Origin of the sequence: Photobacterium angustum, assembly GCF_002954615.1 — a bacterium.
Taxonomy (GTDB): domain Bacteria; phylum Pseudomonadota; class Gammaproteobacteria; order Enterobacterales; family Vibrionaceae; genus Photobacterium; species Photobacterium angustum_A.
Map to the genome: position 1 here is coordinate 2306857 of NZ_MSCJ01000001.1, position 57671 is coordinate 2364527.

The 57671-nt window shown below is 42.5% G+C and carries 41 protein-coding genes, 15 tRNA genes, 3 rRNA genes and 1 pseudogene (1 of these 60 running past the window's edge); 16 read left to right on the forward strand and 44 right to left on the reverse strand.

Features of this window, described 5'->3' with window-relative positions:
* The 3 genes from argA to BTO08_RS10230 all read left to right on the forward strand — a co-directional run.
* A protein-coding gene (gene argA, locus BTO08_RS10225) for an amino-acid N-acetyltransferase (protein ID WP_105060887.1) crosses the window boundary here: on the forward strand, positions 1-364 show its final stretch. The gene continues 965 nt to the left of window position 1, outside the view; the window shows 364 of its 1329 coding nt (coding positions 966-1329); the start codon falls outside the window, past its left edge; its stop codon occupies positions 362-364.
* Positions 365-502: 138 nt separating this feature from the next.
* Positions 503-658, forward strand: a complete 156-nt coding sequence (locus BTO08_RS22430; protein WP_005371575.1) for a DUF5993 family protein — start codon at positions 503-505, stop codon at positions 656-658.
* 14 nt (positions 659-672) lie between these two features.
* A complete protein-coding gene (locus tag BTO08_RS10230; protein WP_005371573.1) occupies positions 673-1221 on the forward strand; it encodes a disulfide bond formation protein B in 549 nt (182 codons plus the stop codon).
* A 67-nt stretch (positions 1222-1288) separates the two neighbouring features.
* On the opposite strand, the gene recD is transcribed toward BTO08_RS10230, so the two are convergent.
* The 4 genes from recD to BTO08_RS10250 all read right to left on the reverse strand — a co-directional run bounded on the left by recD (position 1289) and on the right by BTO08_RS10250 (position 11884).
* The gene (gene recD / locus BTO08_RS10235) at positions 1289-3358 is read right to left on the reverse strand and encodes an exodeoxyribonuclease V subunit alpha (protein WP_105060888.1); all 2070 of its coding nucleotides are present in this window, start codon (positions 3356-3358) and stop codon (positions 1289-1291) included.
* Entirely contained in the window at positions 3351-6953 is a 3603-nt protein-coding gene (recB, locus tag BTO08_RS10240; protein WP_105060889.1) for an exodeoxyribonuclease V subunit beta, read from the reverse strand. The genes recD and recB overlap by 8 nt, the downstream gene beginning before the upstream one ends.
* 275 nt (positions 6954-7228) lie before the next feature.
* Positions 7229-10690 carry an exodeoxyribonuclease V subunit gamma gene (gene recC / locus BTO08_RS10245; RefSeq protein WP_105060890.1) on the reverse strand — a complete coding sequence of 1154 codons (3462 nt, stop codon included), beginning with the start codon at positions 10688-10690 and terminating at the stop codon, positions 7229-7231.
* 201 nt (positions 10691-10891) lie between these two features.
* Positions 10892-11884, reverse strand: coding sequence for a TDT family transporter (locus BTO08_RS10250; RefSeq protein WP_105060891.1), 993 nt, complete (start codon positions 11882-11884; stop codon positions 10892-10894).
* Positions 11885-12093: 209 nt separating this feature from the next.
* Here BTO08_RS10250 and BTO08_RS10255 point away from each other — a divergent pair, with 209 nt between their 5' ends.
* Positions 12094-12981, forward strand: coding sequence for a LysR substrate-binding domain-containing protein (locus BTO08_RS10255; protein ID WP_105060892.1), 888 nt, complete (start codon positions 12094-12096; stop codon positions 12979-12981).
* A gap of 27 nt (positions 12982-13008) precedes the next feature.
* On the opposite strand, the gene BTO08_RS10260 is transcribed toward BTO08_RS10255, so the two are convergent.
* Positions 13009-13695, reverse strand: a complete 687-nt coding sequence (locus BTO08_RS10260) for a DNA-3-methyladenine glycosylase I (RefSeq protein ID WP_105060893.1) — start codon at positions 13693-13695, stop codon at positions 13009-13011.
* Positions 13696-13777: 82 nt separating this feature from the next.
* Between BTO08_RS10260 and BTO08_RS10265 the strand changes: the two genes are divergently transcribed.
* On the forward strand, positions 13778-14083 hold the full coding sequence (locus BTO08_RS10265) for a YebG family protein (RefSeq protein ID WP_105060894.1): 306 nt from the start codon (positions 13778-13780) through the stop codon (positions 14081-14083).
* A gap of 339 nt (positions 14084-14422) precedes the next feature.
* Positions 14423-15454, forward strand: a complete 1032-nt coding sequence (dapD, locus tag BTO08_RS10270; protein ID WP_105060895.1) for a 2,3,4,5-tetrahydropyridine-2,6-dicarboxylate N-succinyltransferase — start codon at positions 14423-14425, stop codon at positions 15452-15454.
* Positions 15455-15532: 78 nt separating this feature from the next.
* Here dapD and BTO08_RS10275 read toward each other — a convergent pair whose 3' ends face one another.
* Positions 15533-15871 carry a hypothetical protein gene (locus tag BTO08_RS10275; RefSeq protein WP_105060896.1) on the reverse strand — a complete coding sequence of 113 codons (339 nt, stop codon included), beginning with the start codon at positions 15869-15871 and terminating at the stop codon, positions 15533-15535.
* A gap of 317 nt (positions 15872-16188) precedes the next feature.
* Between BTO08_RS10275 and gadC the strand changes: the two genes are divergently transcribed.
* The 4 genes from gadC (at position 16189) to BTO08_RS10295 (ending at position 20838) form a co-directional block, all read left to right on the forward strand.
* Positions 16189-17706 carry a putative glutamine/gamma-aminobutyrate antiporter GadC gene (gene gadC, locus BTO08_RS10280; RefSeq protein ID WP_105060897.1) on the forward strand — a complete coding sequence of 506 codons (1518 nt, stop codon included), beginning with the start codon at positions 16189-16191 and terminating at the stop codon, positions 17704-17706.
* A 10-nt stretch (positions 17707-17716) separates the two neighbouring features.
* Positions 17717-18661: a glutaminase A gene (gene glsA, locus BTO08_RS10285; protein ID WP_105060898.1), complete on the forward strand. Its 945-nt coding sequence runs from the start codon at positions 17717-17719 to the stop codon at positions 18659-18661.
* Between the two features lie 15 nt (positions 18662-18676).
* Positions 18677-20077 (forward strand): glutamate decarboxylase, encoded by a 1401-nt coding sequence (locus BTO08_RS10290; protein ID WP_105060899.1) that lies wholly within the window; start codon positions 18677-18679, stop codon positions 20075-20077.
* A gap of 146 nt (positions 20078-20223) precedes the next feature.
* On the forward strand, positions 20224-20838 hold the full coding sequence (locus tag BTO08_RS10295) for a trimeric intracellular cation channel family protein (protein ID WP_005371554.1): 615 nt from the start codon (positions 20224-20226) through the stop codon (positions 20836-20838).
* On the opposite strand, the gene BTO08_RS10300 is transcribed toward BTO08_RS10295, so the two are convergent.
* Positions 20827-22071: an MFS transporter gene (locus BTO08_RS10300; RefSeq protein ID WP_105060900.1), complete on the reverse strand. Its 1245-nt coding sequence runs from the start codon at positions 22069-22071 to the stop codon at positions 20827-20829. The genes BTO08_RS10295 and BTO08_RS10300 overlap by 12 nt on opposite strands.
* A 277-nt stretch (positions 22072-22348) precedes the next feature.
* Here BTO08_RS10300 and BTO08_RS10305 point away from each other — a divergent pair, with 277 nt between their 5' ends.
* Positions 22349-22879: a glycine zipper 2TM domain-containing protein gene (locus BTO08_RS10305; protein WP_242446251.1), complete on the forward strand. Its 531-nt coding sequence runs from the start codon at positions 22349-22351 to the stop codon at positions 22877-22879.
* Between the two features lie 337 nt (positions 22880-23216).
* On the opposite strand, the gene BTO08_RS10310 is transcribed toward BTO08_RS10305, so the two are convergent.
* From BTO08_RS10310 to rluD, 9 genes are all read right to left on the reverse strand, one after another.
* Positions 23217-23293 (reverse strand) — tRNA-Asp (locus tag BTO08_RS10310).
* Between the two features lie 100 nt (positions 23294-23393).
* Positions 23394-23509 (reverse strand): 5S ribosomal RNA (gene rrf / locus BTO08_RS10315).
* Between the two features lie 132 nt (positions 23510-23641).
* A 23S ribosomal RNA gene (locus BTO08_RS10320) occupies positions 23642-26532 on the reverse strand.
* 275 nt (positions 26533-26807) lie between these two features.
* A tRNA-Ala gene (locus BTO08_RS10325) sits at positions 26808-26883 on the reverse strand.
* Positions 26884-26927: 44 nt separating this feature from the next.
* Positions 26928-27004, reverse strand: a tRNA-Ile gene (locus BTO08_RS10330).
* 71 nt (positions 27005-27075) lie between these two features.
* Positions 27076-28620 (reverse strand): 16S ribosomal RNA (locus tag BTO08_RS10335).
* Together the 16S, 23S and 5S rRNA genes with 3 tRNA genes alongside form the textbook arrangement of a ribosomal RNA operon.
* 443 nt (positions 28621-29063) lie before the next feature.
* Positions 29064-31640, reverse strand: coding sequence for an ATP-dependent chaperone ClpB (gene clpB / locus BTO08_RS10340; protein WP_105060902.1), 2577 nt, complete (start codon positions 31638-31640; stop codon positions 29064-29066).
* Positions 31641-31803: 163 nt separating this feature from the next.
* The gene (pgeF, locus tag BTO08_RS10345) at positions 31804-32541 is read right to left on the reverse strand and encodes a peptidoglycan editing factor PgeF (RefSeq protein WP_045130760.1); all 738 of its coding nucleotides are present in this window, start codon (positions 32539-32541) and stop codon (positions 31804-31806) included.
* A complete protein-coding gene (gene rluD, locus BTO08_RS10350; RefSeq protein ID WP_005371544.1) occupies positions 32541-33515 on the reverse strand; it encodes a 23S rRNA pseudouridine(1911/1915/1917) synthase RluD in 975 nt (324 codons plus the stop codon). The genes pgeF and rluD overlap by 1 nt, the downstream gene beginning before the upstream one ends.
* A gap of 168 nt (positions 33516-33683) precedes the next feature.
* Between rluD and bamD the strand changes: the two genes are divergently transcribed.
* The 3 genes from bamD (at position 33684) to pheA (ending at position 36666) form a co-directional block, all read left to right on the forward strand.
* The gene (bamD, locus tag BTO08_RS10355; RefSeq protein WP_005371542.1) at positions 33684-34412 is read left to right on the forward strand and encodes an outer membrane protein assembly factor BamD; all 729 of its coding nucleotides are present in this window, start codon (positions 33684-33686) and stop codon (positions 34410-34412) included.
* A gap of 398 nt (positions 34413-34810) precedes the next feature.
* Positions 34811-35179: a ribosome hibernation-promoting factor, HPF/YfiA family gene (gene hpf / locus BTO08_RS10360; RefSeq protein WP_005371540.1), complete on the forward strand. Its 369-nt coding sequence runs from the start codon at positions 34811-34813 to the stop codon at positions 35177-35179.
* A gap of 311 nt (positions 35180-35490) precedes the next feature.
* On the forward strand, positions 35491-36666 hold the full coding sequence (gene pheA, locus BTO08_RS10365; RefSeq protein ID WP_105060903.1) for a prephenate dehydratase: 1176 nt from the start codon (positions 35491-35493) through the stop codon (positions 36664-36666).
* 91 nt (positions 36667-36757) lie between these two features.
* Here the strand turns inward: pheA and tyrA are convergent, their stop codons facing one another.
* The 8 genes from tyrA to ffh form a co-directional block, all read right to left on the reverse strand.
* The gene (tyrA, locus tag BTO08_RS10370) at positions 36758-37888 is read right to left on the reverse strand and encodes a bifunctional chorismate mutase/prephenate dehydrogenase (protein WP_105060904.1); all 1131 of its coding nucleotides are present in this window, start codon (positions 37886-37888) and stop codon (positions 36758-36760) included.
* A 19-nt stretch (positions 37889-37907) separates the two neighbouring features.
* Positions 37908-38978, reverse strand: a complete 1071-nt coding sequence (locus tag BTO08_RS10375; RefSeq protein ID WP_105060905.1) for a 3-deoxy-7-phosphoheptulonate synthase — start codon at positions 38976-38978, stop codon at positions 37908-37910.
* A gap of 247 nt (positions 38979-39225) precedes the next feature.
* Positions 39226-39606 carry a DUF2799 domain-containing protein gene (locus BTO08_RS10380; protein WP_105060906.1) on the reverse strand — a complete coding sequence of 127 codons (381 nt, stop codon included), beginning with the start codon at positions 39604-39606 and terminating at the stop codon, positions 39226-39228.
* Between the two features lie 282 nt (positions 39607-39888).
* Entirely contained in the window at positions 39889-40239 is a 351-nt protein-coding gene (gene rplS, locus BTO08_RS10385; protein ID WP_005371532.1) for a 50S ribosomal protein L19, read from the reverse strand.
* A gap of 37 nt (positions 40240-40276) precedes the next feature.
* Positions 40277-41023: a tRNA (guanosine(37)-N1)-methyltransferase TrmD gene (trmD, locus tag BTO08_RS10390; RefSeq protein ID WP_005371531.1), complete on the reverse strand. Its 747-nt coding sequence runs from the start codon at positions 41021-41023 to the stop codon at positions 40277-40279.
* Between the two features lie 23 nt (positions 41024-41046).
* Positions 41047-41580: a ribosome maturation factor RimM gene (gene rimM / locus BTO08_RS10395; RefSeq protein WP_005371530.1), complete on the reverse strand. Its 534-nt coding sequence runs from the start codon at positions 41578-41580 to the stop codon at positions 41047-41049.
* Positions 41581-41607: 27 nt separating this feature from the next.
* Positions 41608-41856: a 30S ribosomal protein S16 gene (gene rpsP / locus BTO08_RS10400; protein WP_005371529.1), complete on the reverse strand. Its 249-nt coding sequence runs from the start codon at positions 41854-41856 to the stop codon at positions 41608-41610.
* A 171-nt stretch (positions 41857-42027) separates the two neighbouring features.
* Positions 42028-43395 carry a signal recognition particle protein gene (gene ffh / locus BTO08_RS10405; RefSeq protein WP_005371527.1) on the reverse strand — a complete coding sequence of 456 codons (1368 nt, stop codon included), beginning with the start codon at positions 43393-43395 and terminating at the stop codon, positions 42028-42030.
* Positions 43396-43603: 208 nt separating this feature from the next.
* On the opposite strand from ffh, the gene BTO08_RS10410 reads away from it, so the two are divergent.
* Both BTO08_RS10410 and BTO08_RS10415 read left to right on the forward strand, forming a co-directional pair.
* Complete coding sequence (locus tag BTO08_RS10410; RefSeq protein ID WP_105060907.1) at positions 43604-44401, forward strand: cytochrome C assembly family protein; 798 nt, start codon at positions 43604-43606, stop codon at positions 44399-44401.
* A 110-nt stretch (positions 44402-44511) separates the two neighbouring features.
* Positions 44512-45783: an HlyC/CorC family transporter gene (locus tag BTO08_RS10415; protein ID WP_039872756.1), complete on the forward strand. Its 1272-nt coding sequence runs from the start codon at positions 44512-44514 to the stop codon at positions 45781-45783.
* 55 nt (positions 45784-45838) lie between these two features.
* Here the strand turns inward: BTO08_RS10415 and luxS are convergent, their stop codons facing one another.
* The 20 genes and pseudogenes from luxS to BTO08_RS10515 all read right to left on the reverse strand — a co-directional run bounded on the left by luxS (position 45839) and on the right by BTO08_RS10515 (position 57614).
* Entirely contained in the window at positions 45839-46357 is a 519-nt protein-coding gene (gene luxS / locus BTO08_RS10420) for an S-ribosylhomocysteine lyase (protein WP_045150519.1), read from the reverse strand.
* A 77-nt stretch (positions 46358-46434) separates the two neighbouring features.
* Positions 46435-47043 (reverse strand): hypothetical protein, encoded by a 609-nt coding sequence (locus tag BTO08_RS10425; RefSeq protein WP_045084408.1) that lies wholly within the window; start codon positions 47041-47043, stop codon positions 46435-46437.
* 194 nt (positions 47044-47237) lie between these two features.
* Positions 47238-48815, reverse strand: coding sequence for a glutamate--cysteine ligase (gene gshA / locus BTO08_RS10430; protein ID WP_198038433.1), 1578 nt, complete (start codon positions 48813-48815; stop codon positions 47238-47240).
* Positions 48816-48961: 146 nt separating this feature from the next.
* Entirely contained in the window at positions 48962-51811 is a 2850-nt protein-coding gene (locus tag BTO08_RS10435; protein ID WP_105060909.1) for a M16 family metallopeptidase, read from the reverse strand.
* 11 nt (positions 51812-51822) lie between these two features.
* The gene (locus BTO08_RS10440) at positions 51823-52269 is read right to left on the reverse strand and encodes a YqaA family protein (protein ID WP_105060910.1); all 447 of its coding nucleotides are present in this window, start codon (positions 52267-52269) and stop codon (positions 51823-51825) included.
* Positions 52270-52399: 130 nt separating this feature from the next.
* Positions 52400-53536 (reverse strand): sodium ion-translocating decarboxylase subunit beta, encoded by a 1137-nt coding sequence (locus tag BTO08_RS10445; protein WP_005371498.1) that lies wholly within the window; start codon positions 53534-53536, stop codon positions 52400-52402.
* A gap of 9 nt (positions 53537-53545) precedes the next feature.
* Positions 53546-55327 carry a sodium-extruding oxaloacetate decarboxylase subunit alpha gene (oadA, locus tag BTO08_RS10450; protein ID WP_105060911.1) on the reverse strand — a complete coding sequence of 594 codons (1782 nt, stop codon included), beginning with the start codon at positions 55325-55327 and terminating at the stop codon, positions 53546-53548.
* Positions 55328-55383: 56 nt separating this feature from the next.
* Positions 55384-55633, reverse strand: a pseudogene (locus BTO08_RS10455) (oxaloacetate decarboxylase subunit gamma).
* Between the two features lie 443 nt (positions 55634-56076).
* Positions 56077-56153, reverse strand: a tRNA-Arg gene (locus BTO08_RS10460).
* A 50-nt stretch (positions 56154-56203) separates the two neighbouring features.
* Positions 56204-56280: transfer RNA gene (locus BTO08_RS10465), tRNA-Arg, on the reverse strand.
* A 50-nt stretch (positions 56281-56330) separates the two neighbouring features.
* Positions 56331-56407: transfer RNA gene (locus BTO08_RS10470), tRNA-Arg, on the reverse strand.
* 50 nt (positions 56408-56457) lie between these two features.
* Positions 56458-56534: transfer RNA gene (locus BTO08_RS10475), tRNA-Arg, on the reverse strand.
* Positions 56535-56584: 50 nt separating this feature from the next.
* Positions 56585-56661 (reverse strand) — tRNA-Arg (locus BTO08_RS10480).
* Positions 56662-56711: 50 nt separating this feature from the next.
* Positions 56712-56788 (reverse strand) — tRNA-Arg (locus tag BTO08_RS10485).
* Between the two features lie 50 nt (positions 56789-56838).
* Positions 56839-56915: transfer RNA gene (locus BTO08_RS10490), tRNA-Arg, on the reverse strand.
* A gap of 50 nt (positions 56916-56965) precedes the next feature.
* Positions 56966-57042 (reverse strand) — tRNA-Arg (locus tag BTO08_RS10495).
* Positions 57043-57092: 50 nt separating this feature from the next.
* Positions 57093-57169, reverse strand: a tRNA-Arg gene (locus tag BTO08_RS10500).
* 50 nt (positions 57170-57219) lie between these two features.
* Positions 57220-57296: transfer RNA gene (locus BTO08_RS10505), tRNA-Arg, on the reverse strand.
* A gap of 101 nt (positions 57297-57397) precedes the next feature.
* A tRNA-Ser gene (locus BTO08_RS10510) sits at positions 57398-57489 on the reverse strand.
* A gap of 48 nt (positions 57490-57537) precedes the next feature.
* Positions 57538-57614: transfer RNA gene (locus BTO08_RS10515), tRNA-Arg, on the reverse strand.
* Between the last annotated feature and the right edge of the window lie 57 nt (positions 57615-57671).

Consider the following 57671-nt stretch of genomic DNA (forward strand, 5'->3'; position numbering starts at 1 on the left):
TCGACGTTCCCGAGAACAACTAGAGCAAGAAATTACTCAATTTACGATTGTAGAGCGTGACAATTTAATTATCGGCTGTGCTGCCCTTTATCCCTTTCCCGAAGAGAAAATGGCTGAAATGGCTTGTGTCGCAATTCATTCTGACTTTAGGGATGATAATCGCGGTGTATTACTGCTCAATGAGTTATGCCAACAAGCACGCCAACAAAACCTCGAACACTTATTTGTATTAACCACTCGAAGCTTGCACTGGTTCCGAGAACAAGGCTTTTCTGAATGTGATGTAGATAGGCTGCCAATGGCCAAAAAAGCACTCTATAATTACCAAAGAAGATCAAAGATACTCATTACAAAAGTAAAATAATTGACAGAAAATTAACAAAAGGGTGACTTAAGAGCGTAAAATTGTCTGTGTAGAGTTATTTTACTAAAAACATGCTCAACTAAGATAACGATACAAATACATTAAAAAAATACAAATTACTTCAGGTTAAATCAACTTATGATGAGTTTAATATTTCTATTACTTTTGATTGCAATGGTCAGCGCTTTCATTGGTAAGAAAAACGTAGGATATGCATTTTTTGCCGCATCCGTAATTATTGGCTTATATTGGTTTCATCACCATGCCACTGATTCACTATCGATTTTATTATAGAGGGGGAATGATTAATGAATAATAAACATGTAACCCTTCTTAATAGTTTGGGTCTATTAGGTATTACCTTTGTATTATTAATGGGCTCAGTATTACAAGTTGCTTGGAATGAATTACCTTGTCCACTGTGTTTATTGCAGCGTCTTGGTTTTGTTATGGTAATGTTCGGCTTTATGCTTAATGTCGTTTATGGCACTCAGCAACGCCATTATGGTGTGATCTTAGTCGGTGCATTATTTGGCGCAGCGACAGCGCTTCGCCAAGTATCGCTACACGTTATCCCTGGCACACCGGGTTTTGGTAGCCCGATCCTTGGTATGCACTACTACACATGGGCATTTGTGATCTTTGCTATGGCTATCGCCGGTGTCGCACTACTTCTCCTACTTTGGAATAAAGAATGGACAAGCGAAAATTATCAAATGAACAAATTTGGTAAGTTTGTTTGTATTCTAGCGATTGTGGCCGTTCTAATTAATGTTATTTCTACATTCCTTGAATGTGGCCCTTACCAATGTCCAGATAACCCTGTTAGTTACTGGTTGTTAGACATGTTTAAGTAATACCTTAAATAACGAACAATAAAAAACGCCAGCACAAATGCTGGCGTTTTTATTGATAGATACAGGTTTACACTAACAATTCAGATAAACCACTTGCTCGCTCAGTTCTTACTTGCACACTACGACGAATAACGTCTGGTTGAGCATAAAGATACAATCTCGCTTTTGCACGAGTAATACCGGTATAAATCAATTCTCGAGTTAAGATCGGTGTAAAGTCATTCGGCAACACCATTACGGTATCAGCAAATTCAGATCCTTGTGATTTATGGATAGTCATCGCATACACCACTTCATGCTCTGGAATACGACTAGGCAAGAATCCACGGATCGTTCCATCAGGCATCTCAAAATAGACCTTCAAACGACGCACACCATCGACGGCATCCGTTTCTGGCTCTAACATAGTGATACCAATATCACCGTTATATAAACCAACGGCATGATCATTTCGGGTGATCATAATTGGGCGACCTTGATACCACGTATCGTCTCCCGGGTTAATTTTACCGCGGTGAGTTAACTCTTTTTCTATCCGGTAGTTTAACCCTACAACACCAAAATCACCTTCGCGCAATGCACATAACAAGCGCACATTCGCAAACGCATCTAGCACCAATTTAGGTTCACGTTGTGCAGCAATCGCATCTAAATAATCAAAGTAGAAGGTCGTCACCTGATTAATCATCGACTGATAACTGTCAGAAGATAAGGCGTAATGATGAATATCTTTAAAGCCTTGCTGCCAGACTTTTTCCACCAACGCAGGACGACCGCTGTTAATTGCTTTCGCTAACTGACCAATACCAGATTGAGCGTGGAAACGGTAACTCTTTTGTAGCATGCATAAACAATCGGCCACCAAACTTAAATCTAGTGAGGTGCTATGGAGGTCATAGCCCGTCAACTGGCTAAGCACTTGCCCTTGCGTTCCACTATAACCTTGATTAGCAAATGAGCAGATATCACCGAGTACAGCACCCGCTTCAACCGATGCCAACTGATCTCTATCTCCTAATAAAATCAGTTTCGCGCCAGCAGGCATCGCATCAAGCAATCGTGCCATCATAGGTAAATCAACCATTGAGGCTTCATCAACCACTAACACATCAAGGTGTAAGGGATTATCTTTATGATGGCGAAATTCAACGCGTCCCGGAATTGCCCCTAATAAACGGTGGATCGTACTCGATTGCGTCGGAATACGCTCTTTTACTGATGCCTCAACGGGCAATGATTTCACCGCAGAACTAATCGATTCTGTTAAACGTGCTGCCGCCTTACCTGTCGGTGCCACCAGCATAATATTAGGTACATGCTCATCACCGGCTTGCATCACTAATGCCGCAAGTAATTTAGCGACTGTGGTTGTTTTACCCGTACCAGGGCCGCCAGAGATCACTGCAAACTGACGTGTCAATGCCACTGCTGCTGCCACTTTCTGCCAATTTAAGCAGGCATCAAGTGGGATCACCCCATCTAATTGAGACAGATCTTTTTGCGATGTCGCATTCACTAAAATATGCTCGACTTTCGTCCAGTCAACTTGCTCCGGTTTCACCACATCAAGCATGTCACACACTAACCTCTGGCGTGCATCAGCTGTTGTCGCTGTAGATAAAGCTTCATACAAGTAACCGTAAGTAACAGGAAATAAATCATCTAATGCCTGATGCATAACGTTGAGAGCAGTCGTACTAAATCGTACATCCTCTGCTCCTGCATTGTTTGCCATCATGAGGATTTTATTAGCAACGGTTTGTTCAAATTGCCAATAACGACTTAGATACAAACGTCCATGCTCAATAACTAAAGGGCTCGCTTGCACCTTGCCGGTTTGCACACTTGATACCACCGCAAAATGGCTTAATAGCTCTCCCCATTGTGAAGGCTCTGGCACGCCTTCTAACAACTCAATCGCAACACGTGATGGCAAACTAAATAAACGCTGAGGCGAAAGTGTATCTAGCACTACGCAAACATGCCCCTTACCTAATTCATTACTGGCAAGGGCTGCCACAAGTGCGGCTAAATCAGCTTGATCTGCAGGGCTATGATGCGCGACAAATTTTGCGAACTGATAATCAAGCTGACGCAACACACCTTGTTTGGTTAACGCTTGAAGTCGTTTAAGCATGAGGTAATGCTCCATCAATTAATAAATCCAGTTCTTCTAACAATGCTTGCGATGGTTTCGCATGGAAAATCCCACTGTCACTACCAGCTTGAATGCCACGTAGGAACAAGTAATACACACCACCGAAATGAGTCTCATAGTCGTAGTTTGGAATACGGCTACGCAAGAAACGTTGCAGCGCTAAGGCATAGATTTGATACTGCAAGTCATAGCGGTGATCGCGCATCGCTTCAACCAACTGCTCACCACGATACACCTGTGGATCATCTCCGAGATAATTCGATTTCCAGTCTAATACGTAATATTTACCCTGATGTTCAAACACCAAGTCAATAAAACCTTTAAGCATACCGCTGACCGTACTAAAGCCAAGCTCACCAGCTTTAGCGGAAATAGAATCATGCTTAGCAATGACTTTATTAAGTAGCGGTGATTGCAACATTTCAATCGGGAGTAAAAACTCCATTTCCGTTAAACGTTGTTGTGGTGTTTTTTCTGCCAATCGCAATTGTTCACCATCTAATGGACAGTGCAAAACATCTTTAATTAATTGCTGCAATACAGGTAGCCACGCTAACTCGTAATGTTCAAGTTGCAATAGCTCCGTCAGTTTAGCGACAGTTTCTGGGCTATCGACAGGACGAGTAAACTCAATTTCTTCAAACACCGTATGTAAAAATGTCCCCGGACGCGCACCGCGAGGGAAAGTGTAAATAGAGTATTCAGGCTCTAACTCCACCTCCGTTTCACTGTTTTCTGGCGTTTCTTTCTGTACAGAATCGATATCAAATCCAGGAAGATCTAAACTACTATCATGATGTGCTTGATGACCTTGTTTCACCAAGTTGGAATAACTGGTCATCCACCAATTACGTTCAATTTGACGCTCAAATTCACGACGATTCAACGCATCAGTTTGCTCATTTTGTCCTGCCCACTTATCGACAGGTAATACTGGAGGTTCAGCAATAGTGATCGTCGGTTGCGCTTCAGATAACTTAGCCAGTGCTAATTCTAGTGCTGCAACACCGCACTCTTCTCCATTTTGAATTAAATACCCCATCGCTGATTTGTGTAATCCAGTAGGCTCTTTGCTACTGCGACCATTACGTACTGGTGCCATACCAACAAAACAGCCATAAACTGCACGAGTTAACGCTACATAAATTAAACGTAAATCTTCTGCGAGGCGTTCTTTATCAGCTTTAGAAATAGAATCAGCGTGCTTGGTAATATCTAAAATCGTCACGTTATCGTCTTCATCGTGATACTTCACTTCGCCTTTACTATCGACTTCACGATAGCTACAAACAAACGGCATAAAGACTAAATCGTATTCCAATCCTTTTGATTTGTGGATGGTAACAATCTGCACCAAATTACGTTCGGACTCTAAACGCAAAATTTGCTCATCAGAATTACCGTTTGGCTCAGCTACGTTTTCAGCCAACCAACGTAATAGCGCATAATCACTGTCTAAGGTTTGACTCGCTTCTTGCAGTAATTCACCAATATGAAGTAAGTCAGTTAAACGACGTTCACCACCTTCTTCCACTAATAAACGCTCAGCAATATTGTTTTTCGCCATCACGCTTCGTAGCATAGGCATCACACCACGCTTGAGCCATTGTTGACGGTATTGCTTAAAGCTATTTACTGCAATTTCCCACTCATTCTCATCATTATTAAGCGTATCGAGCTCTATTGCGGTTAAAGAAAACAACCCTGATGCCAACGCAGCACGCAATGCGCGATCGTCATCAGGTGTTAGTACCGCTTGTAATAATCGCTGTACATCAGCCGCTTCTGCAGTGGAAAAAACGCTATCACGATTAGATAAATACACACTGGCAATCCCTTGTTTTGCCAGTGCTTCACGCACCAACTTACCTTCTCGTCCTGTACGTACTAACACCGCAATATCACCCGCTTTCACTGGGTGCTGAGTTTCTTTATCTAAAAAGTAGCCTTGTCCTTGTTGTGACTGCTCTAAAATATGCTGAATTTGTGCTGCTGTCGCCGTTGCCATCGTCGACTCATAATCGCCCTTGGTAATAGGCTTGCCATCGAGGCTATCTTGCAGCCAGAACGTGAGCGCATGTTGTTGTTCGCCGTTTAGCCACCAGCTACGATCTGGTGCTTTCGGACTATGACTAACAGGATCAAAGGTAATATCTTGATCATAAATAAACGGGCTATTAGGGGTATCAAACACGCTATTTACCGACGCAATCATATCTGCCGTTGAACGCCAGTTGGTACCTAATGTGTAATGATCTTGAACCTGACGACGGGCTTGAATATAAGTAAAAATATCTGCCCCACGAAACGCATAAATCGCCTGCTTAGGATCACCGATCATAAATAACCCACACTCAGGGTGATCGTTATACACCGAACTGAAGATACCGTATTGCAGGGGATCGGTATCTTGGAATTCATCGATCATCGCAACTGGATATTGGCTGCGGATCTTACTTGCTAGGAGATCATCTTGATCGTTGTCGATCGCAGCACCTAACTGCGTTAAGAGATCATCAAACGATAACCACCCTTTATGGGCTTTTGCCTGCGCCAGTAAAATACGACAATGTTCAATCGCGTGCGCTAATAAGGGATCGCGTAATGTAACTGGGTTATCAAGTAAATCTGCAACCGCAACAAATACCGCATGCTGTGGTGCTTCACCTTTCGGGGTTTTAGTGATCAATTCCTGTTGGTGAAACTTCTCTAATTTATCCGGTAAATCATAATTCTCAGTCGGTTGATTTGCCCATTCATTCACTTGAGCGAGCCACGTTGGTAGGCTCTTTTTGGTATAGCTACGTTTATTCACGTCAGAGTTTGCAATTAACGCTTCTAAATCAGCGAAGTGCTGTTTCCATAATGCTTTAAATTCATTAATGCGTTCAATATTTTGCTGATGTAACTGCTCTAAACTTGCCGTCATAGCCGCTACAGAAAGTTTAACGGGGGCACCTGTTAAGCTATTGCCAATATCTTTTAATAGCGCATGCGGCGATGACCATAAATCACGGATCTGGCAAGCAAGCGCTCGTGGTAACTGATAGAAATGACTACGCCAGTAATCCGCTACCACCAAGTTCTTCAATTGGCTTTCATCGGTGACAAATTCATTGTTGAAACGACAGCCTGATTCAAACGCGTTTTGAGTCAACATTCGCTGACAAAAACCATGGATGGTATAAATAGCCGCTTCATCCATTTGACGTTCAGCTTGCAGTAAAATATTGGCTGCCGCTTTATGATCGGGATACTCTTGCAGTAACGGGGCTATAACGGGATCGCCACTCACACCACGACTAAACGCTAAACGCGCATCATGAATACGGCCACGAATACGATCGCGAAGCTCTGCCGTTGCCGCTTCTGTAAAAGTCACCACCAGAATTTGATCAACGGTTAATTCAACGGCATGACGCGTTTCTGTATTACCATGACCGAGTAATAGACGCAGGTATAAACTGGCAATAGTAAATGTTTTGCCCGTACCGGCAGAGGCTTCAATTAAACGTGTACCATGCAATGGAAAGGCCATTGGCTGCAAAATATTGGTTTGCGTTTGTACCGTCATGATTTTACTTGTCCCATATCGTAAAACTCGATCACTCCAATGATCCCTTGAAGCTCAAGGTGATCTTGCTCACATCACTACTGTGATCAAACACTTATAAGCGAATATTGAGCGATCAAATCTTGTTATATTCTAATATTGTGAGAACTTACTCACGGTTTGTATTACAGCGGTTGGTTAGTATCAGCGCCAGAAACTTGGTCACCTCTGGACCGGTGGCCGTACAGCAAGCACCCTACAACTAATAATGATTTGCTGGCGGCCACACTACTCCCTTATTCCGGCTTTACTTCTTCACTATTTAATACCGCAGCCTGTAGTACTTTCAGTGCTAACACATAGCTATTCTGTGCAAGTTCATCATTCCAATGTGTCCATACTCGATTGATGTATTCATCCGCGCCTTCACCTGCAAAGAAGTAACCATCGTTAAAACAATCTGCCATTTTGCTGTAGGCTTTCTCGATGGTTTGTTCATCGTCTTTCCAGTTACCTTGCTTATCAACACACGCTTGAATACCTGCATGTGCTGTTTTCGGAAAATACGCTAAAGGTTGATTCAAGCCTTGGTAATACAACTCGATAAGCTCTCGTAAATAACCTTGTGCTTTACTCGCTTCGATCGCATCAATGACAAGGTGTTTATCGGTGCCAATAATATGTGTTTTCTGATTCAATTCTGGCTGGCTAATCGCTAAACATAAGTGATCACACCAAGCCGCGAGTAAATCTACCGAGCGCACTTTACCACTACGAAAACGCATTAAACCTGATTGATAGCGCTGTTTCAGCCAACCTTGAAGTAATACGGCATGACCATTTATCGTTAGTGTTATTGCTACTTCCTGATCATCTAATGGTGCATGAATTAATGGCTCAATCTGGCTCACTAACTCACGTACAGCTAGACGACTGGCATCTAAATCAATATCACCAAATGCAGCAACAGGTAACTTGCCCGCTGCTTTTTGCTCTTGGGCGAAATGATTGAAAATCTGATCCGGATCTTTATTGGTCATTTGAGCATCAAGCAATAATGCTAATAGCTCATCTTTAACGTGATAGCTTTCAAGATGATTCAGCACAAACGGTTCATCATCTTCCAATAATCCCATTGGCGGCTCAAAGTAGACTTTCAAACGACGGTTAAAGAAATAGCGTACCGGTAAACGCCAGAAACGTTGCAACTCAGCAAGCTCTAATACTTGTTGTTGATCATCGGCAATCGGCTCTGGAGGGAGTTCACCTAATTGGAAAGGTTGGCTCGCTTGCCCTTCACGAGCAGCAGCAGGTAGCCATTCAATGGCATAACTGCCACTCTCTCCAGTAAATGCGCTCGGACTAAATGGCACTAAGGGATGGTGCTCAATCAGTTTTTGTTTAATGTTTTCTGCTGATTGATCGACAGGAAGAGATTCATCTCCCTCTAAGCAATAACCTTGCTGACAATATTCCACCAGCTCACTGACAAGCACAGAAGCAATTTTTTCTGCGTTGTCTTGAATTGAGCGACCCACGTAGCTGATATATAAGGTTTCTTGCGCTGATAATAATGCTTCAAGGAAAAGATAACGGTCATCATCACGACGAGAACGATCGCCCGCTTTAGTGCGACCATTCATTAAATCAAACCCTTCAGGGGCAATATTTCGAGGGTAAGCACCATCATTCATGCCAAGCAAGCACACCACATCAAAGGGGATCGAACGCATTGGCATTAAGGTACAAAAATTCACTTGTCCAGCAAGGAAGCGTTGGCTTACTCGCTCACCCGATAACTTATCGCGTAAATATTGAGTTAGCACTGCTGGTGTGATCTCACCTTGATAACCCGCATCATCGAGTTGTTCGTGCAAGCGGTGTAAGTTATCGCGAATAGATTTAAGAACCAGTTCACCTTCCAGTTCCACGGCGAAAAAATCATCCAGCATTTGGTTCAGTGTATCCGCCCACTCTGTCACCAAATGTGGCTGTGCTAACACTTCACGATAACTAATTAAGCAATCAATAAAGCCAGCTAACTGCCCAGCTAACTCCGCATCAATACCCTGTACTTGATCATAAGCAGAAATGCCTTCAAACAAACCAGTATTATGGGGCATGGCATAACCTAACAGCATGCGCTGAATACCAAACAGCCAAGTGTTTTGCATCTGCTCAGGAAGATTAAATTGGCTAGATGTATGCTGATCTAAGCCCCAGCGAACTCCCGCTTCTTCGATCCACTGTTTTACTTTCTCAAAGCTTTGGCTATCAAAACCAAACTTATTCATCACCGCTGGCACTTCTAATAGCTCTAACAGTTCTGAAGCATGACAGCGACTATCAGGCAAAGTTAACAGACGTAAAAACGCCAACAAGATCGGGTTTTCTTGCTCTGCGGTTCGGTCAGAAATCGAAAATGGGATATAGCGGTTACCCGGTGCATTACCAAATACCGCTTGGATCGCGGGACTGTAGGCATTGATGTCTGCCACCATCACGATCACATCGCGTGGTTTCAGATTAGGGTTTGCCTCAAACATCGCTAACAGCTTGTCGTGAAGCACTTCAACCTCACGCATTGGGCTATGACAAGCATGAATAGAGAGCGATTGATCATCAGAGATAATCGGAAACTTATGCTCACTGGAATCTAATTGGGTATCATCTTGACGATCAACCAAGTTTAAGATGTCAGCTTGAATGGCATGTAATAAAGTATCTGATTCAATATCAACGAAACCGGCATCCACTTCGTTAACTTGCATCTCTGATAACAAATACATGTTATCGCGACCAAGCTTACCCATAGAGGCTAATAAGCTATTACCCACCATGCCATTTTGCATTTCATCATCATAGTGGCTTTCATCGTTGTCTTTTAGTACTTCAATCGTGGCATCAATATCTTGTTGCTCTGCGATATTATGAAGTTTGACCCGCTTACTGGCAGCAAGTCGCGCAAGGTGTTTACGATCACGAATATCTCCCCAGTAATAACGACAAGGGTTAGTAAACATTAAATGCACATCAATATGCTCACCAATAGCAGCAAGTGCATCTAGATAACGTGGGGGTAATGATGAGATACCAAAAACAAATAAACGCTGCGGTAAACCTGCTGCAATTAATGCTTCTTTACCTTGTGAAGCGCTGTAGTTTTGTAGTGTTTCAATAAAATGTTCATACAAGTTGGCACGATGATAAGGCGATTGTCCAAGTGCCAAGGTTTGATCGTACAGTGCTTGCCATAAAATAGGCTGCCAAGGATGCTCATCTTCTAATTCAGCGACCGTTTCCCCCGCTTCCCACTGTTGGATCCACTCAGGGCGATACACTAAATATTGGTCAAAAATATCGGCAATTTTTTCCGCTAATTGATAGCACTTTAAATTGTCGTCATCACCGTCTAAATACCGCTGTAGTGCTTCAAACTCCGGTTGCTCAAACTGTGCTGGTAGCACTTGCATTAACTTCCACGTCATCGCTTCTTTGTTAAATGCACTGCGCTCTGGTACATCAGCGAGGACCTGCGTAAACATCTTCCAAATAAAGGTCGCAGGCAGTGGAAAATCTATATTAGCAGCCACACCCAATGACTTTGCTAGTTCCATTTTTAACCATTGCGACATCCCTGGGCTTTGTACCAGAATCTGTTCTTTTTCAAATGGATTGGCTAATGGCTGTAGCTTAATAAGCTCCACCAGCAAAGATTTAAGCAAGTCGAGTTGATTTGAATGGTAGACGGTAAACACTAAGGTATCTCACAGCAGGTGATGAATAACTAAATTGTCTACCATGAATTGAACACTGTAAATACATACAGGCAGAAATATTAACAATATCGTCTTAGGCCTAAAACAAAAAAGCCCGATCTTTAGATCGGGCAACACACAAAACATCAGTGATCGTACAGGCAAATAACCTTAACTCATCTGCCTGTATTACCATCGCTATCAAACATTTTGTGGACAGTGTTCACTGTTATTCTTAAAAAGTCCGAATGGACGATAAAATGCTAAATAACGAATTGCTACATAGCCAATAATAATACTTCCGACATAAAGCTCAAGAGTTGCTAAACCGTGTACTTGCGCGACATAGTGAGCATCAAAGCCGTAGTTTTTCATCCATGCCGCTGTTTTAAATAGTGCTGTTGCACCAATAGCCATTGGGAACGTAAAAGCTGCGTAACCAGGGCTGAAATCTAAGCGTAATAAACGGAAGAAAGCTAAGTAAATTACCGCTGTCATCAATACTGCAATCCCTGCTAGTAATGCAACCACTACTGGTGATGGGTTCGCAGTTACTGTTAAGTAACCCGCTAATGATAGACTTGCTGGTGCAGCCATAATTGCAATGGTTGGTTTTGCAGCATCTGGCACTTCATCACGGAACATAAAACGGTAAATCATCATTGGTAGCATAACTGCGTATGACAACATACCAAAGATTAACAATACGTTTGCTAATGGATGTAGCTCTGCAATACCAGGGAACGACACATCAGCAACAATAATACCGATTGGTGGAACAAACCAACTAGGTACCATGTGGTGAAGATGGAAGTCACATGCACGATGGTATAAGAACAATGCTAAGAAAATAACATGTAGCACGACTGCAAATAACCAAAGGTAAGCACCTGCTTGCGCTGATACATATAAACCAATCGCTTTTGATACCACCATTAATGCCATCGCAAACGTTGGCACAACACTACCAACAACATGGTGAGATAAATCACCCCATAATAATTTTGGATGCCATATAAATTTTGCAACTAAAACGAGTAGCATCAATGCCGCAATAACTGCACCAGTTATTTGTGCATAACCATGAAGTGTCGCACCATTCTCCCAGCTCCATAAAATACTACCAATACCCAGTGCTAAACCTGCCATTGGTGTTGGTGCACCAGCTACTTTTCTTTTCGTCGTCTTAATCATGTTCTCTCTCCGCCTTTACCTAATAGCTCTTAGCGAATTGTCTGTTTCTTTTGATGTAACTAAGTATATCCAGCTTGATTGTTTTATAATATCTGAATATATTTAACTATATGTTAAGTTAAACTTAACTAAAATTTTAGAGGCGAGATTTTACCTTCATTAATGATAAATAACGACCTTGCACAATGAGTTTTCAACAAAGGATAGTTATGAATATAGCGCTAAAACAATTGAAAGTTTTCGTAACCGTAGCCCAAGAACGTACCATTACCGCAGCCGCTGAGAAGTTATTCTTATCTAAGCCTGCAGTGAGTATGGCGTTGTCTGAGCTAGAAAAGCAGCTTGATCATAAACTGTTTGATCGCAACAATAATCGCCTACTGATCAACGAACAAGGTAAGAAACTACTACCTTTGGCTGACGAACTATTAGCGCGTTCTAACACCATCGAAAAACTGTTTGATCAAGATGATATTATTGCTGGCGAGTTAAAAGTCGGTTCAAGTGATACTGTAGGCAATCAGCTAACACCTTTTTTAATTCGAGATTTCCGCTCAGCAACCCAACATCGTCACCAAAAACTGTTTATTTCTAACACCGCACAAGTATGTCAAAAACTCAGTGAATTTGAATTAGATGTGGGCTTTGTGGAAGGTAAGGTCCAACACTCAGATCTTATTGTGCAGCCATGGCTCGAAGATAATATGGTGGTGGCTTGCCATCCTGATCACCCATTGACCAAAATTGAAGAATTACGTTTATCGGATCTGGAAGATTCCGAATGGGTTCTGCGTGAATCAGGCTCAGGCACACGCGAGTTTTTCTTAAATCGTTTAGCACCACGCTTAGAGCACTGGACGCCAGCTTTTGAACTAAACACCACAGAAGCGATCATCAATAGTGTTGCAGCAGGACTTGGCATTACCTGTATTTCACAACGTGCAGCGTTACATGCAGTAGAAGAAGAACGGATAGTCTTATTACCCATGCCATTAGATATGCGCCGACAATACTGGCTGATTTTCCATAAAGAAAAGTACCAAAGCCCATTGCTAGAATCCTTTATTCAATTTAGTCAGCAATGGACATTTGATTAATCGCCATACACGCCTTAAACAAGCTTGCTAAACACGATTATCACCCACGCTGTAAGCAATGATTTGGCTGATCTCAGTTAATGAGCGGCCAGATTCTTGTTGCCAATCATTAAATGCATGTTGCGCATTTCGCCATGATTTTAATGTGTCTCGCCCACCATCCACTATCCCCGTATGGCGTAAATAACTTTCCACATCTTTGGTAAACAAGAAACTGTCTTTGCCCATCGCACGTAAACTATAAGCACCTGTTTTGCCACCTAGACGTTTGCCATGTTTCTTTAAATAAAGCCACAAGCCTACAATATCTTGCTCTGGCCATTCGGCAACCATATTAGCAAATGAACCATGCTCGACTGCTGCACGATGGATCATATTGGCGTTTTCAGGGATCGTCATTACCTTCTTTAAATCACGAATAATTTCGGGGTTTTGCGCTTTACGCTCCCACATTTCCTCAGGCATTAAGCCCATTTTTTCGATATTAAAACCAAAAAACACGTCTTCAAAACCTGCCCATTTATTTCGTACAACCTGCCAGCGAATACCACACTGAAAGATTTTTTGGGTTAAACACGCAAGCCACCGATCATCTGTGATCGCTTTTAATTCATTGCAACTAAGTGGCAGTGATAATCGCTGTTCTAATGCGATATCGCCCCCTTTTCTTTCTGCTGCTCTGATGTAAATTTGGTCAAATTTTTCTCTGGTCATCACATTAACACGCTTAGCACTGGACGAAGCTAGTATGCTACTGTATAAACAGCCAGTAAATCAATTTCGGGAGAGGATGACCATGGCTGTTATCGTCAAATATGTAGTTGAGCGCAACGGAGAAGAAAAGATGACTTTCACCTCTAAATCCGAAGCCGACGCATACGACAAAATGCTAGATATGGCTGACGAGATGTTTACTTTACTTAGCGAAAGTGAACTTTTCGAAGATGAAGCCAAGCAAGAAGAACTATCTATGTTCTTAGCGCAAAAGCGTGAAGAAGTATTAATTGCGTTAGGCGCGAAAAAAGCAAAACCAGCAGCAAAAAAGAAGGTAACAAAACCTGAAGTTGTTGCTGATACCCCAGAGCAAGAAGACGCAGCATAATTTTTTAAATTATCCCGTTCGCTGTTGAAAGCCTCCTCACTGGAGGTTTTTTTATAACTCAGCAATAAAAACTCAATTCTACAGCAAATATCAGCCAGTAATTTGTCCCATCTTTAAGGGCTATTCCCTCCCTTTAAGGCAACATATTCGTTAAAAAAACATCATTTTGCTCTGATTTTTCTTTCGGCTCTTCTATATCTTACCAAGTGTCTTTATTATGGTTTTATTAATCGGGAGTTATCTGCTCGTTGCAAATGATCTCTCGGGCTTATCTTGATGTTCCACCTCAATGTAAGGTGTATTTAACATCACATTTTTTGTAATGGAGAACAGGTAACCATGTCTAGCTTTTCACTCGCCCTAGGTACAGCCACTAAAAACCGTGATGGAAAAATCATTGAAGCGTTTTTCCCAACCCCAACGCTTCATCCAGCAGAACAATTAGTAAAAGATATTGCGACGATTGTTGGCTACCGTGGCGGCAACCAAGCGATTGAAGTAACACCAGAACAATGTGCAGCTATCGCTTCTGCATTTGAAGATGCTGACGATGAAGTAAGTGCACAGTTTGCAGCAAAAGCAACACTGTCCTCTCAGCCACTCGTTATGGTGATGCTAAAAACAGATCTCGCTCCATCGTCTGTTGCTGAAGGTTTCTTAAAGCTACAACTAATTTCTCACCGTTTAGTTAAGCCTCATGGCGTAGTGCTTGACGGTATTTTCGGCTTACTACACAACATCGCTTGGACAAACAAAGGTCCAATTGATCTTCCAGAGCTTGCAGATCGTCAAATTGAAGCCCGTTTAAACGGTGAAACAATCACTGTCGATTGCGTCGATAAGTTCCCTAAAATGGTGGACTACGTGGTACCAACAGGCGTACGTATTGCTGATACATCTCGTGTACGTCTTGGCGCACACGTGGGTGAAGGTACGACAGTTATGCACGAAGGTTTCATCAACTTCAACGCAGGTACAACAGGTGTAAGTATGGTTGAAGGCCGTATATCTGCTGGGGTTGTTGTGGGTGATGGCTCTGATATCGGTGGTGGTGCATCCATCATGGGTACTCTTTCTGGCGGTGGTAAAGTAGTCGTTTCTATCGGTGAAAACAGCCTACTAGGTGCCAACGCTGGTCTTGGTTTCCCTATGGGTGATCGTTGTACTATTGAATCAGGCCTATATGTAACTGCAGGCTCTAAAGTACAAATGCTTGATGCTAGCGGTAAACCTGTAGAAGTCGTTAAAGCGCGCGATCTTGCTGGCAAACCTGATCTACTGTTCCGTCGTAACTCTATGACAGGCCAGATCGAATGTTTAACCAACAAAACTGCGATTGAGCTAAACAGCGAATTACACAGCAATAACTAATTTTATTGTCGATAGATTATCGATAACAAAAAGCGGCTCACTATTTTAGTGAGCCGCTTTGTTATAAAAGGTTAATACTTATTTTTCTGGTTTAGTGTTATCTACTTTCTTTTTAATAATATAAATAAACGGATTATTAAAAGAAAACTTACTACCTTGAGTCGTTAGTCGACGATCTTTCATCGCCGCTAGTACTTCTTTCTGCGCTTTAATTAAGGCAAAGAATCTCAGCATGATAAAGCCTATAAGTACTGGTAAAAAGATTGAACCAGCCTCATTAGATTTCAAAATAAAGCTAATAGCTAACCAGCCTGCAATCATTGCTAATAACAAATAAAAAGGGGCTGTCTTCAATTCTATGCGTATTTCCGAGTCCGTTTCACTGCGTTGAAAAAAGAATTTCACTATATTATCCATCCATTAAGTCCTTAAACTTAGAATCTCATAGACCGTTTAATGCTATCAAGTAAATTTATTTACTTCATTTCTAATAACCGCTCATTTAATTCAGATAAGTATAAAAAACCTCCACATCTACTCTTTTTATTCATTAAAACAACATTAATATTTGCAACTTAAAGTATGTTTTTTAGGAATATTAAATGCAAATACTTGATGCTACTTTTCTCACCATTAGGTAACACCTGTCTCCATATAACGTTTCTTAAAATGTTATACGCCTACAAGGACACCTAACCCACGTATGTTAAATATGGAAATATAAGTAGGTTATTATGGCTAGTACAGACAAAATAAATAAAGGGAGGATCGGCGTATTCGCCTTGGCAATGTTAAACATTGTTGCCGTGGTGAGTTTGCGTGGTCTTCCTGCTGAAGCAGAATATGGTTTAAGTTCAATCTTTTATTATATTTTTGCTGCTATTGTTTTTCTTATTCCTGTATCACTGGTTGCAGCAGAGCTCGCAACAGGTTGGTCGGAAAAAGGCGGTATCTTCCGCTGGGTAGGTGAAGCATTTGGTCCAAAACTTGCGCTTGTTGCTATTTTTATGTTGTGGATTGAGGTGACCGTTTGGTTCCCAACAGCACTAACATTCGGTTCAGTTTCCCTTGCCTTTATGGGACCTAACCATACTTTTGACCAAGCACTATCAGAAAACAAATTCTTCGTACTTGCCATTGTTCTCGCTATTTATTGGGTAGCCACTTTCATTGCTCTACGTGGTACTGAGGCTTTCTCTAAAGTCGCTAAGTGGGGCGGTTTAATTGGTACTGTTATTCCTGGTATCGTATTAATTGTATTAGGCTTTTCTTATTTCTTCGCCGGTAATACACCACAAATTCAATTAGGCTGGGATAAACTCATTCCAGACTTCTCTAACTTTAATAATGTTGTTCTTGCTGCCAGCATCTTCTTGTTCTACGCCGGTATGGAAATGAACGCTATTCACGTTAAAGAAGTTGATGATGCGCCACGTAACTACCCTATCGCTATCGGTATCGCTGCACTTGGTACGGTATGTGTATTCGTACTCGGTACATTAGCTATTGCGTTTGTTATCCCTCAAAAAGACATTAGCTTAACTCAAAGCTTACTGGTTACTTACGATGACATGTTTGCTTGGGCTGGTATTAGCTGGGCTGCGCCTGTCATGGCTGCATGTTTAGCTCTTGGCGTACTAGCGGGTGTTGTTGGTTGGGTTGCAGGTCCTTCTTCAGCACTACTTGTTGTGGCAAAAGGCGGTTATTTGCCTCGTTTTTGGCAATACACAAACAAACACGGCATGGCATCACATATCATGTTGATGCAAGGTCTACTTGTTACCGCTCTCTCAGTCGTATTTGTGGTACTTCCATCTGTACAAGCGGCTTATCAGATCTTAAGTCAGCTTACAGTGATCTTATATCTTGTGATGTACCTATTGATGTTTGCTGCTGCCATTCACTTACGTTATAGCCAACCAAACCGCCCACGTGCATTCAAAATCCCTGGTGGTAATGGTGGCATGTGGTTTGTTGGTGGCGTAGGTTTTGTTGGCTCTTTAACTGCCTTCATCTTCTCATTCATTCCACCCGGCCAGATCTCTGTCGGTAGCCCTCAAGAATACGTAGGTATCTTAGTTGTGCTAACCATCATCTTTGTATCTGTTCCGCTATTTATCTACAAAGCCCGCAAACCTCACTGGAAAGATCCAGCGGTTACAGACTTTGCGCCATTCACTTGGGAAATTGAAAACGTTCATCCAGGTGTAATTAACCCATCAGACAAAGTTACTCACACATTGAATCAGTAAGGAAATGAATATGTCGTGTTGTAAAAAAGATGTCGCTGCCATTATGCAACAAGCGTTTGATTTGCATAAAGGCAACAAAGATGGCGCTAATGCTTCTTACATCCCGTTCCTAGCATCGGTTCCATCAGATTTATGTGGATTGGCTTTCGTCTCTGTCACAGGCGAAGTCATTAAAATCCAAGATGCTGACTACAAATATGCCATTGAATCTATCTCAAAGATCATGACATTAGGGTTAGCACTAGAACAATCAGGTGCAGATGCGATTCACAGTAAAGTCGGTGCTGAACCAACAGGCTTACCGTTTAATTCCGTGATGGCGCTTGAACTCCATAACGGTAAACCACTAACACCGCTTGTAAATGCAGGTGCAATGGCAACGGTAAGCCTAATTGAAGCTGATGATAAAGAACAACGCTGGCAGAAAATTCTCGCGTTTCAATCAGCGCTAGCTGGGGCAAACATTGAGCTTTCAGAGGATGTGAATCAGTCTGAGCAAACAACCAACGCCCATAACCGCGCAATTGCTTTGTTACTAGAATCATCAAACCGTATCTACTCTGATCCACTTGAAGCGTGTGATGTTTATACCCGTCAGTGTTCGACGTTATTCAACACTGTTGAATTGGCCACAGTAGGTGCTACTTATGCTAATGGCGGTAAAAACCCAATTTCAGGACAACAACTTGTTAGCCCTGACAATGCCTCTCATATCTTAGCTGAAATGATGATGGAAGGGCTTTACGACACATCGGGCGACTGGGCTTATGATGTGGGTTTACCAGGAAAAAGTGGTGTTGGTGGTGGTTTAGTTACCATTATTCCAAACGTAGGTGCACTCGCTGCATTCTCACCTCGTATCGACCAATTTGGTAATAGCGTACGCGGACAATTAATGATCAAACATGTCGCTCAAACTATGGGCTGGAACTTGTTTAACAGTAAGCAACACTAAGGTAGGAAGAAAATTATGGCTCTTCATGAAGTAACACGTAAAACTGGTAACGATCCAATCTATGGTTCAGATACTATTCATAACGTTGCGGCAACTACCAAGCTACCACAGCAAGAACAAGCACCTAACGTGATCTATCAAATGATCCGTGACGAACTTTACCTTGATGGTAATGCACGTCAAAACCTTGCCACCTTCTGCCAAACATGGGAAGAAGATGAAGTGCATAAATTAATGGATCTATCCATTGATAAGAACATGATTGATAAAGATGAATACCCTCAGTCTGCTGAAATAGAAGGTCGCTGTGTTCATATTTTAGCGGATTTATGGAATTCACCAGAATCAGTAACTACCGTTGGTACTTCAACTACAGGCTCCAGTGAAGCATGTATGTTAGGTGGTTTAGCTGCCCTATGGCGCTGGCGTGAAAAGCGTCGTGCTCTTGGTCAACCAACCGATAAACCAAACATGGTTTGTGGTCCAGTCCAAGTTTGTTGGGAAAAATTTGCCCGCTACTGGGACATTGAAATGCGTGAAACAAAAATGGCTGATGGTCATTACTGTATGACGCCAGAAGACATGTTAGAGCTTGTCGATGCAAACACTATCATGGTAGTACCGACTTTCGGTCAAACTTTCACTGGTTTATACGAAACAGTAAAACCGTTATCTGATGCACTAGATACTTACGAACATGATACTGGTAACTCTATCGATATCCACGTTGACGGTGCAAGCGGCGCAATGCTAGCACCATTTTGTGCACCAGAAATTGATCCTTGGGACTTCCGTTTAGAGCGTGTTAAATCAATCAGTACTTCAGGCCATAAATTCGGTCTAGCGCCTTTAGGATGCGGCTGGGTTGTATGGCGTAGTAAAGAAGATTTACCTGAAGGCTTAGTATTCCATGTTAACTACTTAGGCGGTGACATGCCGACTTTCGCCTTGAATTTCTCTCGCCCAGCAGGACAAATCATTGCGCAATACTACAACTTCCTACGTTTAGGTTATGAAGGCTACAAACGTATTCATGATGCAAGTTACGATGTATGCGAATACCTCGTCAAAGAGTTAAACAAATTTAATCTGTTTGAATTCTTATTTGACGGTAACCGTGAAAAAGGTATTCCAGCAATTTCATGGCGCTTAAAAAATGGTGCTGGTGTTTCATTTAGCCTATATGACTTAGCAGATCGTCTACGTACTCGTGGCTGGTTAGTACCTGCTTATAGCTTACCTGCAAACGCACAAGATCTTGTGGTACAACGTATCTTAGTTAAACAAGGTCTAACGATTGATTTAGCTAATCTATTAATTGCTGACTTTAAACGTTCAATTGATTTTCTAAATACACATGCACAAGCTAAATGCACTGCTGAAGATGTAAAAACATTTGATCACAGTGGTCGATAATCGAACACGATAAATACATCAAGGCCGGTTTATACCGGCCTTTTATTTTTGAAAACACTAAGCTCATTATTACCCCATTTCAATACCTTACCCTCATGCTACGATTCCAACCGACTTTCATTGCTTGGTAATCGTATAGGTCTATCATGTTCATTCATTCCATTGAAATTATTTGTATTATTGCCTTCGCATTAAGTGCCGTGATCAGTGAATCCAATAAAGGTAAAGACATCGTTAGCATCATGGTGATTGGGTGGGTAACAGCGCTCGGAGGCGGAACCGTTAGGGATATTATACTATCCACAAATCAGGTATTTTGGATAAGAGATCCATCCTATTTTTGGACGGCATTACTTAGCTCTTTCATTGGTTTTTTTCTTGCACCACATTTACGACAAGAAAAAGTCGAACGTCTCATTGTGACTCTGGATGCGATTGGTATTTCAATGTTCTCCGTGCTGGTTACTAAATCCCTTACCGCACAACACTACGCGCCATACGTTGCGATCACCATGGGAATGATAACAGCCGTCTTTGGTGGCGTATTGCGTGATATTCTCACCAACCGCCCTACCATGTTTAACAATACGGAATTTTATGCCAGCCCAGTTATTATTGGCTGTTACTTATATATTCTCCAAACTGAGCACCACATTAACCCAGATATTGCGACCTTAAGCAGTATTATCTTTATTATTGTTTTACGAATGTACATTGTAATAAAGAAAAAAACATTTCCCGATTTTTTATTACTTAAATAATTCATTTTCTAGTGATGCACTTGCCGTACATCGCTTGCCCAGCAAGGCAAATAGCAGTCCAATGACGGATGTAATAAATATAATAGCTGTCAGTGAGTAAAAATTATCAAGATTAAGCTGCCATGCGATAAAAATAAAAATAGCTGAGAATAACATTTGTCCACCGCCAGAAAGCGCACTTACTGTCCCTAATTGATTACTGTAAGGTACCAATAGTAAGGATTGAGAACAGGGGTAAATCAGCGCTTGAGCAATAGCAACACCAATAAAGCCGATTGTTAACGTCAATAGTGACATTGGTTGTGATAAAAAGAGCATCACCACACTCAATTGAATAACAGGAGCAATAAATACAATATGGTGCGTACCGTAAGACTTCCTCAATATAAAGCATAATGTACTTGCAAATAAAAACGCTACCGCAGGAATAATTGACCAATAGGCATAGTTTGCTGAAGAGATATGTAATTGTGATTCTAAAATAAATGGAGCTAATGAACCGGAAAATATGACAAGCGCCCAATTAACCCAACCGATCATGGCATAAGAAAGAAAGTATCGATCTTTTAACAAAGTTCCATAGTATTGAAATATAGGAATAAATGAGATCGAGACACGAGGCGTAGTTAATGTTTCAGGCAAATAGAAAAATAAAATTAAAAAACCTAAAACGGTATAGATAAACAAGCAAATAAAAACCGCAAACCAACCAAAATGATGATTCACTAATCCTCCCATAATAGGCGAGAATATTGGCGTAAATGCTGAAATAATCGATAGTCCTGTCATCGCTGATAAAAAAAATTTATTTTTATAGCTATCATGTAGCATTGAACGTGCAATAACTGATTCACACCCGCCACCAATTCCTTGAATAAAACGTCCTATAATCAAAATATAAAAGTAATGGTGAAAAGTTAAGATAATTCCTAATCCAAGGATAGAGATAAATAACCCGATTAATAATACATGCCGACGTCCATAAACATAAGAAAGTGGCCCATAAAGTAACTGTGAAGGTCCATACCCCATTAGGTAACTAACAATAAGTCCTTCGGCTAAACGTTGATTAATATTAAAATCTAGGTGGATCCAAGGTAATAAAGGAAAGACTAAACCTAAACTAAGCTGCCCAATACTTACAATTAATATTGCGAGAAATAAAACATTCCAATTTTCTTTAACAACACCTTTAACTTGATCGGATAAAGAGATTTCTGTTGAATCATTCATTTCAACAAGCCCACTCAGTGATGATAATAATTAACCGAGTTATTTTATTCCTCAATTTAAAGTGATTTATATTTAGTTAATCAATTTAAGTTTCTTATTTTCACCCTTTATAAAAAAATAAAACCAGTCTTTCCCCCACCCGTCTTTCATCTATACAGTGAATCAACAGCATTAGATACATTCAATATTTTACTATCAGCTTACATTTAAATTACAACGCTCTGTCATTAAACAGGAACTAATCAGGAGAATAGACTTCAGAAAATTAAGGAGAGATATGATGAAAAAAAATATGATTATGGGTCTAAGTGCACTGGTTGCTATTTCAAGCTTATCGTTAACAGGGTGTAATGAAAAATCTCACGCTAGCGAACCAACAGAAGCAAAAGTTTTATCAGTAAAAGCCGTCACTAAAACAGTAACCACACCACACCAAGTCTGTGAGCAAGTTGCTGTGACTCATAAGGTCGCTCCTAAAGACGAAAATAAAGTATTAGGTACCATTGCTGGTGCTGTTGCTGGCGGTGTACTTGGACACCAAGTTGGTGGTGGTAATGGTAAGAAAGTCGCAACAGTAGCTGGTGCTGTAGCCGGTGGTGTTGCTGGTAATGCCGTTCAAGGTAAGATGCAAGCAAACAATACAACGACTACGATGGAAAAGCGTTGTCATACTGAAAATAGTAAAACAGAACAAACCATTGGCTATGATGTAACTTACCAACTTGGCGATAATAAAGATACAGTCCGCATGGACGCCAAACCAAGTGGCGATACGCTAGCGGTTAAAAATGGAAAAGTTGTTATCTAATCTAAAGTTACAATAAGATTATTTTAAGCCCTGCTAGCTATAGCAGGGCTTTTTTATTCAATAATACTGGGTTCCACTCCTAATACCAGCGCATCCCAGCGTTACCAGCAGTTAAGCTTCTCAATTTTAAATCTTAACCAAACGAACTCCCCCACTATCATATTCATTTCTTACAAACGAAAAAAAGCCCCAGTCTTTCGACTAGGGCTTAATATAAGTGGTGGGACGGTAGGGACTCAACGCGCACGGCCAGTGCCGCGACCCAAGATGCGAAGCACTTTTTCGGGTCGCACATAGCAAAAAACCTCAGCATTTCTGCTGAGGTTTCTTTAAGAAGTGGCGGAGCGGACGGGACTCGAACCCGCGACCCCCGGCGTGACAGGCCGGTATTCTAACCAACTGAACTACCGCTCCACACGGAGATAAAACTTTCGTTTTATCCGATACCTGTCGTTCAGAACAAGTATCTTAACTTTTTGTCTTCACTTTTTATAAAAGTGAAAGAAAATTCAAAGCCTGGCGATGTCCTACTCTCACATGGGGAGACCCCACACTACCATCGGCGCTATTACGTTTCACTACTGAGTTCGGCATGGGATCAGGTGGGTCCATAACGCTATGGTCGCCAAGCAAATTCGGTTTTATTTATTGTCATTAGACAATAAATAGCAATCTGGGAAAATCTAACTAGTGTTCTCTACACGTTCAAGTGTACTTGGAGTCCGCTTTTCTCTTTACGAGATAAAACCCCTTGGGTGTTGTATGGTTAAGCCTCACGGGCAATTAGTATCGGTTAGCTCAATGCCTCGCAGCACTTACACACCCGACCTATCAACGTTGTAGTCTTCAACAACCCTTTAGAGACCTTAAAGGTCTAGGGATGACTCATCTTGAGGCTCGCTTCCCGCTTAGATGCTTTCAGCGGTTATCGATTCCGAACTTAGCTACCGGGCAATGCGTCTGGCGACACAACCCGAACACCAGCGGTTCGTCCACTCCGGTCCTCTCGTACTAGGAGCAGCCCCTCTCAATCATCCAACGCCCACGGCAGATAGGGACCGAACTGTCTCACGACGTTCTAAACCCAGCTCGCGTACCACTTTAAATGGCGAACAGCCATACCCTTGGGACCGACTTCAGCCCCAGGATGTGATGAGCCGACATCGAGGTGCCAAACACCGCCGTCGATATGAACTCTTGGGCGGTATCAGCCTGTTATCCCCGGAGTACCTTTTATCCGTTGAGCGATGGCCCTTCCATTCAGAACCACCGGATCACTATGACCTGCTTTCGCACCTGCTCGAATTGTCATTCTCGCAGTCAAGCGGGCTTATGCCATTGCACTAACCTCACGATGTCCGACCGTGATTAGCCCACCTTCGTGCTCCTCCGTTACTCTTTGGGAGGAGACCGCCCCAGTCAAACTACCCACCAGGCACTGTCCGTAATCCCGATAAGGGACCAACGTTAGAACATCAAGCATACAAGGGTGGTATTTCAAGATTGACTCCACAACCACTGGCGCGGTTGCTTCAACGTCTCCCACCTATCCTACACATGTAGGGTCAATGTTCAGTGCCAAGCTATAGTAAAGGTTCACGGGGTCTTTCCGTCTAGCCGCGGGGACGCAGCATCTTCACTGCGATTTCAATTTCACTGAGTCTCGGGTGGAGACAGCGTGGCCATCATTACGCCATTCGTGCAGGTCGGAACTTACCCGACAAGGAATTTCGCTACCTTAGGACCGTTATAGTTACGGCCGCCGTTTACCGGGGCTTCGATCAAGAGCTTCGACCGAAGTCTAACCCCATCAATTAACCTTCCGGCACCGGGCAGGCGTCACACCGTATACGTCATCTTTCGATTTTGCACAGTGCTGTGTTTTTAATAAACAGTTGCAGCCACCTGGTATCTGCGACTCCCGGCAGCTTAGAGAGCAAGTCTCATCACCGCTAGGAGCGTACCTTCTCCCGAAGTTACGGTACCATTTTGCCTAGTTCCTTCACCCGAGTTCTCTCAAGCGCCTTGGTATTCTCTACCTGATCACCTGTGTCGGTTTGGGGTACGATTTCTTATAATCTGAAGCTTAGAAGCTTTTCCCGGAAGCATGGCATCAATGACTTCGTCACCGTAGTAACTCGACATCGTATCTCAGCCTTAAGATGGTCCGGATTTGCCTAAACCATCAGCCTACATACTTGGACCTGGACAACCGTCGCCAGGCTCACCTAGCCTTCTCCGTCCCTCCATCGCAATTATAAGAAGTACGGGAATATTAACCCGTTTCCCATCGACTACGCCTTTCGGCCTCGCCTTAGGGGTCGACTTACCCTGCCCCGATTAACGTTGGACAGGAACCCTTGATCTTCCGGCGAGGGAGTTTTTCACTCCCTTTATCGTTACTCATGTCAGCATTCGCACTTCTGATACCTCCAGCAAACCTTACGATTCACCTTCAACGGCTTACAGAACGCTCCCCTACCCAATGCAGTAAACTGCATTGCCGCAGCTTCGGTGTATAGCTTAGCCCCGTTAAATCTTCCGCGCAGGCCGACTCGACCAGTGAGCTATTACGCTTTCTTTAAATGATGGCTGCTTCTAAGCCAACATCCTGGCTGTCTGAGCCTTCCCACATCGTTTCCCACTTAGCTATAACTTTGGGACCTTAGCTGGCGGTCTGGGTTGTTTCCCTCTTCACGACGGACGTTAGCACCCGCCGTGTGTCTCCCGGATAGTACTTACTGGTATTCGGAGTTTGCAAAGGGTTGGTAAGTCGGGATGACCCCCTAGCCTTAACAGTGCTCTACCCCCAGTAGTATTCGTCCGAGGCGCTACCTAAATAGCTTTCGGGGAGAACCAGCTATCTCCGAGTTTGATTGGCCTTTCACCCCTAGCCACAAGTCATCCGCTAATTTTTCAACATTAGTCGGTTCGGTCCTCCAGTAAGTGTTACCTCACCTTCAACCTGCCCATGGCTAGATCACTCGGTTTCGGGTCTAATCCTAGCAACTCATTCGCCCAGTTAAGACTCGGTTTCCCTACGGCTCCCCTAAACGGTTAACCTTGCTACTAAAATTAAGTCGCTGACCCATTATACAAAAGGTACGCAGTCACCCAACAAGTGGGCTCCTACTGCTTGTACGTACACGGTTTCAGGTTCTATTTCACTCCCCTCACAGGGGTTCTTTTCGCCTTTCCCTCACGGTACTGGTTCACTATCGGTCAGTCAGGAGTATTTAGCCTTGGAGGATGGTCCCCCCATATTCAAACAGGATATCACGTGTCCCGTCCTACTCGTTTTCACTGATAATGCGTTGTCGGTTACGGGGCTATCACCCTGTATCGCAGAACTTTCCAGAACTTTCACCTAACGCAAAACTAGCTTAAGGGCTAATCCGGTTTCGCTCGCCGCTACTACCGGAATCTCGGTTGATTTCTCTTCCTCGGGGTACTTAGATGTTTCAGTTCCCCCGGTTCGCCTCGTGCTGCTATGTATTCACAACACGATACGTGCTTATGCACGTGGGTTTCCCCATTCGGAAATCCCAGAGTCACCGGTTTTTACTACCTTCTCTGGGCTTATCGCAAGTTAATACGTCCTTCATCGCCTCTGACTGCCAAGGCATCCACCGTGTACGCTTAGTCACTTAACCATACAACCCCAAGAGGTTTCGTATGTTCAAACAACCAAGGTTTGTGTTTAACACTTCGATCAAGAAAGTATTAAACGTTGGTTTTTCGCCGGACTCGATACAAGACACTTGAATGTGTATTGTTTGAGAACTCGTTTTTATCCGAAGATAAAAACATTTTTTAAAATCAATCTATTGATTGAATTTACTAGTCAGCTTTCCAGATTGTTAAAGAACATGTCATTATCGTTAGATAACCACTTTTTAAAAACACTCACAAGAATGCGTTTAAAGAGTGGTGGAGCTATGCGGGATCGAACCGCAGACCTCCTGCGTGCAAGGCAGGCGCTCTCCCAGCTGAGCTATAACCCCAACGATATAAAAGACTAAACCGCCACCTTCTCTGGGAGAGAAAGTGGTGGGTCTGAGTGGACTTGAACCACCGACCTCACCCTTATCAGGGGTGCGCTCTAACCACCTGAGCTACAGACCCAAGTCTTTTTACGTTCTACATTTTAACCAAGCAATCTGTGTGGACACTGCATTAAACAGCAAGTCTTTAGGTAAGGAGGTGATCCAGCCCCAGGTTCCCCTAGGGCTACCTTGTTACGACTTCACCCCAGTCATGAACCACACCGTGGTAAACGCCCTCCCGAAGGTTAAGCTATCTACTTCTGGTGCAGCCCACTCCCATGGTGTGACGGGCGGTGTGTACAAGGCCCGGGAACGTATTCACCGTGACATTCTGATTCACGATTACTAGCGATTCCGACTTCATGGAGTCGAGTTGCAGACTCCAATCCGGACTACGACGTACTTTCTGGGATTCGCTCACCATCGCTGGTTGGCAGCCCTCTGTATACGCCATTGTAGCACGTGTGTAGCCCTACTCGTAAGGGCCATGATGACTTGACGTCGTCCCCACCTTCCTCCGGTTTATCACCGGCAGTCTCCCTGGAGTTCCCACCATTATGTGCTGGCAAACAAGGATAAGGGTTGCGCTCGTTGCGGGACTTAACCCAACATTTCACAACACGAGCTGACGACAGCCATGCAGCACCTGTCTCAGAGTTCCCGAAGGCACTAAGCTATCTCTAGCGAATTCTCTGGATGTCAAGAGTAGGTAAGGTTCTTCGCGTTGCATCGAATTAAACCACATGCTCCACCGCTTGTGCGGGCCCCCGTCAATTCATTTGAGTTTTAATCTTGCGACCGTACTCCCCAGGCGGTCTACTTAACGCGTTAGCTCCGAAAGCCACGGCTCAAGGCCACAACCTCCAAGTAGACATCGTTTACGGCGTGGACTACCAGGGTATCTAATCCTGTTTGCTCCCCACGCTTTCGCATCTGAGTGTCAGTATCTGTCCAGGGGGCCGCCTTCGCCACCGGTATTCCTTCAGATCTCTACGCATTTCACCGCTACACCTGAAATTCTACCCCCCTCTACAGTACTCTAGTCTGCCAGTTCAAAATGCTGTTCCGAGGTTGAGCCCCGGGCTTTCACATCTTGCTTAACAGACCACCTGCATGCGCTTTACGCCCAGTAATTCCGATTAACGCTCGCACCCTCCGTATTACCGCGGCTGCTGGCACGGAGTTAGCCGGTGCTTCTTCTGTTGCTAACGTCAAACAGCAAAGCTATTAACTTTACTGCCTTCCTCACAACTGAAAGTACTTTACAACCCGAAGGCCTTCTTCATACACGCGGCATGGCTGCATCAGGGTTTCCCCCATTGTGCAATATTCCCCACTGCTGCCTCCCGTAGGAGTCTGGACCGTGTCTCAGTTCCAGTGTGGCTGATCATCCTCTCAGACCAGCTAGGGATCGTTGCCTTGGTGAGCCATTACCCCACCAACAAGCTAATCCCACCTGGGCTAATCCTGACGCGAGAGGCCCGAAGGTCCCCCTCTTTGCTCCGAAGAGATTATGCGGTATTAGCTATCGTTTCCAATAGTTATCCCCCACATCAGGGCATATTCCCAGGCATTACTCACCCGTCCGCCGCTCGTCAGCATTGATAGCAAGCTATCAATCTGTTACCGCTCGACTTGCATGTGTTAGGCCTGCCGCCAGCGTTCAATCTGAGCCATGATCAAACTCTTCAATTAAAGTTTTGTTGGTCTTTCGACCGGCTCAATGAATACTGTTAAAATACCGCTAACTAGAAGCTAGTTAGGATATTTGAATTGACTGTGCCAAATAATCCTTCTCTATAAAGAGATGAGTTATTTGTATTGGTCACTAGTATCATTGATAAATCTTTCGACTTAACTTTTCAACGAGTGCCCACACAGATTGCATGGTCAAATTGTTAAAGAACAATACTGATTTCGTTGCTAGCCAGTGGCTTGCTCCGTGTCAGTGAGGTCGCATTATAGGGAGAGATTTTTTGCTGACAAGCCCTTTTTTAAAGAAAAATGCGCGTTTGAACAATCCTTAAACAATTCATCTTTTAACGATCAAGAATTCACCTAAGGAGATGGTTTTTATTAGATAAAAAAACGCCCTGCTTCAATGCAGGGCGTTTAGTCATAATGATTAAATGAAGTAATTAAATTTGCTCAGCAACAATTACATCATCTTTCACAGACAGTGTTATCACTTTACCCGGAACAAATTTACCTGATAACAAGTCTTGCGCTAATGGGTTTTCAATATATTGCTGAATCGCACGTTTCAATGGACGCGCACCATAAACAGGATCAAATCCAGCTTCAGCAATCATATCTAACGCACTGTCTTCAACATCTAGACGGAAGTCTTTTTCAGCGAGGCGTTTTTTCAATCGTTCAAGCTGAATACTTGCAATATTCTTGATGTTTTCTTTACCAAGCGGATGGAACACAACGGTTTCATCAACACGGTTAATAAACTCAGGGCGGAAGTGTTGTCCAACAACTTCCATTACAAGTGCTTTGATTCCCTCATAGTCAAGGTTGCCGAAATGCTCTTGAATACGATCTGAGCCCAAGTTCGATGTCATGATGATCACCGTATTACGGAAATCTACTGTACGACCTTGACCATCAGTTAAACGACCGTCATCTAATACTTGAAGTAAGATATTGAACACATCAGGGTGTGCTTTTTCTACTTCGTCCAGTAATACTACTGAATATGGACGACGACGAACCGCTTCTGTGAGGTAACCACCTTCTTCATAACCGACGTAACCTGGAGGCGCACCCACTAGACGAGCGACTGAGTGTTTCTCCATAAACTCAGACATGTCGATTCGCACCATTGCTTCTTCACTATCAAACATAAAGTTAGCCAGTGATTTACATAACTCCGTTTTACCGACACCTGTTGGGCCTAAGAATAAGAAAGAGCCAATTGGGCGTTGCGGATCAGCAAGACCTGCACGGCTACGACGAATGGCATTAGCAACAGCAACTACCGCTTCATCTTGACCAATGACACGATGATGTAATTCATCTTCCATACGAAGCAATTTATCACGCTCACCTTCAAGCATTTTTGATACAGGAATACCTGTCGCTTTTGATAAAACATCGGCAATTTCAGTATCAGTAACTTTGTTTTTCAACAAGGTCATTTCTTGCATTTCTGCTTGCGCGGCAAGATCTAACTGCTTCTCTAACTCTGGAATACGACCATATTGTAGCTCTGACATGCGGTTTAAATCGCCAGCACGACGAGCAATTTCCACATCAGTACGCGCTTGTTCAAGCTCTGCTTTAATATGTTGAGTACCTGACAGTGCTGCTTTTTCAGCATTCCACACTTCTTCAAGTTCTGCATATTCGCGCTCTTTTAGATCAAGCTCTTCAAGCAGATCACTGAGACGTTTATTACTTGCAGCATCATCTTCTTTTTCTAGCGCTTGCTGTTCAATCTTAAGCTGAATAATACGACGCTCAAGACGATCTAATGATTCGGGCTTTGAATCAATCTGCATACGAATGCTTGATGCCGCTTCATCGATAAGATCAATTGCTTTATCTGGTAACTGACGATCTGAAATATAACGATGTGACAATGTTGCTGCTGCTACAATCGCAGGATCGGTAATTTCCACATGGTGATGAAGCTCGTAACGCTCTTTCAAACCACGAAGAATTGCAATGGTATCTTCAACACTCGGTTCATCCACCAGCACTTTTTGGAAACGACGTTCAAGTGCCGCATCTTTCTCAATATACTGACGGTACTCATCTAATGTTGTAGCACCGACACAATGAAGCTCACCACGTGCCAATGCAGGTTTTAGCATGTTACCGGCATCCATTGAGCCTTCGCCTTTACCCGCACCAACCATGGTGTGAATTTCATCGATGAACAAAATCACACGACCATCTTCTTGCGATAATTCGTTAAGTACCGCTTTTAAGCGCTCTTCAAATTCACCACGGAATTTAGCTCCAGCAATCAATGAGCCCATATCGAGAGAAAGGACACGCTTATCACGCAAGCCTTCAGGTACTTCACCGTTAACAATACGTTGTGCTAATCCTTCAACGATAGCTGTTTTACCAACCCCAGGCTCACCGATGATCACTGGGTTATTTTTGGTACGACGTTGCAATACTTGAATAGTACGGCGAATTTCATCATCACGACCGATAACAGGATCTAATTTGCCCTGCTCTGCACGTTCGGTTAAATCGATCGTGTACTTTTCCAGAGCTTGGCGATTTTCTTCGGCATTAGGATCATCGACTTTTTGACCACCACGAATTTGATCAATCGCTTGTTCAATATTTTTCGCTGTTAAACCTAATTCTTTAAATAACTCACCCAATGGGCCTTTATCTTCAGCTGCCGCTAAAATAAATAACTCTGAGGAAATAAATTTATCTTTCCGCTTTTGTGCCAACTTATCGCACATATTAAGCAGTATGCCCATGCCATGTGAAAGCTGAACTTCACCACCAATACCCGTTACTTTAGGCATCCGATCTAATAGTTCAGCTAAGCGTGAACGTAACTGGGTAATATCGATGTTCAAAAGGGTGAGCAACGGACGCACGGTACTACCATCTTGATTAAGCAAAGCCACCATAAGGTGTGCAGGCTCGATATACTGATGGTCTCGTCCTAGAGCCAGCGACTGAGCATCAGATATTGCCGATTGAAATTTGCTGGTAAATCGGTCAAGACGCATAAGTTCTCCCAATAAATATAAATAAACTAATGCTATATATATGGATACTTAGCAAGTATTTTTCAACTCCATAAATCGCAATATAATGCTGCAAAAAAAAAGCGAGCGATCTTTATTAAGATCACTCGCTTAGCAATAATTAACGACGTTAACCAATGACGTGCTATTTGTTATCCGCTAACCAAATCAATGAGGCCTGACGACCTGTTACCGCTTGTCGTCGATAGGAATAAAACTGCTGTTCATCAGTAAAAGTACAATACTCTCCACCATAAACCGCAGTGATACCTAATCGATTCAAACGCTGCTTTGCTAGTAAATACAAATCAGCCAACCATTTCTCACCATGCGCAGTAAAAGCACATTCGGCATTCGGATCGGCAGCCATAAATTGTTCTCGCACTTCACCACCGACCTCAAATGCGTTAGGCCCAATAGCTGGACCTAACCACGCCATAATATCGGCTGCGTTACAGTGAAATTTTTCCACTGCGTGCTCAATCACACCTGTAGCTAGTCCTCGCCATCCGGCATGAACCGCAGCAACTTCTGTTCCTTGCTTATCGCAAAATAAAACAGGTAAACAGTCAGCAGTCATGATGGCACAGGCTAATCCCGGAGAACGAGTAAAGCTACCATCAGCATCTGGTACTGATGAAAGTTCAGCATTCAGCTCAATCACATCAGCACTGTGGATTTGATTCAACCATGCAGGAGAATCCACAAGACCACAATGTTGTTTCAACAATTCACGGTTTTGATTAACAACAGCTTCATCATCCCCAACATGTAAACCTAAATTCAATTCATGATATGGAGCTGCACTAACACCACCTAAACGGGTCGTACTTATCGCGCGCACATGTTTCGAGGCTGGCCAGTTAGGAATAATGACTTTCATTAATAATCGTCTTCGTTATTTTCTTGCGTGTCTTTACGCAAAATATCAATCATTGCCACCATATCAATTGGTAGCGGTGCGTGCCATTCCATCTTCTCACCGGTGATAGGGTGATCTAATCGCAGCATACGTGCATGCAGTGCTTGTCGATCAAACGCACGCAGTGCTTGAATAAATTCAGGAGATGCGTCACGTGGCGGACGAGGACGACCACCATAAATCACGTCACCAATTAAAGGGTGGCTCATGTATGACATATGAACACGGATCTGGTGCGTACGACCCGTTTCAAGACGTAATACAATACGTGTATGTTCACGGAAACGTTCAGCAACACGGTAATGGGTGATCGCATCTTTACCCATTTCATGTACCGCCATACAGATACGCTTAGTTGAGTGGCGACCAATTGGCTTTTCAATCGTGCCACCACCTGTCATCTGACCGATAGCTAACGCTTCATACTCACGCGTAATCTTACGCTTTTGTAGTGCACGAACTAAACGCGTTTGTGCTTGAATCGTTTTAGCAACCACCATTAAACCGGTAGTATCTTTATCCAATCGGTGAACGATACCCGCACGAGGAACTTCAGCCAGAGATGGACAATGATGCAATAATGCATTCAGAACCGTACCATCTGGCGTACCCGCGCCTGGGTGAACAACAAAGTCACGCGGTTTATTGATAACAAGAATGTCATCATCTTCATAAACGATGTCGAGAGGAATATCCTGTGCAACCCAACGCACTTCATCTTCGATCTCAGCTTGGATAAATAGCTCTTCGCCACCCATCATTTTTTCACGAGGTTTCTTGACGACATCGCCATTCACTGAAACCATACCGTTTAAAATCCAATCTTTAATGCGCGAACGCGAATAATCTGGATATAATTGAGCAATAACCTGATCCAGGCGCATGCCTAATTGGTTTTCACCAACTGTGTTTGTCAATTCTATTTGCTGTGCCATAGCGAACTTTTTAAAAAAGCGTGGGACTAATTGTCATACGCTGCGTAAAATGGACCAAGCTTGAAACTATGCTTGATGTAACCTATATAGTGTCATTGTATCTGTTAACGGCTCCAACCGTAATGGATCGAGCAAAATAAAATTTTTATCAAGGAAACTAACGCCGCAATGAAACGCCTGACAATCACGACTCTTCTTGCCGTAGCCCTTCTTTCAGGCTGTTCGAGTAAAGAAGAAGTAATACCAGATGTGCCACCTTCAAACTTATATGCAACAGCACAAACCGCTTTGCAAAAGGGAAATTGGACATCGGCTATCGAACAATTAGAAGCGCTAGATTCACGTTACCCATTTGGTGCTTATTCCGATCAAGTACAGCTAGATCTTATTTATGCTTACTATAAAAGTGATGATTTAGCGCTAGGTGAAGCAACGATTGAACGTTTTTTACGTTTAAACCCTGATAATCCACAAGCTGACTGGGTTGTGTATATGCGTGGTTTAACACATATGGCTCAAGATCGTAGCTTTATGCATGATATGTTTAATATCAATCGATTTGACCGTGATCCAACACCATCACGCCAAGCCTTCAAGGATTTTAAATACCTTTTAGAGCGTTACCCTGAAAGTGAATATGGTGCAGATGCTAAAGCACGTATGATCTTTTTGAAAAACCGTTTAGCGAATTATGATTTGTCTACTGCGGATTTCTATATTCGCCGTGAAGCTTGGATTGCAGCAATTAACCGTTGTCAGCAAATACAACGTTTATACCCAGATACAGAAGCTGCACGCCAATCATTAGCGCTGGAAAAGACAGCCTATGAAAAGCTGAACTTGCAAAAAGAAGTTGAACGCACCGATAAATTGATGAAATTAAATCCAGCCAACTAACTATTAGTGCATTTTATTTCATAAAAAAATGGCAGCTTAAAAATAAGCTGCCATTTTTTATACTTAAAATAGTGTTTAATTTTTAACATTAATTAATGTTTTGTGTCAGTACACTGACTAGTTATAATGACTAAAAAACGTTCACCATATTAAAATTCTTATATAAAACCCCTAGTTAGCACTAGCCACCAGCATTTTACCTTCCTTCATACTGCCTTAAATATTATTCTCATCTCAAGTACTTTTTATAAACTTTTTTGCTACAAACCCAAGATGATCACAGATTTTTTTGCTGATAATTATTAAAGGCTACAATGTGACATAGATCACGTTATTAAGTTCTAGATTTAGTAATCTGAATTCAACCCAACGAAGGGTAGCAAACGAGGAAGATAATTATGACATTAGAAATCACTGGTAAAAACATCGATATCACCCCGGCTATCCGTGAGCGTTTTGAATTTAAGTTCAATAAGTTAGAAAAACTTCAGGTGCCGCTAATCAAAAAACACGTTGTGATTAGCAAAGAGCCAAGCAAGCAATTTAAAGTCGAGGCTGCAGTAAACATTGCCGGAGGACAACTCGTTGCTTCTGCAGAGCATGACGACCTGTTTGGTGCTATTACAGAGCTTTACCAGAAGCTTGACCGACAGTTGAAAAAACAAGCTCACAAACCTAATGCTCGTCGTGCGAGCCATAGTGAAAAGCCAGAAGTGGCTGAAGACGAAGTAGAACTAGATGAAGTTGAGCTAGACGACGCATACTAGAATATCATAAGGATTTTAAAACAGCCCCGCTTATGCGGGGCTGTTTGTTTCTAGCAATACTGTTCTGATTATATCGACATAACAATAAGGATCTTCCCTTATTATTTCCATTCTTAGCACTAGCCACTAATCTACTTGACAATAAATAATGTGCTGCATAATGTGGCTAATGATAAAAAATGACCATTTCGCTTATATCATCGCAACTTATCTATTCATCAACTCTTTCGTATTAATTCGCATTAGTATGATATGAAAGGTAAGTGACGATAAAAGCTATCGCTATACTTGGAAATCAGATAGGGACGCCAATGACCGATACTCGCTATTCTCTCGATGACATTCGTCAAAATGTCAGTCGTATCGATAACGCTTTACTTGAACTACTGGCAGAGCGAAGAGCGCTTAGTCTAGAGGTGGCTAAAAGTAAAATTAGCACCGCTAAACCTGTACGCGATCAAACACGTGAACACGAATTACTTTTAAAACTGATAGAAAGTGGCAAGCTTCATCAATTAGATGCTCAATATGTTACGCAGATCTTCCATACCATAATTGAAGACTCCGTATTATTTCAACAGGCTTACCTACAAAAGCTCGCCAACCCAGATAGTGCGAATCCAACTGCTCGTGTCGCTTTTCTTGGTGCTAAAGGCTCATACTCTTACTTAGCTAGCCGAAATTATTTTAGCCGTAAACAAACCGATCTAGTTGAGCTGAGTTGCTCTACTTTTCGCGATATTTTCAATACTGTCGAAACAGGTAATGCTGATTATGGTGTCTTACCAATTGAAAATACCAGCTCTGGATCAATCAATGAAGTGTATGATTTACTACAGCACACAAGCCTTTCTATTGTGGGCGAAATAACCCAACCTATCGAACATTGCCTACTTACAGCTGTCGATACGAAACTTGAACATATTGATACCTTGTATTCTCACCCACAGCCACACCAACAATGTAGCGAGTTCCTTCATAGCATGGGGAGCATAAAGCAAGAATATTGTTCAAGTACCGCTGAAGCGATGGAGCAAGTGGCCGAGCTAAAACAACCGAATATTGCAGCTATTGGTAATGCATCCAGCGGCGAATTGTATGGTTTAACCTCCATTAAATCAGGTATTGCCAATCAGCAAGAAAACTTTACCCGCTTTATTGTCGTAGCGCGTAAACCTGTTGATGTGACATCCTTGATCCCAGCAAAAACCACTTTAATTATGTCGACAGCACAAAAAGCAGGTTCATTGGTTGAATGTTTACTAGTGCTGAGAAGTCTTAATATCAATATGAGTAAACTAGAATCACGCCCTGTTATTGGCAACCCATGGGAAGAAATGTTCTATGTGGATGTCGAGGTTAATCTTAAATCAGATGTGATGCAACAAGCGCTAGAAGAGCTCACCCGCCTAACTCGCTTTATTAAAGTATTAGGCTGTTATCCAAGTGAAAATGTCGCGCCTACAGAAGTTGAGCTTCTCGACTAAAAAGTACGTATGACAAAAAGCCCGTTATGGCATTCTCTTTCGAGTAATAATGACATAACGGGCTCTTTTATTTTAACTATCAGAAAATTAACTACGATTTACGGTGAGTTGAATCGTTCGCCTGCCTAAGCAGTCCCTGGCTCTCTGCTAAAAAATGTTCAGCGTAATCGCCAAACCATCCTGATACTTGACCAAAAGCTTGCTTAAACGCATCTTTATCTTGAGCATCTAGCATTTCAATCGCTTCACCAAAGCGCTGATGGAAACGTTTGATCATCGCAATATTCTGTGGCGCTGACATAATAATGTCACCGTACAATTGTGCATCCTGAGCAAATAGACGCCCAACCATCGCGAGCTCTAAGCGATAGATTGGTGAGCTTAACGACATTAACTGATCTAGCTTAGGATCTTCTTCTGCAAGATGAACACCGTAAACAAACGACGTAAAGTGACGTAATGCTTGGATCAAAGTCATCCCCTGATCGTGTTCAATCGCACTGATACGATTTAGCGTTGCGCCCCAAATCTGAAATTGCTCCAACAGCCATTGGTAACTTTCAGGATTTCGCCCATCACAGTACACAATCACCTGCTTTGCCAGACTTGGAATATCAGGGCCAAACATTGGATGCAGGCCAACTACAGGACCTTTGTGCACTTCTAACATCGCTTGTAATGGACCACTTTTTACCGATGTTAAATCAGCAAGTAAACAATCATCTGGTAAGTTACCTAGCTTGGCGATCACAGATTCTGTTAAATGGATAGGAACAGAAACAACGACCATACCTGCATCATGCAATATTTCATCGGCACGATCCCAATCTTGGCTACCTAATGTTTTAACTTGGTAACCCGACAGTTCAAACAGACGACAAAACAATTTACCCAACTGGCCATGGCCACCAACAATAACAATTGGTCGCAATTGTGGATTTAAACATTTAAAACCAGAATCGTTTTCACTCGAATAAGATTCACGCATCGTTCGACGAAGTACATCTTCGATAAGATCCGCAGGAACCCCTTGACGTTCCGCCTCTTCGCGACGAGATGCCAACATTGCCGCTTCACGATCTGGGGCATAAATAGGTAAGCCATGCTGGCTCTTCACTACGCCGACCTGCTCAACTAAAGCGAGTCGTTGAGCCAATAGCTCAACCATTTGACGATCTACATCATCAATTTGATCTCTTAATTTGCTTAACTCAGCAACCATGATTTCTTTCTATCCGTAATTATTTAATTCGATCTTGTAAGAACGGCACTAATTCCTTATGTGCCTGACGCAATAATTTCTCGGTGGTGTCCCAACTAATACATGCATCAGTTATCGATACGCCGTACTTCATTTCATCTCGAGGAAGATCTGCACTCTGGTTCCCTTCATCAAGATGGCTTTCGATCATCAATCCTATAATAGACTGATTTCCTTCTCGGATCTGATGAATTACATCTTCAGCTACCAAAGGTTGGCGACGATAATCTTTACGAGAATTAGCATGGCTACAGTCTACCATTAAGGCTGGTGAAAGACCTGATCCGACCATCTCGTTTTCACACTCTCTAACTGACACTGAATCGTAATTCGTTTGCTTACCACCACGTAAAATAACATGACCGTCAGGGTTACCTTCCGTATTTAGCAGTGCAACTTGTCCATCTGGGTTAATACCCATAAATTTATGGCCTGACGCTGCCGCTTGCATCGCATTAATTGCTGTTGCCAAGCTACCATCAGTACCATTTTTAAAGCCTACTGGCATTGATAATCCACTTGCCATTTCACGGTGGGTTTGTGACTCCGTCGTACGTGCACCAATTGCTGCCCAACTAAATAAATCGCCTAAGTATTGCGGACTAATAGGATCAAGTGCTTCGGTCGCTAAAGGAATACCATCTTCAACTAAGTCAACTAATAGCTGACGGCCAATATGCAAGCCTTCTTCAACAGCAAATGAGCCATCAATATATGGGTCGTTAATTAACCCTTTCCACCCTACTGTGGTGCGCGGTTTTTCAAAATAGACTCGCATCACAATGTAAAGTTGATCACTAAGCTCTTCTGCTAATTGCTTTAACTTCTGCCCGTAAGCTTTTGCTTGCTCAACATCATGAATAGAACAAGGCCCACACACGACCAATAAACGATGATCGCGCTTATGAATAATATCGGCGATGGTTTGACGTGATTGCTCCACAAAAGACAACGCTTGTTTAGAGGCTGATAAGTCTTGTTTCAACTTTGCTGGCGTAATGAGAACAGATTCATCTTCGATATGAACGTTATTGAGTTGGTCTTTTTGCATAGCGTCGTCCTTGTCATTGATTTGTTAGCGCGAAACACAGTCCCTGTTTCGTTATCACTATATCCATTAGTAACATTATGCCAACAAACATAACAAGTCTTGATGACCTATTGCAATAGCAGTGTAAATAAAAAACACCACCTGTAAATTATTATTTACACCCATGATATAAATATAAAAAAGTTAATACAGTCTGTCTGTATTAACTCTTATTTTATCGAAAACGTATAATTTACGAGCAGTAGTATTATAACCTAGGCTCTTGTGACATATAGCGCTCAAAACCTTGCTGCCATTTTGCTTTAAATAAAGGGACTTCACGGCGATATTCACAAACTCCCCAATTGGAATTACCTTGCTCACCGAGTTGTAATACATATTCAATTGAGCAGTAATTATCGCGACCTTTATTATAACCCTGTAGATACTCTTGATGATTAGGTGTTTCCGTCGCGTCATACTTATCTGAGATTTTATCGAGTTGTGTGGTTGTTAGTGCAACACGACCACCTGCACCGTCATAAAAACCAAGCTGTTCAAAATTTCCTTTGCTGATCAAAGCGGACTGTGTGACACAGCCAGATAGAAGCACAACAGAAGAGAGAGTCAAAAGAGGAAGTACTTTCATAACTTTTCCTTGGTTATCAAATCGAGGAGTTTTGAGAAGCAAAAAAACGTAGTATTATTCAGCCTCAAACTCGCTATGAATTTTATACAATATGTTCTCAATTTAACCTAGCATAATAGTGCAAACTTTATACTTAATTAGAGTCTGTTCAGTAAATATACAGCGCTTTTCATCTGTTTAAATACTCATTCATCCTAAAGCTCCCCAATTGATAATTTACAGATATAAAAAAAGCCCACCTTTCGGTGGGCTTTTCGATTAAACGTCAAGCGTTTAAAGCTATTACTTAGATAGCTTCTCACGGATACGTGCTGATTTACCAGAACGCTCACGTAGGTAGTACAACTTGGCACGACGTACTGCACCACGACGTTTAACAGTAATGCTGTCAACTACTGGAGAGTGAGTTTGGAACGCACGCTCAACACCTTCACCGTTCGAAATCTTACGAACAGTAAATGCAGAATGTAGACCACGGTTACGGATTGCGATTACAACGCCTTCAAAAGCCTGTAGACGCTCACGGTCACCTTCTTTTACCTTAACTTGAACAACAACAGTGTCACCTGGTGCGAAAGTCGGTAGGTCTGTTTTTAGCTGCTCTTGCTCAAGAGCTTTAATGATGTTACTCATTTGGTATATACCCTAGAATAAACTGATACTAAATTAATTAAATGCTTGCTTTATGTTCGCGGATAAATTCCGCTAGCAAGAATTCCTGATCGTCAGTCAGAGCTAGGTTTTCCAGGAGCTCTGGTCTTCTTAGCCATGTACGGCCTAGCGATTGTTTTAATCGCCAGCGACTAATATCTTTATGATTGCCAGACATTAATACCGAAGGTACTTCCTGCCCGTCCAACAATTCTGGTCTTGTGTAATGAGGGCAATCTAGCAAGCCATTTGCAAAAGAATCTTCTTCTGCTGACGCAAAGTCTCCCAGTACGCCCGGAACAAACCGAACAACTGCATCCACCAACGTCATAGCAGGTAGTTCACCACCCGTTAACACAAAATCGCCGATAGACCATTCTTCGTCTACCTCTTGTTGGATAATGCGCTCATCAACCCCTTCATAGCGACCACAAATAAGAATCAGATTCTCATTTTGCGCTAACTCCTCAACACCAGCCTGATCCAGCTTACGGCCCTGAGGGGAAAGGTAGATTACTTTAGCCTTACCTTTTGCAGACTGTTTGGCTGTGTGAATGGCATCGCGCAAAGGCTGTACCATCATCAACATACCCGGTCCACCACCGTATGGTCGATCATCTACCGTACGATGTTTGTCGTGCGTAAAATCACGAGGATTCCACGTATCAACAGTCAAAAGGCCTTTTTTTACCGCCTGGCCTGTTACCCCAAAATTGGTAATGGAAGAGAACATTTCAGGAAAAAGGCTGATTACACCAACCCACATGTTACTCACCTTATTACCGGAGGTTAAAACTCAGGATCCCAGTCAACTTCGATCCGCTGAGCAGTGCGATCAATCAACTTGATGACCTGCTCATCGAGGAACGGAATTAATCGTTCCTTCTGCCCGAAAGCATCTTTTAAATTCGCCTTAACAACTAACACATCGTTTGAACCTGTTTCCAGGATGTCTGTCACCTTACCTAGGTCGTAACCTTCGGTAGTGAATACAGACATACCAAACAACTCACGCCAGTAGAATTCTTCATCTGACAGTGCTGGTAGTTGCTCAGCCAATACAGCGACTTCAGCGTTAGTGAAAACTTGGGCATCCTCGCGGATATCCATGCCTTCTAGCTTAGCCACCAGACCTTGGCCATGGCGTTTCCATGATTCAACATGGATCTCTTTCCACTCACCTTTAACTTTAATAAGCCAAGGGGTGTAAGAGAAAATGCTTTCAGATTGTTCGGTGTAGGAAAAAACTTTGAGCCAACCCTTGATACCGTAGGTGGCACCCAGTTTACCGACAATAATGTGGTCTTGGTTTTTATTGCTCATCGTTTCTCTTCTACCTTAATAATCAAATTAAGCTGCTTTCGCTGCATCTTTGATTAGTTTTGCTGCGCGGTCAGTCACAGAAGCGCCTTGACCTACCCAGTGGTTTACGCGATCTAGGTCTAGACGTAGACGCTCTTCTTGACCCTTAGCTAGTGGGTTGAAGAAACCGATTTGCTCGATGTTACGACCGTCACGTGAACAACGTGAGTCAGCAACAACGATTTGATAGAATGGACGCTTCTTAGCGCCGTGACGTGCCAAACGAATGGTTACCATATCGTCCTCTTTGCATTACTGTAAATTAAATTGGCCCCGCTTAAAAAACGGGGCCCGTGCCAAAATAAAGCCTCGGAATTTTACTCTTTAGAACGACGAATGCAACTTCTTTAGTTACTTTTTCGCCAGTAAAATAACCAATCGACTTTAAAATCTTTTAAAATTATGGAATTAGCGTCCAGGGAACATTCCGCCACCAGGCATCATACCCTTCATTTGGCGCATCATATTCTTCATTCCACCCTTTTGCATTTTCTTCATCATCTTCTGCATTTGGGTAAATTGCTTCAATAAACGGTTCACATCTTGTACTTGTGTACCAGAACCTGCAGCAATACGCTTTTTACGTGAACCTTTGATAAGTTCAGGATGTGCGCGCTCGCCTTTGGTCATTGAATTAATGATAGCTTCCATTTGAACGAACACTTTATCGTCCACTTTATCTTTCACATCAGACGGTAGTTGTGACATACCCGGAAGCTTATCAAGCATTCCCATCATACCGCCCATGTTTTTCATTTGTTGAAGCTGGCTACGGAAGTCTTCTAAATCAAATCCTTTTTTGTCTTTGAATTTCTTCGCCAGTTTTTCCGCTTCTTGCTTATCAACGTTACGTTCTAAATCTTCGATTAAAGAAAGAACGTCACCCATACCTAAGATACGAGAAGCAACACGGTTTGGATGGAACGGCTCTAGTGCGTCAGTTTTTTCACCAACACCTAAAAATTTAATTGGCTTACCAGTAATATGACGTACTGATAACGCAGCACCACCACGGGCATCACCATCCACCTTGGTTAAGATCACACCAGTTAGTGGCAATGCATCATTAAAGGCTTTAGCTGTGTTTGCCGCATCTTGACCTGTCATGGCATCAACCACGAACAATGTCTCAACAGGATTTAATGTTTTATGGACGTCTTTAATTTCATCCATCATCTCTTCATCAACGTGAAGACGACCCGCTGTATCGACAATCACCACATCGTAGAATTTAAGCTTACCGTGCTCAAGCGCCGCTTTTGCGATCTCGACAGGTTTCTGCTCTACGTTTGATGGGAAGAAATCAATACCAACATCACCCGCTAGCGTCTCAAGCTGCTTGATTGCCGCAGGACGGTATACGTCGGCAGAAACAACCAATACTTTTTTACTATCACGCTCTTTTAATAGCTTACCTAATTTACCGACGCTGGTTGTTTTACCTGCACCTTGTAAACCTGCCATTAAAATAACTGCAGGCGGTTGGCAACTTAAATCCAAGCCTTCGTTTTCTTCACCCATCACCGCTTCAAGTTCAGCTTGAACGATTTTGATGAATTCTTGACCTGGCGTTAAACTTTTTGATACTTCAGTACCAACAGCGCGCTCTTTTACACGCTTAACGAATTCACGAACAACGGGCAGCGCAACATCAGCCTCGAGCAATGCCATGCGTACTTCACGCAAAGTATCCTTGATGTTGTCATCCGTAAGGCGACCACGGCCGCTGACATTTTTAAGCGTTCGCGATAAACGCTCGGTTAAATTTTCGAACATGTGGTGCTACTCGCTCGTTACGCAACTCAATTAAAATTGCAAAATCACTAAAATTGGTACAAGTATACCGTAAAAAAACCTTCGTTTTCATGTAATCCTCTGTCACTTTTAGGTATTACGTTGGCGGTGAAGGTTTGAGCAAGGTATAATTGCGTCTCTAAAACCCTATAAAATAGCCATTAGTTAATACGGAGCTATCTCATTCATTATGGATATGTTACTTGCTATTCCAGCAGTTGGCTTTTATCTCATTGCACTGTTGCTGGTTATTCCAGGACTTGCTAACAATAACGGCATAAAAGTTACCCCTGTTTTTGCCGCTGCCTGTATGGCAATTATTTTTCATATCCTACTGCTTAAAGATCTTATCTTTGCAGGTGCAGGACAAAACCTCAGTATTCTTAACGTTGCTTCGTTAATCAGCGTAATTATTGCCTGCTTGACTACAGTAGCAATGTTAAAAATGCGGATTTGGTTTTTATTGCCAGTCATATACAGTTTTGCTGCTATTAATTTAGCGGCTTCAGCTTTATTGCCCGGTGCTTTTATTACCCATTTAGAAGCACATCCGCAAGTATTACTGCATATTTCTCTTGCTTTGTTCTCGTATTCAACCCTTACGATTGCGAGCCTATATGCTATTCAATTAGCATGGCTTGATCATAAGCTTAAACATAAAAAGAGCTTAGCAATGAACCCTAATATTCCTCCATTAATGATAGTTGAACGTCAACTTTTCAAGATCATTATTGTTGGATATGCGTTATTAACCGTAACCTTACTCACAGGTTATCTATTTATTAACGATATCATAGCTCAAGGTAAAACCCATAAAGCGATACTATCATTATTAGCTTGGTGTGTTTACAGTGTCTTACTATGGGGACATTACCAACAAGGTTGGCGTGGACGCAGGGTAATTTGGTTCAGCCTCGTTGGTGCATTTCTACTCACACTGGCTTACTTTGGGAGCCGGTTCGTAAAAGAAATCATCATTGGGATGTAATTCTATTACCTATCATATATTTATATAGAATATTTCTATAATTACAATACTTATAATTTTGCCCTTTATAAGGGGCTTTAGCTTGCATAAAACATTAAGGGTTACGACTTTTGGACGAGATCTCCACAGGTGTACTATTCTCTCTACTTATTTTAATGATCGTTCTATCGGCTTATTTCTCCAGTTCAGAAACAGGCATGATGGCACTAAACCGCTACAAACTACGCCACATGGCCAACCAAGGCCATAAAGGAGCCAAACGTGTCGAGAAGCTACTTTCTCGTACTGATCGCTTAATTGGCCTAATTCTGATCGGCAATAATTTAGTTAATATTTTAGCATCAGCGATTGCGACCATTCTTGGTATGCGCCTTTACGGCGATGCAGGTGTAGCGATTGCAACCGGTGCACTGACTATTTTGATCCTTGTCTTTGCAGAAGTAACCCCTAAGACGGTAGCTGCGCTCTATCCTGAACGTGTCTCTTATGCCAGCAGCATCATCTTAAACATTTTAATGAAAGTGCTTTATCCATTAGTGTGGTTTGTTAATGGGATCACCAGTGCGTTTCTTTTCATTTTAGGATTAAAGAACAGCAATAACAGTTCATCTAAATTAAGCTCAGAAGAATTGCGTACTATTGTCAACGAAGCTGGCGGCTTAATCCCACGTCGTCACCAAGATATGCTGTTATCGATTCTTGATTTAGAAAATGTCACGGTTGAAGACTTAATGGTACCGCGCAGTGAGATCGCAGCCATTAACGTTAATGATGATTGGAAATCAATCGTCCGCCAACTAAGCCATTCAGCTCATGGTCGTATAGTACTTTACCGCGACAATATTGATGAAGTTGTAGGAATGCTACGTGTGCGTGAAGCCTACCGCCTAATGATGGACAAAAATGATTTCAGTAAAGAAAATCTGTTACGTGCGGCTGATGAAGTCTATTTCATTCCAGAAGGCACCCCGCTGAACATTCAGCTTTTGAAATTCCAACGTAATAAAGAGCGTATCGGGTTAATTGTTGACGAGTACGGTGATATCCAAGGTTTGATCACGGTAGAAGATATTCTTGAAGAGATCGTAGGGGAATTTACGACGTCTATTGCACCAACGTTAGCAGAAGAGATCACGGCACAAAGTGATGGTAGCTTGATGATTGAAGGTAGTGCCAACATTCGCGATTTGAACAAAAGCCTAAATTGGAAATTACCTACAGATGGTCCTCGAACTTTAAATGGTCTGATCCTCGAACATCTTGAATATATTCCAGATAATAAAGTTAGCATCATGATTGCGAATCATAAAATGGAAATCGTTGAGGTGTCAGACAATATGATAAAGCTGATTAAAGTGTTACCCGACACGCCCAATAAATAATAAAAAAGCCGACGCAATGTCGGCTTTTTCTATTTCAAACTCAGTAAGAGAAATCTTACTTCACTTTTAAGTCTTGTAGCATGGCTTCAGGCAAAGCAAGCTCATCATTTTTATTTACAAGGATCCCTTGCGACAAAATAGTTGAGGCAATTTTTTTTGCTTCTTCTAATGAGTGCATATCATAAGTACCACACTGGTATTCATTCAGCTCTGGAATTTGATTTTGTGATTCCACTTTCAACACATCTTCCATTGCCGCTTTCCAGCTTGCAGCAACTACTTCTTCAGTCGGTGTGCCGATTAAGCTCATGTAGAAACCAGTGCGACATCCCATCGGCGAGATATCGATGATCTCGACATTATTTGAATTAAGGTGCGCACGCATAAAACCAGCATAAAGATGCTCAAGAGTATGAATTCCACGCTCACTTAAAATATCAACGTTTGGACGACAAAAACGTAAATCAAACACCGTAATGGTATCGCCTTTTGGTGTTTGCATCGTCTTTGCAACACGTACTGCTGGCGCATTCATTTTAGTATGATCAACAGTAAAACTATCGAGTAATGGCATTGTTTGCTTCTCCTTGCACGTCAATCCTGACTTATTCAATTATTGGTACTTTTTCTGTATTCGCAACTTGTTACAGTCTAAAACCACCAGCTTCTATTACTTTCTAATTCTTTTCGGCATTGCTTTAACTGCCAACCATAATTCTTTGATTGCTGCTCTACTTTACGAGCAACCTTGGTTAGCCATGGCTTTTTCCAATATGTTCCACGCTTAAACCCACCTCGACCTTCGTGATAAGCCAAATACTGACGATAAGCATCCCATTTAGAAATACCTAACTGACGTTGTGTTTCATGGGTATACCAACCAACAAATTGTAATGAATCGCCGAAATCAGTACGTGAGCCGCCATGACCTGTGTGCTTTTGAAAATCCTCCCATGCAGGATCTTGCGCTTGTGCGTAACCATAAGCACTGCTTACACGTCCCCATGGAATAAAGCCGAGTACATAGTTTTTCGGTGGCTCAGCATCATGGCGGAAGCTACTTTCTTGTTTAATGATCGCCATCGCCACATTGATGGGCGTACCCCACTCTTTTTGCATATCAACGGCATCATCATACCAACTCGGATATTGACGAAAAATATTACAAATATTCGATTGGTCTCGTGGTGGTGCAGAGGCACATCCTGAAACAATGAGGGTTATTCCGAACAACAAAAATAAACGAAGAGATCGCTGCATATATCACTCACATTCCATTAAAGACATTTATCAAGTAATACATTATATAGGGATGGAAGTTAACAGTAGCTAAAGAAGAGGTTTCATCATCCATGTAAAATGTATCTATCAATAAAGACGAAAATAATAAGCTGGAACCATCCGGATCCCAGCTTTTATTTGTTTGAAAGAAGGTACTCTTTCGTTGTTACTCTTTACAAGCCAACATGAATATCGGCAAAGTAATTATCGAGATAATCATCAAATGATACTGTGTCATCACGCTCGATCTGTTGCTGTTTTTCTACCGAGTGATGAACTTCTTGTTCAAATGTATTGGCATCATAAAAACGGAAATCTTGTGCTTTTAAGCTTTCTGCATGTTTTGCTGCTAACTTATAGCCAAGATTACCAATGCCTTGCTCCATTTTGATTTGCTCAAGTAACTGTGCCGATAGCGTACGCTCAGGATGATGGATCCAACCCAGTAAACGCTCACACGTTTGTTGGTAGCGATTGTTACCATTTAACTCATCAATCGTTTTCGCTACTTGCTCCAATTCAGCAAATACACGCGAGCCCCAATCTTGTAGGCTTAAACGCTCACCTGCACAACCAATCTTAAGCATTAACTCTGGATTACGACCATCGATAACCACACGATTCCAGTTATCACGCCAACAAGCAAGTTCACTATCATCCATATCAGCAGACGGTGTTAATACCGCCCATGTTAGGAATAAATCAAGAAAACGTACCTGATCTTCACTGATACCAATCGGGCTAAATGGGTTCACATCTAATGAACGCACTTCGATGTATTCAACACCGCCACGTTTAAGCGCTTCTGACGGTTTTTCACCACTTTTCGTTACACGCTTAGCGCGGATTGGCGCATATAGCTCATTTTCGATTTGTAAAACATTACTATTTAACTGACGACGTTCGCCGTCAACAACAACACCGATTTCAGCAAATTCTGATGATGGTGTATGAATTGCTTGATTTAAACCGTCAAGGTACTGATCTAAGCTATTAAAACCAATTTTCAATGCACTTTGCGCATTATTGGTGTACCCCAAATCACTTAAACGTAATGCTGTCGATTTCTCTAAGTAATATGTGCCGGTGCCCACTTTGCTAAATGATTCCTTCACTTTGTCGTCTTTGATAAAAGAACCACAAAGTGCAGGAGACGCACCAAATAAATAAGGAATTAACCAACCAAAACGGTAATAGTTACGGATCAAACCAAAGTACGCACCAGAAACAGACTCTTGACGCTGCTCAGGCATTTGATCACCAAACAAACCATCCCAAAAACTATCAGAAAATGAAAAGTTAAAATGAACACCAGAGATGATCTGCATGATACTACCATAGCGATGCTTCAAGCCTTCGCGGTATAGCGTTTTCATTCGTCCAGTATTCGAAGAACCATATTGCGCCAAGGTAATGTCTTCTTGCGCTCCCACAAAACAAGGCATCGACATTGGCCATAAGCGTTCATCGTCCATTTTGCTAAGAGCAAACTTATGGATATCTTCTAATTGCCATAAAAGTTGATCAACATCTTTTGAAACAGGCGTAATAAACTCCAACAACGATTCTGCAAAATCGGTTGTGATCCACTTATTGGTTAATGCGGAGCCTAATGCAACAGGATGAGGTAGTTGGGATAAATGCCTATCCGCAGTAATGCGAAGTGACTCTCGTTCAAGTCCACGTCCAAACTGGGTTAGTGCGTCAGCATGAGTAGAAAGCTGCTGTAACCTCTGTGAAAAATCCATCAAGGCTATTCTCGTTTTAATCTAATTTAAGGAAAACAGAGTAATCATTATTGAATCTGATTACCATCATTTATATCAGCAAAAAATGCGAAAGACTTTTACTAAGCAGTAACAACTAGCACTCGCTACTAGCTGTTACTGAATACCTGTTACTTCGTTAATGTAAGCAGATGAACAGGTAAGTCTAATGCCTTCAATTGTGGCTCCAATGTCTTCGCATCACCCACCACAATAATTTGATAATCTTTCGGGTTAAACCATTTCTGCGCTAATTTATCCATGGTCGTTTTAGTAATGGTATCGACAATATGGTTTCGCTGAGCGACAAAATCATTTGGTAAATCATAAGCTAATATATTACCTAACAATGATGCTTTTTGACTTGGCGTCTCATAACTAAGAGCATCTTTCTGACCCACCGCTAAGCGCATAAAATTAACCTCTTTATCGGTTAATCCTAATGTGCTCATTTTCTTTAGTTCAGCGAGAAACTCTTTTATAGAGGCAACCGTCGCATCGGCTCTAACTTGAGCATAGTAAACTCCCACACCCACTTCTTTTCCGCCACTGAAATAGCCTCCCGCACCATAGGTAAAGCCTTTATCTTCACGTAGATTCATGTTGATACGGCTATTAAAGTTACCCGCTAAATTAAAGTTTGCCAATTGGGTTTTAAATAGCTCACCTGTGGCATCAAACGGCATTCCGTGACGCACTAAACGGATCACCGTTTGTGGTGCGTCCGCTTTATTTACCAGCCATATTGCTTGTTGCTTCAACACAGGTAATTTTTGTGATGCAATACTTGGCGCAGGTTTTCCTTGCCATTGCCCGATAGGTGCTAACGCTTGTGCTAGTTTCGTTTGTGTTATATCGCCCACTACTACCGCATCAGCATTGTTAGGAGTGTAATAACGATGATAGAAGTCTTTCACATCTTGCAGGGTAATATTGCTCAACGTTTGCTTGGTACCATCCGTTGGACGCCCAAACACAGTGCCCTTAAATAAGACTTCTCGTGTTGCTTGCCCCGCTAACCAATCCGCACTTTGATGCTCATAAACAATACCTTCAATCATCTGCTTTTTAAGACGCTTAAAATCACTTTCTTTAAAGGCGGGATGGAAAAGACGTTGCTCTAATAACGCCATCGTTTCAGGTAAGTTCTTCGTTAGCGTACTGAGTGAAATCGTGGTGCCATATAATCCAGCATGTACTGAAATATTACTGCCAAGAGTATCTAGCTTAGATGCCATTTGCTCTGCGGTATATTTCTCAGAGCCTTCATTCATCATCGCAGCTGTAAGCTCAGCTAAACCTTCTTTACTTGCTGGATCTAAACGACGCCCTGCAGGTACAGTTAACTGCAAGCTGATCGTTGGAGTTTCTTGATACTGGGTACCAACCACTTTGATCCCATTCGCAAGGCTGAACTCATACAGTGTGGGCATGACTGCTTTCACTGGCTTTGAAGCCTTTGGCATCACTGAACGATCAAAATTATCTTTAACTGTGCGGTAAGCTAAATCTTGATCTTTGATCTTGGTATTTTTCGGTAACACACGAGGAGCTGGCGTATAGTTAGGTTTCGCCGCTTGAAGCTGTAATTCACCATGCGGTACAACACTGAGCGTGACACTTGGATGTTGATAAATATACTGGTTATACGCACGCATTACGCTTTGCGTATTCACCTTATCAATGTTCGCCAAATCCGTTGAAATGTAATTAGGGTTACCAAAGAAAGTCTGATAAGCCGCAAGTTGCGACACCTTACCGCTGACACTTTGTAAACCATAAATAGCACTCGCCTCAACCGAGCCTTTTATTTCATCCAGTTGGGCTTTCTTAATCCCTTGCTTATCGATGCTGTTAATGATCGACATAACGTCTTTACGCAATACATCTAAGTGGCCTTGATCGCCACTCGGTGCCATCGCATACACATACATAGTACAGGCTAATTCAGCACAATCTTGGAACGCCCCGGCATCAACAGCTTTACCAGTCTTCACCAGTTTTTGATAAAGTAAGCTATTCGTGCCACTTCCTATCACTTGTCCTAACATATCCAGTGAGGGTTGTTGCTCTGCGCCTAAATACGCTGTCGGCCAGCCCATCATTAACATAGGCTGCTTAATATTATCTTGTAGCGTAATGTAACGATCAGACGGTAACGTCACTGGTTGTTTAGGTGCATCCTTTACTTCAGGGCCACGTGGAATAGAGCCAAAATACTTATTTACCCACTCCAGTGTTTGCGCTTTATTAATATCACCACCAATGGTTAAGGTCGCATTATTTGGCCCATACCAACGAAGGAAAAAGGCTTTAAGATCGTTGACATCAACACGATCTAAATCTTCCACATAACCAATGGTTTGCCATGAATACGGATGACTACGAGGGTATAACGCTTCCGCCATTTTTTCATAAATTAAACCATACGGGCGGTTTTCAAAGTTTTGTGCACGCTCATTTTTCACCGTATCTCGCTGAATTTCAAACTTACGCTGTGAAACCGCATCCAGTAAGAACCCCATACGATCTGACTCAAGCCATAAGGCTTTCTCTAATTGATTGGCTGGAACTGTTTCAAAGTAATTCGTGCGATCACGGTTAGTACTGCCATTTAAATTACCGCCAGCTTCTGTGATTAATTTGAAATGCTGTTGATCACCAACGTGCTTAGAGCCTTGAAACATCATATGCTCAAAAAAGTGCGCAAAGCCTGATTTACCTTGTTGCTCTCGCGCAGAGCCCACATGGTAAGTCACATCCACATTCACTAACGGATCAGAATGATCCGGCGATAAAATAACAGTCAACCCATTCGCCAAACGGTATTTGCTATAAGGGATCACAGCTTTCCCTTGTACCGCTTTAACTTGCTCAATAAACGTTACCCCTTTGGGTAACACTTGGGTGGTCTGCTGTTCAGTAAATTGAGTACAACCTGTCAACGAAACGACGGCTGCACTCAGGATCCATTTTTTCACGCTCGAATTCCTTAAAACGATAATGCAGGGAAAAGTCCCAATACGATTGCGGCTAATGCGATATAACGTAATGTTTTACCTATTAAAATGACTACTGCACACCACAAAAATCGCATCCGTAGCCAACCTGCCGCTAAACATAAGGGATCACCAATAATTGGCATCCAACTAAGTAACAAACTCCAGTAGCCGTATTTTTTTAGCCACAATAACGCTTTATGACTCTGTTTTTGCTCTGAAGTTTTATCTGGTAGTAAAAGTCCTAACCAATAATTAGTTAGTCCACCTAAGGTATTACCTATCGCAACGACTGCTACTATTTGCCATATCGGGTTATCCCCTAATTTTACAGCAGCGATAAGGTTCGCTTCAGATCCGCCAGGTAACAATGTGGCACTAAGAAATCCGGTCGCAAATAGAACCCATAAGCCCGTATCACCGGTAAATAAATCAGTCATGTCTGTCGCCTTTTTATTAGGAAGGCAAAGTGTGCCATTTGAAGCGATAACTGAACATATTTTTATATTGTCATTAAATAAAAAAGGCAGCGAAACGCTGCCTTTTTAACTAGATAGTGAAAGAAATACCTTAACTTCCACCCACCAATGCTAACAAGATACCAGCAGCTACAGCAGAACCTAATACACCTGCTACGTTTGGTCCCATCGCGTGCATTAATAAGAAGTTTTGAGGGTTTGACTCTAACCCCACCTTATTCACCACACGTGCAGCCATTGGAACAGCAGATACACCTGCTGCACCAATTAATGGGTTAATTGGCTCTTTACTAAAGCGGTTAAGCGCTTTTGCCATTAATACACCACCACCAGTACCAACACTAAATGCAACCGCACCCAGTACCAAAATACCTAATGTTTCGATTTGTAGGAATGTTGCAGCTTCAAGCTTAGAACCAACACCTAAACCTAGCATAATTGTCACGATGTTGATCAACTCGTTCTGTACTGTATTTGATAGGCGATCCACAACACCAGATTCACGCATTAAGTTACCTAAACAGAACATACCGACTAATGGTGTTGCTGATGGTAAGAACAAAATCGTCATCAACAGTACTGCTAATGGGAACAATACTTTCTCAGCTTTGCTCACATGACGTAACTGTTGCATCTGAATTTGACGCTCTTCAGGTGTCGTCAGTGCTTTCATGATTGGTGGCTGAATAATTGGTACTAAAGCCATGTAACTGTAAGCAGCTACCGCAATCGCACCAAGTAAATCAGGAGACAACCTGCTTGCTAAGAAGATAGCCGTTGGGCCATCAGCGCCACCAATAATTGCAATTGACGAGGCATCTGCTAGCGAAAATTCCATTCCCGGTACAACATTAAGGAAAATAGCGCCAAATAAGGTAAAGAAAATACCAAACTGTGCCGCAGCTCCTAATAGTAACGTTTTAGGGTTCGCAATCAACGCGCCAAAGTCGGTCATTGCACCGACCCCCATAAAGATTAATAGCGGGAAAATACCCGTTTCAATCCCTACGTAATAGATGTAATAAAGCAAACCGCCAGGATCAGTAAATCCTGCATTCGGGATATTGGCCAAAATTGCACCAAACCCCATAGGCAGTAATAATAATGGCTCAAAGCCTTTGCGAATGGCCAAGAACAACAAACCACAACCAACTACAATCATCACGATCTGGCCGAATTCAAAGTTTGCAATCCCAGTTTCGGACCAGAGTTTTAATAAACCTTCCATGGTTACCTCTTATGCCAAACTAATGATCGGCGAACCGACAGTGACTGAATCACCTTCTTTAACATGTAGCTGATCAACCACACCACTACGTGCAGCACGTACTTCAGTTTCCATCTTCATTGCTTCTAAGATCACAAGAACATCACCTTCTGTCACTTGATGACCAGGTTGAACATTGATCTTAAAGATATTCCCCGCTAATGGTGCACCAACAGCTTCTGCTGTTGCACTTGGCGTTGCTGCAGCAGTAACAGGCGCTGCTGGTTGCTGTGCCAGTTCCACAGAAGACAATTCGCCGCCTTCAGCAACATCAACGTTATAAACCTGACCATTAACACGTACGCTATAACTTTCAACTTCAGATGCTGTTTTCGCTTCAGCAGCAGTAGTAACCACTTCTTCACCTGTTGGAACAGGTTCAAAAGCATCTGGATTATTACGATTTTTAAGGAAGTTAAGCCCTACTTGTGGGAATAATGCGTACGTTAATACATCATCAACTTGTTGATCGGCTAACGTAATACCCTCAGCTTTTGCTTTTGCGACAAGATCATCAGTTAAGATAGCTAACTCATCATCAATTAAATCAGCTGGACGACAAGTAATAGGCTCAGCACCCTCAAGTACTTTCGCTTGAAGATCACTATTTACAGCCGCTGGTGCTGCGCCATATTCACCTTTTAGAATACCCGCCGTTTCTTTACTGATGCTCTTATAGCGCTCACCAGTCAGTACATTCAATACAGCCTGAGTACCGACAATTTGTGATGTTGGGGTAACCAGTGGAATAAAGCCAAGATCTTCACGTACACGCGGGATCTCTTCTAACACTTCATCAAAACGATCAGCAGCACCTTGCTCTTTTAGCTGACTTTCCATGTTAGTTAGCATGCCGCCAGGAACTTGTGCTAATAAAATTCGAGCATCAACACCGCGTAAACTACCTTCAAATTTCGCGTACTTCTTACGAACATCTCGGAAATAGCTAGCAATAGGTGCGAACTTTTCTAAATCAAGGTTGGTATCACGTCCTGTACCTTGGAGCATAGCAACCACAGTTTCAGTTGGTGTATGACCGTAAGTTTGGCTCATTGATGAAATCGATGTATCAAGAATATCTAATCCCGCTTCTACGGCTTTCACTGCTGTCGCTGTAGATAAACCGGTTGTAGCATGGCTGTGTAAAGCTAGCGGAATATCACATGATGCTTTGATACGCTTAATTAACTCTTCAGCTTCATAAGGCTTCAATAGACCTGACATATCTTTGATACATAGCGAGTGACAACCGAGATCTTCTAAACGCTTAGCAAGATCGGTCCATGTATCTAAAGTATGAACCGGACTTGTTGTGTAAGAAATAGTACCTTGCGCATGAGCACCAACATCAATCGTCGACTTTACGGCTTTTTCAAAATTACGCACATCATTCATTGCATCAAAAATACGGAAAACATCCATACCATTTGCATGTGCACGTTCAACAAATTTCTCAACAACATCATCACCGTAATGACGATAGCCTAGTAAATTCTGTCCACGAAGTAACATCTGCATCGGTGTTTTTGGCATCACTTGCTTTAATGCGCGCAGACGCTCCCAAGGATCTTCACCAAGATAACGAATGCACGAATCAAATGTTGCACCACCCCATGTTTCTAACGACCAATAACCGACATCATCAAGCTGTGCGGCAATAGGAAGCATATCTTCTAGACGAAGGCGGGTAGCGAATAACGATTGGTGTGCATCACGCAATACAACATCGGTGATAGCTAGAGGCTTGGACATGTTCAAAACTCCTTGTAAGAATAAGTGTCCTTAAATCAAAACTGTATGCTGTGAAATTAGCTAGTGCTTTTAGCTTGACGATATTGATGAACAGCAGCAGAAATAGCGGCAATAACATCAGGCTTAATACCGATTTTGGGTCACTGCCGGCTTGGCAGCTGTAGGCTCTTCAATTTGGTCAGCTGGCGCAAATTTCGCCAACAAATGAACCAAAAAAATAAGGATTGATAGAAAGACAAATACAACGACCATTCCTGTCGCCATAATTACCGCTGCTTGCCACAGCGCATCTCCCAGATCAGTCATCATAAATTCCTTCTAGTTGTGACCGTAGTGTTAACGATTATCATGACAATTGAAAACAAGTCAAATTGATTCACAAAAAATGGTTACTTTTGCAACATTAGTCTGATTTTTACTCAAATGAAAGCATAATTATCAGCCTTAATTGCAAGATTTCATTACATGTAGACACAATATGAATACAAATACATAAAGATCGAATATAGATAATCAACATACTGAAATGTAATAAAAAAAGGAATTTAAGATATATCTAGAAAGGATAGCATTCAGCTAAAAAAGAGAAGTTATCGTATCAAATAAGCAGCTAGATACCCTTATTGATACTAAGTAAATAAAACCACTATTATTACTTATTAACAATAATAATATAAAGGCTTAGCAATACTTAGAAATCAGAAAACAACAGATACAAAAAAGCCCAGCAAAAGCTGGGCTTTAAATGATGGTGCGCGCGGGAGGATTCGAACCTCCGACCGCCTGGTTCGTAGCCAGGTACTCTATCCAGCTGAGCTACGCGCGCACTAAATCGGTGTAACAGTAACAAGCATTGAGGCTTATCACTTTAAATAATGGTGCGCGCGGGAGGATTCGAACCTCCGACCGCCTGGTTCGTAGCCAGGTACTCTATCCAGCTGAGCTACGCGCGCACTAAATCGGTGTAACAGTAACAAGCATTGAGGCTTATCACTTTAAATAATGGTGCGCGCGGGAGGATTCGAACCTCCGACCGCCTGGTTCGTAGCCAGGTACTCTATCCAGCTGAGCTACGCGCGCACTAAATCGGTGTAACAGTAACAAGCATTGAGGCTTATCACTTTAAATAATGGTGCGCGCGGGAGGATTCGAACCTCCGACCGCCTGGTTCGTAGCCAGGTACTCTATCCAGCTGAGCTACGCGCGCACTAAATCGGTGTAACAGTAACAAGCATTGAGGCTTATTACTTTAAATAATGGTGCGCGCGGGAGGATTCGAACCTCCGACCGCCTGGTTCGTAGCCAGGTACTCTATCCAGCTGAGCTACGCGCGCACTAAATCGGTGTAACAGTAACAAGCATTGAGGCTTATCACTTTAAATAATGGTGCGCGCGGGAGGATTCGAACCTCCGACCGCCTGGTTCGTAGCCAGGTACTCTATCCAGCTGAGCTACGCGCGCACTAAATCGGTGTAACAGTAACAAACATTGAGGCTTATCACTTTAAATAATGGTGCGCGCGGGAGGATTCGAACCTCCGACCGCCTGGTTCGTAGCCAGGTACTCTATCCAGCTGAGCTACGCGCGCACTAAATCGGTGTAACAGTAACAAGCATTGAGGCTTATCACTTTAAATAATGGTGCGCGCGGGAGGATTCGAACCTCCGACCGCCTGGTTCGTAGCCAGGTACTCTATCCAGCTGAGCTACGCGCGCACTAAATCGGTGTAACAGTAACAAGCATTGAGGCTTATCACTTTAAATAATGGTGCGCGCGGGAGGATTCGAACCTCCGACCGCCTGGTTCGTAGCCAGGTACTCTATCCAGCTGAGCTACGCGCGCACTAAATCAGTGTAACAGTAACAAGCATTAAGGCTTATCACTTTAAATAATGGTGCGCGCGGGAGGATTCGAACCTCCGACCGCCTGGTTCGTAGCCAGGTACTCTATCCAGCTGAGCTACGCGCGCACTGCTCTTTCTTTAGGAAAGATATTCCTTTTAGCTATAAAAGGAAATAATGCAGTCGACAAACCTTACCTTGCGATAATCGTTGACGAAAGCAAAATAAATGGCGGTGAAGGAGGGATTCGAACCCTCGATACGGGATAAACCGTATACTCCCTTAGCAGGGGAGCGCCTTCAGCCTCTCGGCCACCTCACCACACAAATCGGTGTGAATAACAAGTTTACCACTCATCACTCTAAATAATGGTGCGCGCGGGAGGATTCGAACCTCCGACCGCCTGGTTCGTAGCCAGGTACTCTATCCAGCTGAGCTACGCGCGCACTGGGTGTTTCTCGCTAAAGAAAACACCATACTGATATCAACAACGTTGCCATCAA

Coding starts and splice junctions, on each gene's coding strand:
- BTO08_RS22430 (WP_005371575.1), top strand. CDS start 503: ATGATGAGTTTAATATTTCTATTACTTTTGATTGCAATGGTCAGCGCT.
- BTO08_RS10230 (WP_005371573.1), top strand. CDS start 673: ATGAATAATAAACATGTAACCCTTCTTAATAGTTTGGGTCTATTAGGT.
- recD (WP_105060888.1), bottom strand. CDS start 3,358: ATGCTTAAACGACTTCAAGCGTTAACCAAACAAGGTGTGTTGCGTCAG.
- recB (WP_105060889.1), bottom strand. CDS start 6,953: ATGACGGTACAAACGCAAACCAATATTTTGCAGCCAATGGCCTTTCCA.
- BTO08_RS10250 (WP_105060891.1), bottom strand. CDS start 11,884: ATGATTAAGACGACGAAAAGAAAAGTAGCTGGTGCACCAACACCAATG.
- BTO08_RS10255 (WP_105060892.1), top strand. CDS start 12,094: ATGAATATAGCGCTAAAACAATTGAAAGTTTTCGTAACCGTAGCCCAA.
- BTO08_RS10260 (WP_105060893.1), bottom strand. CDS start 13,695: ATGACCAGAGAAAAATTTGACCAAATTTACATCAGAGCAGCAGAAAGA.
- BTO08_RS10265 (WP_105060894.1), top strand. CDS start 13,778: ATGGCTGTTATCGTCAAATATGTAGTTGAGCGCAACGGAGAAGAAAAG.
- dapD (WP_105060895.1), top strand. CDS start 14,423: ATGTCTAGCTTTTCACTCGCCCTAGGTACAGCCACTAAAAACCGTGAT.
- BTO08_RS10275 (WP_105060896.1), bottom strand. CDS start 15,871: ATGGATAATATAGTGAAATTCTTTTTTCAACGCAGTGAAACGGACTCG.
- gadC (WP_105060897.1), top strand. CDS start 16,189: ATGGCTAGTACAGACAAAATAAATAAAGGGAGGATCGGCGTATTCGCC.
- glsA (WP_105060898.1), top strand. CDS start 17,717: ATGTCGTGTTGTAAAAAAGATGTCGCTGCCATTATGCAACAAGCGTTT.
- BTO08_RS10290 (WP_105060899.1), top strand. CDS start 18,677: ATGGCTCTTCATGAAGTAACACGTAAAACTGGTAACGATCCAATCTAT.
- BTO08_RS10295 (WP_005371554.1), top strand. CDS start 20,224: ATGTTCATTCATTCCATTGAAATTATTTGTATTATTGCCTTCGCATTA.
- BTO08_RS10300 (WP_105060900.1), bottom strand. CDS start 22,071: ATGAATGATTCAACAGAAATCTCTTTATCCGATCAAGTTAAAGGTGTT.
- BTO08_RS10305 (WP_242446251.1), top strand. CDS start 22,349: ATGATGAAAAAAAATATGATTATGGGTCTAAGTGCACTGGTTGCTATT.
- clpB (WP_105060902.1), bottom strand. CDS start 31,640: ATGCGTCTTGACCGATTTACCAGCAAATTTCAATCGGCAATATCTGAT.
- pgeF (WP_045130760.1), bottom strand. CDS start 32,541: ATGAAAGTCATTATTCCTAACTGGCCAGCCTCGAAACATGTGCGCGCG.
- rluD (WP_005371544.1), bottom strand. CDS start 33,515: ATGGCACAGCAAATAGAATTGACAAACACAGTTGGTGAAAACCAATTA.
- bamD (WP_005371542.1), top strand. CDS start 33,684: ATGAAACGCCTGACAATCACGACTCTTCTTGCCGTAGCCCTTCTTTCA.
- hpf (WP_005371540.1), top strand. CDS start 34,811: ATGACATTAGAAATCACTGGTAAAAACATCGATATCACCCCGGCTATC.
- pheA (WP_105060903.1), top strand. CDS start 35,491: ATGACCGATACTCGCTATTCTCTCGATGACATTCGTCAAAATGTCAGT.
- tyrA (WP_105060904.1), bottom strand. CDS start 37,888: ATGGTTGCTGAGTTAAGCAAATTAAGAGATCAAATTGATGATGTAGAT.
- BTO08_RS10375 (WP_105060905.1), bottom strand. CDS start 38,978: ATGCAAAAAGACCAACTCAATAACGTTCATATCGAAGATGAATCTGTT.
- BTO08_RS10380 (WP_105060906.1), bottom strand. CDS start 39,606: ATGAAAGTACTTCCTCTTTTGACTCTCTCTTCTGTTGTGCTTCTATCT.
- rplS (WP_005371532.1), bottom strand. CDS start 40,239: ATGAGTAACATCATTAAAGCTCTTGAGCAAGAGCAGCTAAAAACAGAC.
- trmD (WP_005371531.1), bottom strand. CDS start 41,023: ATGTGGGTTGGTGTAATCAGCCTTTTTCCTGAAATGTTCTCTTCCATT.
- rimM (WP_005371530.1), bottom strand. CDS start 41,580: ATGAGCAATAAAAACCAAGACCACATTATTGTCGGTAAACTGGGTGCC.
- rpsP (WP_005371529.1), bottom strand. CDS start 41,856: ATGGTAACCATTCGTTTGGCACGTCACGGCGCTAAGAAGCGTCCATTC.
- ffh (WP_005371527.1), bottom strand. CDS start 43,395: ATGTTCGAAAATTTAACCGAGCGTTTATCGCGAACGCTTAAAAATGTC.
- BTO08_RS10410 (WP_105060907.1), top strand. CDS start 43,604: ATGGATATGTTACTTGCTATTCCAGCAGTTGGCTTTTATCTCATTGCA.
- luxS (WP_045150519.1), bottom strand. CDS start 46,357: ATGCCATTACTCGATAGTTTTACTGTTGATCATACTAAAATGAATGCG.
- BTO08_RS10425 (WP_045084408.1), bottom strand. CDS start 47,043: ATGCAGCGATCTCTTCGTTTATTTTTGTTGTTCGGAATAACCCTCATT.
- BTO08_RS10440 (WP_105060910.1), bottom strand. CDS start 52,269: ATGACTGATTTATTTACCGGTGATACGGGCTTATGGGTTCTATTTGCG.
- BTO08_RS10445 (WP_005371498.1), bottom strand. CDS start 53,536: ATGGAAGGTTTATTAAAACTCTGGTCCGAAACTGGGATTGCAAACTTT.
- oadA (WP_105060911.1), bottom strand. CDS start 55,327: ATGTCCAAGCCTCTAGCTATCACCGATGTTGTATTGCGTGATGCACAC.